This is a genomic window from Shewanella sp. MF08487, from assembly GCF_050848685.1.
In the GTDB taxonomy this organism is placed as follows: Bacteria; Pseudomonadota; Gammaproteobacteria; order Enterobacterales; family Shewanellaceae; genus Shewanella; species Shewanella glacialipiscicola.
Map to the genome: position 1 here is coordinate 1 of NZ_JBOZPB010000015.1, position 57671 is coordinate 57671.

The following is a 57671-nucleotide window of genomic DNA, read 5'->3' on the forward strand; positions in this document are numbered from 1 at the left end:
GTTGACCACACACTGAGTTTACAGCGGGTCAGGGCTGCGTATTTTACGCATTCCCGTTGGGGCGTCAAGTAGTTTTTTCAACTTTCTCAACACTCATCGTTTAGCTTGCTAACCGATGAACTAACTGGGTTATTTGCTTAACTTGCGTTACGCTCATTGCCGTGTCAGTGGATGCGCATTATAGGGAGATTGAGAAAGTCCGCAAGCGCTTTTTATGGTTCATTGAGTCGTACGTCGGTATTTTAAACGTTATGGCCATTTTTTAGCTTAAATACCCCTTTTATAATGAATAGATAAGCTTTTTTATCTAATAATTGATAATTCACGCTCAATATTTCAGCAATGCTCTAGTGTAAAAGTAAATAATTCATTACCATATGACTTGCTGTTAACAGTTATTTATCAATTTTCCATTCATCAGAGAGCATTCTTATGCAAAAGTCATTTCTTATTGTTTTGATTGTCGCCATTGTTGGCGCCTTTGTGCTATTTCAGTTCGCACCTACCCTGCCGGCTTATATTGCCTTTGTTGCAGGTGTTATTGTGACTAGCCTTATTTTCAAACTTGTTCCTGAGACTTCATCATCTCATGCTACAGAAGAACAATATGTTGGTCCTACTATGACACTTTATGTAGGTAACCTGCCTTATCGTGTTCATGAAGGTGAAGTAAAAGTATTATTTGGTGAGTTTGGCCCGGTTAACTCTGTGCGTTTAGTCAGAGATCGTAAGACTGGCCGCCGTAAAGGTTTTGGTTTTGTAGAGATGTCAGAATCTGGCGCTCAGAAAGCCATGGTTAAACTGAACGACTATAGCTTCCAAGAAAGAACCTTAAAAGTAAGAGAAGCAAAAACACAAGATTCAGAAGCTGCCGATCGTACTTCTGAAGAATAGCCTTACCGCTAACCTGTTTTATGTGACGTTATAAGTTTAGTTGGTTGTGGTGATTCGTTCGATAGTTGAAAAGCCACAATCAATTAATGTTCTTATCAAGCCTTCGTTGATTTCCGCTTTAGTATAGAACGCCTGCATTACTGACAGCCCAACTACCTCATCAGTGACTCTGTGCTCTTCCACAATTAGATTTTGTTGCGTTAAAAGCGTAACGACCCGTTTTGCAATCGCGGCGCCAGAATCCAATAGCGTTACGCTCCCCCCCAGTACTTGCTGTAATTCAGCTTTGATCATAGGGAAATGAGTACAACCTAGTACGAGAACATCCAATTGTGCGGCAACGACTGGTGCGAGTAACTGTGCCAATCTATGCATATCCAACATTCCAGTCGCCACTTTTTGTTCTGCCATCATCACTAATTCAGAAAAACCAAAGAGTTCGACATGGCAATCATCAGCAAATTGGCTGATGAGTTCATGGGTATAATGACGCTTAACTGTGCCTGGTGTAGCCAAGAGTCCAATACGTTTACTCTTAGACATCTGTGCCGCGGGTTTGATAGCGGGTACAACGCCCACAACAGGAATACTGAGGTTTGCACGTAATGCCGGTAGCACAACTGTGCTTGCGGTATTGCAGGCAACGACGACAATTGCTGCATTAGTACGGGCGACGAGTTCGCATACTAATTTTACACAACCAGAGATTAATACCTGCTCTTCTAACTCTCCATAGGGCAACCTAGCGTTGTCGAAAAGATAGCAATAATCGCTATGGGGTAAGCTCTTGCGGATTTCAGCCAGTACAGATAAACCACCAATCCCAGAATCAAACACTAATATAGGTCGCGACAAGTAAGTCTCCCGTTTCGGTTACAACAAATAGGCTATACAGATTGAACACATTACTACAAAATTGATTCGATGCTTGATGACCGGATGAATCCAACCAAATACTCATTGAGTACCCATAGAATCACACTCAAGCGCGCGGATTTTCCCACAGCTTTGCGTAAACAGCAAAAGCAAGATGCTGGACATTCGTGTCACCTAGTATAATATTTGCGCCCCAATTTACAGCAACGGTGAATCAAACAATGAACTTAGCAGCAATGGACCCTCAGACTTATGATACGCAGTTAGAACACAAGCGTATCAAGCTAGAACAAGCCTTTGCCCAATTTGAAACACCGAGTGTTGAAGTTTTTGCCTCAGAGCCTGCCAACTACCGTATGCGTGCCGAATTCCGCATGTGGCATGACGGTGACGACTTATACTATTACATGTTCGATAAAGTATTGAATGAGAAAGTACGATGCGATCAATACTTGCCAGCCAGCGTGCTCATCAATCAAATGATGTCGGCCTTAATCGCCGAGCTAAAACCGAATCCTAGTCTAAGACATAAACTGTTCCAAGTGGATTTTTTGTCGACTTTAAGCGGCGAGATCTTAGTGTCCTTGCTTTATCACAGACAGCTTGATGACCAATGGCGCGCCGATGCGGCTGCACTGAAAGCCAAGTTAAGTAGCCAGTTCAACGTCAACATCATCGGCCGTGCCCGTAAGCAAAAAATCGATTTAGATAAAGACTTTGTGGTCGAGTCATTACAAGTAAATGATAAAACCTTCTTATATAAGCAAATCGAAAACAGCTTCACTCAACCGAATGCCAAAGTTTCCGTAAAAATGTTGGAGTGGGCTATCGATGCGACTCAAAATAGTCATGGGGATCTGCTAGAACTCTACTGTGGTAATGGCAATTTCTCTATCGCACTGGCACAAAACTTTAATCGCGTATTAGCCACCGAACTCGCTAAGCCTTCAGTCGATGCGGCGCAATACAACATTGAAGTAAATGGCATTGAAAACCTGCAGATTATTCGTATGTCAGCTGAAGATTTTAGCGATGCTATGGTGAAGAAACGTAGCTTTAGACGCCTAGAAGGTATCGATCTTGACAGTTATGTTTGCAACACCATTTTTGTTGACCCACCACGCGCAGGGATCGATCCGGATACATTGGCATTAGTGCAAGGTTACGAGCGCATTTTATATATATCTTGTAACCCTGAAACCTTAAAAGACAATCTGCAACAGCTAAACCAAACTCACAAAGTGACCCGTTTTGCCTTGTTCGATCAATTCCCCTACACTGACCACATGGAAACGGGGGTCCTGCTAGAGCGTCGTTAGTCGCGTTCAATGTATTGATTAGAGATATAAAACAAAGGAGCCTAGGGCTCCTTTGTTTTATATAAATTAAGTCTGTCGTTCAAACTAGCGATGATCTACCCTATTCTGCAAGGCTTCAGCACCTTTAGCGACCATGCGCAACTGCATGACTAATTGATCGGCAAGTATTTTACGATCGACTCGCTTCATATCTAATGCGGCAGCGCCTGCGTTAAAAACCAAAATCACTAAAGCTTCGGCCTGTGCACGCGCGAGCAATGGGGTTCGCCCCGCTTTTGCCTCGGTATAATGGGCAAGTTCAGAAATAAAATGTTCAATTTCGCGGGCAACTGCTGCACGAAATGCCGCCGAAGTCCCCGAGCGTTCATGCAATAAAATACGGAATACGTTTGGATTAGAATCCAGTACTTCCATAAAGGTATCAACGGAAATACGGATCACACTGCCACCCACTTCAGCTCGCTGACGGCCTTTGCGCATCATCTGCCTTAGGGTTAACCCGCCCTCGTCCACCATAGTAAGACCGAGTTCGTTCATATCTTTAAAATGACGATAAAAAGATGTCGGCGCGATATTAGCTTCCCGAGCAACCTCTCGCAAACTTAAACTTGAGAAACTGCGCTCAGCACTTAGCTGATTAAAGGCCGCATCGACTAAAGCTCTGCGAGTTTTCTCTTTTTGCTGTGCTCGAATACCCATTCTTAAATCCGCTAACTGAATGTAATAACGCGATAATACCGCTTTTAGGCATTAAACACAGCCCCATCGTCCTTGACCAAACAATATAGCTAAGCTAAATTAGCTTACAGATGTACGCTCAAAAGCGAATTTTGGAAACCTATAATGAAAAAACCCCCTATCCTCTGGCTTAATGTCAGTCTGTTTGCCATCACTTTCCTCAGTGCGGTGATTTTAGTTCCATGGCGCGGTATTGTTCACGGCTATGGTGCCAGTGAGTGGATTGCGTTTATTGTGTTAGCCTTTGCCAGTGGTCTGTCGATCACCGCCGGTTATCACAGACTCTGGTCGCATAAGGCCTATAAAGCCCATCCAGCGGTGCGTTTTATATATGCCCTTGGTGGTGCTTTAGCATTACAAAACAGTGCGTTGCACTGGGCATCTGATCACAGAGTCCACCACAAACATGTAGATGATAACGACAAAGATCCGTACTCAGCTAAAATGGGATTTTGGTACAGCCATATAGGTTGGATGCTGCGTGAGTATCAGTCGCAACGCTATCACGATTATCAAAATGTGCGCGATCTGCAAAATGACCGTATTGTCATGTGGCAACACAAACATTACCTCGCACTCGTGTTGCTGATGAACATTGGACTGCCTGCACTGCTTGGTTGGCTCAATGGTGACGTGCTGTCTATGTTATTGATGGCGGGTTTACTGCGTTTAGTGGTGGTGCATCACTGTACATTCTTTATCAACTCGTTAGCGCACGTGTGGGGTAGCCAGCCTTATACCAATAAAAACACTGCGCGTGACAATGGTTTTATCGCCATGTTGACCTACGGTGAGGGCTACCATAATTTCCATCACATCTTTGAAAATGACTATCGCAATGGCATTAAATGGTGGCATTACGACCCCACTAAATGGCTCATTAAAGCTTTATCATGGGCGGGTTTAGCAAAAGACTTACGCACTAGCCCGCAAGAACGTATTGAAAGTGCACGGCTACAGATGCAGCTTTTACGCACTAAAAACAATGTCGTTCACTTGCCTAATGCCGATGAGATTATTGATAAAATTCAATTTGAGTATGAATTAATGAAAGAACACTTAATTGAATACTATCAGGCCCAAAAAATCTTATTGGAAGCGAAACGCAAGCAACTGGTAGATAAACAATTATTGCAACAGGTTGCTGAGTTAAAAACCCGTTTTTTAACTCAAAAAAAGAACTGGCAAAGCCTTACCGCAAGTTATAGCTAAACCACAATTTTACGCTAAAGTCGAACGGCCGCCTTGCATGGTGGCCGTATCGGATTATCATGATGCCTCAATCACTTTAATACAGGATATTGAGTTCATGTCATCTCCCACGGTTACTCTCTCCGAAACGATAAAACTCACAGAATACAGTCACGGTGCAGGCTGCGGTTGTAAGATTTCACCCAAAGTACTGAGCACTATTCTTGCCTCGCAGCTTCCTGTATTCACAGATCCAAATTTACTCGTGGGTAACCAGAGCCGCGACGATGCTGCGGTATACAAACTCAACGACGACGTGGGTATCATCAGCACTACCGATTTTTTCATGCCCATTGTCGATGACCCCTTTACCTTCGGCCGCATTGCAGCGACTAATGCTATCAGTGATATTTATGCCATGGGCGGCACGCCAATTATGGCGATTGCGATTTTAGGTTGGCCAATTAATAAACTGCCAGCCGAGATAGCTCAACAAGTGGTAGATGGTGGACGTCAAGCCTGTATGGAAGCAGGGATTATGTTAGCCGGTGGCCACAGTATCGATGCACCTGAACCGATTTTTGGTCTCGCGGTGACTGGCCAAATTGCATTAAGTGATTTAAAGCAAAATGATACCGCCAAGGCGGGCGATCGCTTATATCTCACTAAACCTATCGGTATTGGTATTCTCACTACGGCGCAAAAACAAAAAAAACTCAAAGATGAAGATTGCCTCATTGCAGTCAATGCGATGTGCCAGCTCAATACTATCGGCACAAAAATGGCCAAAATCGGCGGAGTAAATGCGCTGACTGACGTCACAGGCTTTGGATTGGCAGGGCATTTACTCGAAATGTGCCAAGGCGCCAAGCTCACGGCAAAACTTAAATTTGACACTGTTCCATTACTGCCACGCGCTTTAGATTATTTAGCCTTAGGCTGTGTTCCTGGCGGCACCCACCGCAATTACGATAGTTATGGGGAACACCTACCCAAACTGAACGAACATCAAAAAGCGATTTTGTGCGATCCGCAAACCAGCGGTGGTCTATTAGTTGCCGTCTCTAGCGATGCCGAAGCCGAACTTATCGCCCTGCTCGAGGCACACCAAATAGCGCCAATTTGCATTGGAACGCTTGAAACACCCACTACTCAAGCTAGCGTGGTGTTGTGTTGATACCTAGTCCTATTATTACCGCTGATCAATATCGAGAGATTTTTCTAAATCAACATCCAATCATGGATGCGAGGGCGCCTATCGAATTTGCGCGAGGCGCTTTTCCCAACTCGACTAATTTACCGTTGATGCTTGATGACGAAAGAGAAAGTGTCGGCACTTGTTATAAGCAATTAGGTCAGCAAGCTGCAATTGAACTAGGCCATTCGCTGGTGAATGGCTCAATCAAGCAACAAAGAGTTGAGGCTTGGATAAGCTATTTTAAAGCCAACCCTAATGCTTACCTTTATTGCTTTCGTGGTGGCCTACGCTCGCAACTGACGCAACAATGGCTCAAAGAAGCTGGCATAGAGGTACCCTATATTCAGGGCGGCTATAAAGCCATGCGCCAGTATTTAATGGGGGTGATTGAAACAACGCCAGCACAGCTGCCCTTTTTAAGTTTGAGCGGGATGACGGGCAGCGGTAAAACCGATTTTTTACTACTGCGTAAAGAAGCGGTTGATCTTGAAGGAATAGCCAACCATAGGGGCTCAAGTTTTGGTAAGAACATTGACCCACAGCCAACGCAAATTAACTTCGAAAACCAACTCGCTATTGCCTTACTGCAACATCAAAACAGTGGTGTTGACTATTTATTACTTGAGGATGAAAGCTTTCTTATTGGTCGTTCGGCATTGCCACAAACGTTTTATAACGCCATGCAAACCGCGAATGTCATCGTATTAGAAGAGACTGACGATGCTAGGCTAGACCGTTTACGTAATGAGTATGTGCATAAAATGCATAGCGGATTCTGTGAACGCTTCGGTCTTGAAGCGGGCTTTACCGCTTTTAGCGAATATTTGTTGCAAGGATTAGGCAGTATTAGTAAGCGATTAGGCGGTAAACAGCATCAAGAACTGCAAGATTTAATACAACAGGCCTTAGATCAACAAATCAGCACTAATGACACCTCCCTGCACTTCAGCTGGATAAACCTATTGCTGCAAAAATATTACGATCCTATGTATCAATACCAATTACAGAAAAAGTCTGAACGGGTGCTCTTTAAAGGTTCGCATCAAGCAGTGCACGAATGGTTAGATGGCTATCAGCCTCAATCATAATCTTCAACAGTAATAATCTTCCACAATAGCCATCTTTAGAGGCATCACCGCGAACGTAAAATTCACGGTGATGACGCTATCGATTAAGCCTACAGTTTATGGCTTACCCAGCAGGCTCGCTATTTGAATTCTTAACAAATCTTTATTTGCCACATGACCATCAATAGCGTCAGCTAGAGTAACAGATACCCTTGAGCGAAATCGTATGGGTATTGCCGTTAATGCCTGCCCATCTTTGTGACTAAAATAAGCACCCCACAATCCTTCAAGTGCCATAGAGATCACTGGTACCGGATCTCTGGTTAAGATTTTATCGATATTCGCATTAAACTCACCCAATGTGCCGTCTAACGAGAGTCGCCCCTCAGGAAAAATGCACACCAACTCGTTATTAGATAACGCCTCATGAATCGCCTCAAAGGCTTGGTTATAGGTTGCTTCACTCTGCTTAGGTGAACAGATAGGGATCACGCCTGCGTGACGAAATACAGATTTAAGTAGAGGCTGCTCGTTAGCCGACTTATCCATCACAAAGCGGATTGGCCGTATCGAGGTACCCATAATAATCAATGCATCCACTTCACTCACGTGGTTACAAACTATGATACCCGCTCCTTGCTTAGGAATGTTTTCGCGACCTCTTACTGTCACGCGATACATAACATGACTCAGCAAATAACTGATAAAGCGCAAGGTAAATTCGGGCACTTGTGAATAAACGTAAAGAATTATCCCGAAGTTCATCAAGGCAAGCAGCAGGAATAGTTGTGGGATAGTCCAACCCGCAACACCGAGCAACAACATAGATAACAGTGCAGAAGCCACCATAAATAACGCATTCATAATGTTATTTGCCGCAATAGCCTGAGCACATTCACCCTTAGCTGAGCGCGATTGTATAAAAGCATACAAAGGCACGATAAATAGGCCGCCACTGACGCCAATCATAAAGAAATCTAACATGACTCTAAAATGCTGCGCCTGGCTAATAAAAGTTTTAACGCCGTAAACAACACTGACATCAACAGGTACTGGCGGAATGGCCCACAACAAGTCAATGCCAAAAAGGGTCAACCCGAGTGCGCCAAATGGCAATAAACCTAGCTCAACATGACCGTAAGAAAATCGCTCACAAACAAATGAACCAACAGCAATCCCAATTGAAAACAGACCTAATAGTAACGACACCACTGCGGCACCAGAGTGCAAATGCAGCTTAGTAAAATTGGGAAACTGCGTCAGATAAGTGGCACCTAAAAACCAAAACCAACTAATTGCAATAATCGCCATCCAGATTGATGGTGTTTGGCGAGCTTTTTGAATACTGCGCCAGGTACCCGATAATGGTCTAAAGCGAATTTTTTCGATGATACCTTGCGGGGGTAATGCAGGAATAGCACGGCTGGCCAAATACCCCACCAATGCCAATGTAGTAACAATGATGGCCGACCAAAACGTGCCATTTTCTTCAAAGATGAGTATGCCAGCACTCAAGGTGCCAATTAAAATGGCTAAAAAGGTGCCCATCTCAACCCAAGCATTCCCCGAGACTAACTCGTCCTCTTGTAACGCTTGGGGTAATAAGGAATATTTAACCGGACCAAAATAGGCTGACTGGCTACCGGTTAAAAACAACAGTAATAACATCATCATGTAATTCTCGCTCAAGATTGCGATAGCGGCACTGAACATGATGATAACTTCGAGTAATTTTAATCGGCGGATAAGCTTGGCCTTATCCATATTATCGGCGACCACTCCCGCATGAGCCGAAAATAGAAAAAACGGTAAAATGAATAACCCAGCGGCTAAATTAACAAATAGATCGACACTAATGGGCAAATCCTGCACTTGGCTAAAGGTCACCAATAACAATAAAATATTTTTATAGAAATTATCGTTTAAGGCCCCCAGACACTGCGTGACAAAATAAGGCAAAAAACGTTTAGTTAACAACATGGTCATTCTCTTTAATCGTCGATTGCCTGTAAGTTAATGCAGTATAAGAGCTTTCATGGTGACAAGGTCGGTTGATGTATAGATGGCAACGTGCTCGCTCACACTGAGGAGCGACGATACTGCATCACAATTCTCTCCATGCCTGCACCAAAGTAATCGGCCTCAAAAGTTGAATCAATGAAACCTAAATGCTGATATAAGCCATGGGCAGGGTTACTCGGATCAACGGTTAAACACACCCGCTCAACTGACACTGGCAACTCGGCTAAACATTGTTGCATCAAACGTTTGCCTAATCCCTTTCCGCGAGCATCTTCACTTACAGCAACAGATAAAATCCACATACAAGTAGGATCGCTACTCTGGGCACTGAGCAAATAGCCTTGTAGCTGACTATCTGCATCCACAACCACTAAAAATTGCTCTGGCCAACAATCAAATCCCTGACGGAAGAAAAAATCGGGATAGCTGTGTTCGCCAAAAATGGCCTGCTCAAGCTGATAAACCGAGAATAACTCTGACTTTAATACCGGACGTATAGACTGCATTCGAAAATCATTCACCTATTAAAATCTTATCCCACTCTAAGTTGGGTGCACCCACTACGATGAAGTTAGGGTTTTCTAAGCTCTCGCGCTCATTGTAGGTTAACGGTTGCAGCTCAGTATCCATCAACTGTCCACCCGCTTCCTCGACGATAATTTGCGCGGCTCCCGTGTCCCACTCGCCCGTTGGTCCGACTCGTACATAACAATCAGCACGACCTTCCGCGACAAGACAGCTCTTCAACGCTGCGCCACCCATCACGACTAACTCGCAGTGTTTGGGATGGTTGAATAGGGTCAACACAGATTGAGGGTCCTGACGGCGACTTACGGCCAATCTTAGGGATACCTTTTCACGGTGCTCAATTTGGCGACTGCTAATACGCACTTCTTGTTTATCCGTGCGTTTGTACGCCCCTAAACCAGCAATAGCGTAATAACACACTTGCGTCATAGGCACATAAACTACGCCCATCACGGGACGATTGTGTTCCACCAGCGCGATAATGACTGAAAAATCACCACTGCCCGCGATAAACTCCCCCGTACCATCGAGCGGATCCACCAACCAATAGCGCTTCCAAGATTCACGCACACTCAACGGAATGTCGGCCGCCTCTTCAGATAACACCGGAATATCAGGCGTTAAAGCAGTTAATCGGTCACAAATGATCTTGTTCGCCGCTAAATCTGCGGAAGTGACAGGGGTATTGTCAGACTTCATTTCTCGCTCAAAATTACCTTTGAGATAAATGTCACGGATAGTTATCCCGGCATCGGTCGCAATCACAATAACTTCGTCGATCAACTCTTCTGGCTTCATAACAACTCCAATCGCCTGCTGAGCGAATGTTTTGCAAGCGTGCAAACTCTGAACGCTTAAAAGGAAAAAGATTATTTAAGTTATATACCCAAGCTACCTGAATATACGAGTTTCAGTGCGTTAAATGCCCTTTAAACCCTGCATCTTCTGGATGTTTAGGTATAAATATTTTTGCGCCAAAAACAACGCGCTCACACTACGGGATTCAGAAAAATCGACATCATCGAGCAAGGCTTCCCAATCGGCGAGCGCCCAAGGCACCACATCAATGGGCTCTGGCTCATCACCTTCAAGGCGACTCTCATACAGATCTTCTGCAAGAAAAATTTGCATCTTACTGGAGAAATACCCCGGCGCTAGGCTAAGTTCTTTCAATAGCGTGAGCTTATTCGCCCCAAAGCCAATTTCTTCCTGCAATTCACGGTTAGCTGCTTCGATTGGCGATTCACCTGGGTCGATAAGACCTTTAGGAAAACCGAGCTCGTAATTATCAGTTCCTGCAGCATATTCGCGTGCCAGTAGCATTTGCCCTTGATGAATAGGCACTATCATCACAGCGCCACGACTACCGCCTTTCATGCGCTCATATTGGCGCTCGACACCATTGGAGAACTTAAGATGCACTTGCTCAATTTGAAATAATCGACTTCTCGCGACAATTTCGGTATGCAATATTTCCGGCTTATTCTGCCGCTGCGACATAACTGCCTCTGGATAAAAAAGCGATAAATTAAATAAGGTAAGTGACAATCTTACTATCCTGTCTTTAATCTACAACCTGAATTTGTTACATGCTCCTAATGGTAAGCCACAAATCCTTTGCGATATGCATCACAAACCAAGCCCAGCCTTAAGTGAACACCTTCAAAATATTCTCAAATATGATGTTTTTATTGGATAGTTAAAAGGGGCTGATGCCCCTTTTGATATGCTAACGCTTAAAATTGATATCGTAGATTGAGCTGATAACTGAGGAAATCATTAGGCTCAATATCCACATATTGATATCCCAAACCTACAGACCATGAATCAGTAAATTGATAGCTAAAACGCAAACCTGCATACCAATCTGTACCATCAAGCTCCGTAGTTAAACGGCTATTGCCCATAGTGCTACTGATATCCGCTTGCCACTTAAACAATCCGATGGGTACTTCAAACCGCCAAGCTTCATGTTGGAGTAAAGTGAAACGTAATCCCAGCATGACACCATCGGCCAGTACTGGCGTCACGGCTTTGACCTGCTCATGATATTGCTCAGGGGTGAGACTTGCGCCCTCAATCCTCGCAGTCCCATTACCAAAGTCGGCATAGCCTAATTCGATGGCAACAAAGGGAGTCCATTGATAACCGATACTCACACCCAAAGCAGTATCTTTATCATCAACCGATGTTACCAAGCCTGTCCCCGCTTGTGGCTGTAGATCTCGCCTGCTGCTATCAACCTGAGCTTGCCCGACAAATCCCTCGACGTACCAGTTATCAGCCGCATTTGCTTGATTAACAGAGCCTGCGAGCAACACAGCGCCCAAGACTAATTGATGTAATTTCTTACGACGAATTAAACCCATTGTAAAAATCAAACCTAATGCCCATAAGGACATACTGCCTCCACCCGACTTGTTATCTATCACCACTTCTTGGTATGCCTTAACTGTGATTAACGCTTGCCCAGTTGCTTCGCCGCCCAATCCATCACTAATCTGATAACTCACAGTATCTACTCCATCAAATCCAGTTTTAGGGATATAACGTAGTTTATTAGACTCAACAGAAACCGTTCCTTGCTGCGCGGTTGCGCTGACTAAGGTTAAAACGTTGCCATCGGGATCACTGTCATTACTCAACACATCGAGTAACAAGCTCGTTCTGTCATCTATGGCAGCACTATCGTTCACTGTCGTAGGTGCTGTATTGCCATTAACAATCACAGTCAACTCACTACTCGCAGTACCACCTTTACCATCGGTAATGCTATACACCAGCACATCTGTACCGATGAAATCGGTTGCTGGCGTGTAACTTAACTGCTGATTAGCCAAGATAACTACAGTTCCGAACTCGCTGGTGACTTGTGTAACCGTCAAGGCATCACCATCGCTATCCGTATCATTGGCGAGCACATCGACATCGAGACTCTGATTCCAAGGTAAAGATGCCGTATCTGGGTTCGCCACAGGTAAATGGTTACCATTGAGTATCACTGACACGCCACTTGGGTCAACAATGGTTCGGTTAGCGACGTCATCGTCATCGTTTGGCCCACCATCTTCTATGGTTAACTGCACACACCAATGGCCTTCAGTTAATCCAGAAGTCCAACGATTATCTCCAGGAGGAGGGCAGAAACCACGCTCGCCTTCACTACTGGCGACACTATTACGCGCATCAATCACAAAATCCTTCCAACCATTTTGGGCTTGATACTTACGATATACTGCATTGGCAGGAACTGGCGAACGTTGTGGTATCACCAGACTGTAACTCTGCCCTTGTTGCGGTAGTCCTGTAGCAATAAAGTCAAAAATTCCTCCCACATTGGCCGCGATACTGTCTTCAGGAACCAGATTAGGTAATAGTTGAATACCACTTTGCTCTTGCATCAGTGCAATATTACCTAAGCGTAAGCACACGCCCGCTTGCCCCTCTGCCAGGAAGTACACAGGCTGCAACTCACCTTCAGGCATCACGTTACAATCATTGATTGCATCCAAGTAATCTGGAATGCCATCGCGGTCTGTATCGGTAAATCCCTCTTGGTTATCAGGGATCAAATCACCGTCGGTATCAGTCCCAGTCAGAGGTGGCAAAGATGGGCGCACAACAATATAAACTTTCTCGGTGGTAGACAGCACGGGTAAGCCGCTATCCGTCACAGTCAGGCTCACAGGATAAATGCCCGGCAAGACCTCTGTCGGCAAGAAGAACATCCCCGCATCATCGGACTGCAAGTTCAGCGCGCCACTCGACCATACAGATGTCAAAGTATCGTTCATGTTGGCATCGCTAATCTGCGCATGAATATGAACCTCGCCACCATTTTGTGCCACGATCAACTGACGTTCACCCGCTTGAGTCACCTCAAGAGTCACGCTCGGGGCAATGTTAGCCTCAGTGATCGACACTTGTGTTTGCTTCTTACTGCCTAAATTCAAACTTGGATCTAGGCTGATCAGCACCTCTTCTTCAGCCTCAACTTCCCCATCCTCTATGGTTCTAAAGTGAATATGGGCCAATGTACCTGAAGTAATCTCCACTACCGCATCGACTAAGTCATGATCATTGCTGTCCGCGGAACCTGAAACAGTATAAGGAACTGATATTGGATACTCAGGCGCTACACCGTTTAAGTGAATACTAACAACAACCTCATTACCCTCACCCACGACTTGATCTTTACTCAAGGAAATTAATGGATGCACTTTTACTTTCTGAGCCTTAGTCGCTTTATTGCCATCACGATCTACGGCTTGCCAGTAAGCAAGGTAACTACCAGGGGCAAAGAATAAACGCTTATCGACCAAAGAAACGGGCAGTGGATGACCATTACGATCGACGGCCTTCGCAAACCCTAGATCCACCCGAGTGAACAAGCCTGTTGCATTAACCTCAACATCACTAGGTACAGTAATAACAGGTAAATTGTCAGCCTCCCCACCTTCTACCAGTAAGTTTACTTTTGCACTTGCGCGCCCTTTCTGACCATCACTAATGGTATAACGAAGTGCAACCGGACCAACATAAGCTGCAGGGGCAGTAAATATGAGTCCATCAGCAGTAATCTGCACATTACCTATGTCTGCTGCCGCGCCATCGATAGTCAAAGCATCACCGTCCACATCAACATCATTATCTAGCGCAGGTAGTGTGTATTTATCATCCGCGGTGCTGGCTAGAGTGTAATTATCATCTACAGCTTGTGGGTCATCATTCACTGGCGTGACATTCATGGTGATAGTTGCAGGCTCAGAACTCAGTTCAGCATCCTTAGCAATAAAGCTTATCTGATCTGCACCGTTGAAATCTTTCTCCGGTGTGTATAACCACACAGTTCCATGCTGCTCCAAAGTGCCCGATTCAGGTTGGCTCACCACTTCATAGGTAAGAGGATCACTATCTGCATCCTCCGCGGTAAGCGTGATCATCACAGAGCTATCTTCCTCTAAGGTCACACTTGCACTCGTCGCAACAGGCGCATCGTTAACGTTAGTCACTGTAATGCTAAAGGACTGCTCAGCCGTTAAGCCATCTATGTCCGTCACACGCAGTAACACAGCATGACTGCCCACATCCGCATTGCCTGGCGTGCCACTGAGTAACCCTGTCGCCGTGTTGAAACTCAACCAGCTTGGTATCGTCACCGCACTAAATGTCAGTACGTCGTCCATATCGACATCTGTAGCGGCAAAGGTATAGCTGTAAACAGCGTCTTGCACTGCGGCCGTAGTTGCTGTTGAAGTGATGGTAGGTGCGTCGTTGCTATTAGTGACTGTAATATTAAACGATTGATCTGCTGTTAATCCGTCAGCGTCCGTCACTCGCAGTAACACAGCATGACTGCCCACATCCGCATTGCTCGGCATACCACTGAGTAAACCTGTCACCGAGTTGAAACTCAACCAGCTCGGTTTGGTCACTACACTGAGGGTTAACACAGCACCCACATCTAAGTCTGTAGCTATCACTGTGTAACTGTAAGCTATATCTTGAGTTGCTGTAGTGATGGCTGGAGAGCTAATCACAGGTGCATCGTTGACGTTGGTCACAATAACTATGAAGGATTGGTCAGCCGTTAAGCCATCTGTGTCTGTCACCCTTAGCGTCACTGGGTGAGAACCCACATCAGCATTAGTAGGCGTGCCGCTTAATACACCAGTCGCGGCGTTGAAGCTTAGCCAGCTAGGCTTAGTTATCGCGCTTAACGTAAGTACATCGCCCACATCAGCATCCGCAGCCGCAAAGATGTAGTTATACGCTGCATCTTGGGTCGCTGCAGTCATAGCCATAGAACTAATCGTCGGTGCATCGTTCACGTTCGTCACTGTTAAATTAAACGCTGGTAGACTCGCGGATAAAGCGCCATCAGAAACGCTGATAACAATTCCGTTAGTCACACCAACATCTTGATTTAATGGAATACCAGACAACATGCCTGTCGCGGTGTTAAACGTTGCCCACGTAGGTTTATTACTAATACTAAAGCTAAGTGTATCTCCCACAGAGTCAGACGCTGTTGGCGTAAACTGGTACGAAGCATCCTGATTCACTATTAATATCGGCGAACCACTAATAGTCGGTGCACCATTTGGCGTCACAGAGTTACTCGCACTTGAAGCATTACCACTTCCCACAGTATTCGCCGCAGTAACACTAAATGTATAGGCCGTACCATTTGAAAGCCCTGGAACTGTAATTGGAGATCCTGCTCCCGAACCCGTAAAACCACCGGGGCTAGAAGTCACCGTATAACCCGTAATCGCTGCACCGCCGATAAATATAGGTGCAAAGAATGACACTGCAGCCTGGGCATCGCCCGCAGTGGCAGTGGCAGCAGTTGGTGCACCGGGCACTACCGCATTCACCGCAAAACTACGACTTATCTGGGTAGCCGCTAAGTAGCTGCTATTACCGGCTTGATCCGCATTAATCGTACAGGTGCCTGTGGTGACAAAGGTCAAGGCACCCACACTGGTGATGGTACAAACACCGGTGGTCGATGAGGTAAATACCGGTGTTAAACTCGAATCTGCGGTTGCAGTCAGGGTTGGTGCGGTGCCGAAGTCTTGTGCCCCCGGGTTATTAAAGGTAATCGTCTGATTCGCCGCCGGTGTAACTGAGTTGGATGCCGTCGATGCCGAACCGGTACCCGCCGAGTTGGTGGCGGTTACGGTAAAGGTGTAAGCCACACCGTTGGTCAAGCCTGTTACTGTGATGGGCGAACCAGCACCAACCTCAGTAATACCACCAGGACTAGAGTTCACTGTGTAACCGGTAATGGCAGTGCCACCGGTGCTGGCAGGCGCAATAAACGCAACGCTGGCCTGGGTATCGCCTGCGGTTGCGCTGCCGATAGTCGGTGCATCAGGAACTATGGCATTAACGGTAAAGGAACGGCTTACCGTAGTGGCCGCATTGGTCGCTGCATTGCCGGTCTGGTCGGCATCAATCGTACAGGTGCCTGCTGCCACAAAGGTCAAGGCGACTCCACTTACTGTACATACACCGGTCGTAGACGACGTAAAGGTGATGGTGAGCCCGGTATCTGAGGTTGCAGACAAGTTGGGTGTGGTACCAAAGTTCTGTGCACCGGGGTTGGCAAACGTAATTATCTGGTCGGCTTTGGGGGTTGCCGAGTTGGATGCACCGGAAACCACACTGGTACCCGCCGCGTTGGTTGCCGTGACGGTGAAGGTATAGGCAGTACCGTTAGTTAAGCCGGTCACCGTAGCGGTACAGGCCGCCGGGCCAGCACACTGTCCGGTCGCGCCGCCAGGGCTGGCGATCGCGGTGTAGGTAGTGATAGCCGAGCCACCATTATCGCCAGGGGCGGTAAAGGTTACCTCTACCTGCCCATCGCCTGCGGTGGCTGTGCCAATGGTGGGCGCATCGGGGGCGGTTGGAATAGCCACAGTATGAGTCGACCCGGCAGTAAATGCCGCCACGCCGTTACCGGCATCGTCCACAATATTGGTTGAACCATTCAGATTGACCTTGATGGTGCCATTACCGGTAATACCGCTAACGGTCACATCCACACTGGAACCCGAAGAAGCTGAAACGCCGGAAATTGTGCCGTTGGCGCTGCCCGTAAGTCCAAGTGCAAAATCATCCGTCGATAGATTGCTCACTGACTCATTAAAGGTCACGGTGAAATCCACACTGACATCCGTTGATACCGCACCGCCATCAGGAGCCGTGCTGGAGACGGTCGGCGCAATATTATCGACCGTCGCGTTAGTCGCATCGGCAGTCGTTGTGGCATTGCCCGCGTTATCGATTGAGCTGAAAGAAATATTTCGACTAGTGGTGTCAATGGCACCAGCAACAACAGTGTAGGTTGCTGTCCAGGTACCACTGCTGTTCGTTGCGGCAACGGCAGCACCACCGCCAAATTGGGAGAAGTTGACGGTGGCCGCGCTGATGATATCGGTATTGTTATCACCGCCTGCGGTGTTGTTCCAGGTTGCAGTGACGGTATCGCCAATTTTATAGGCGCCGCCGGTTCCGCTTGCGCCGGAAATACTGATATTGGCATTGCTGACTGTCGGAGCGATGCTATCGACGGTGGCATTGGTGGTGTCGGCAGCAGTGTCGCTCCCGCCTGAACTAGTCGCTGTCACACTAACGTTACGACTAGTGGTGTCCACTGCACCTGAAACAATGGTGTAAGTAGCAGTCCAGGTATTACTGCTATTTGTTGCGACTACAGCACCACCACCGCCAAATTGTGAGAAGTCAACAGTTACGCCGGTAATACCAGAATTGTTATCGCCACCGGCGGTGTTATTCCAGGTAGCGGTAACTGTGTCGCCAATTTTATAAGCACCACCAGTACCACTTGCGCCGGAAATGCTGATGTTACCGTTAGAGACCGTTGGAACCGGGCTATAACTGGTATCGGTAGTACCACCGCCTGTTGTGCGAATCTGCGAAGTGGCAGTACCAGCTGCTCCATTTGAACTTCCACCGTTGTTGGTAATGCCTATACCTCCAGCAGCCGCTGCGTTTCCTGTGGCTAGTGACGTGTTGGTACTGGTATCGATTTGTACAGTCCCCCCAACATTCCAGATGGCACCAATAGCAGAGCCCGCATCACCGCCATTTCCACTGATTCCAGTAGCTCCACCGCCACCGCCTCCACCGCCTGCCGCAACGTTATTGGTGATACTGCTACCAGTGATTGTCAGCAAACCGGTATTGTAAATACCGCCTGCAGCATTACCGCCACGTCCCCCTCCAAACGAGTATCCGCCACCGCCACCTCCACCGCCAATACTGATCGGACCATTTGTAGCGCTGCCGCCGTTACCGCCGTTGGTGTAGCTGTTTCCGTAGCTGGCGCCCGCGCCGCCAGTGCTCGAACCACCACCACCAACCAGATTACCGAATCCAGCGCCATCGCCCCCAGTGCCTGCTGAGGCTGAGCCTGCCGTATGCGTCGGATTAGTACCGCCCGCACCGCCAAACGTCGCTCCAAAACCACCACCACCACCACCTGCGCCACCGCCACCACCTGCGCCACCACCACCACCACCACCGCCTGCCGCCTTACCACCGGTAATTGTGCTGTTTGTAATGGTCAGCGTACCCGTGTTGCGGATATTGGCGCCTAATGCGTCCCCACCAGCAATCCCCACGGCATTACCCGGGGTATTGCCACCAGCACCGGTGAGAAAGCCATTGCTGATAGTGAGGTTGCTAATAGCAACTGATGAGCCAGCACCGGACGTAGACACATCCAGCACACGGGTTTGGTTATTTCCACTCAGGGTAAAACCACCACCAACAATACTCATGGTTTGGCCATCAGTCACATTGATTGCGATGGCGTCAGCTGCCGAGGCAAAGGTGATATTTCCCGTCAGAGTGATAGTGTCAGCTACACCATCGGTGTTTCCCGTGGCGATTGCTGCCTTGAGCTGAGCGACCGAATTAACACTTGCTGTATGCAAAGTGCTTTCGTAATCGTTCATAGCGGCCAAGTTCATCACCGGTGTGCTTTTAATTGCACCGGTCGCAATTTCCAACTCCCAATCACCACCGTTTTTTACATTCCCCGTTTTATTTACTGACGCCGCTACATCTGCTCCTGTTGCCAATGCCAATTGATTAACAAAAGTTTGCCCCTCTGCACCCGCACCAACATCACAACCGAACAGCAAAATATCTCCACCAGCGCGCAGTGAATGTTTGATTGTTTGTAATTCATTGGCATAAGTATTGAGATTCTTGCTGGAGACAAATCCATTCCCCAATTGCAGTTGACCTGCATCACCATGAGAAATAATTTGAATGGATTGAATATCACGCTGTTGCACGAGTGCACGTGCAATTTGTTGCAGTCCATCTTCTTCTGGGTTGAGATAGATGACTTCAGTACCTTTGGCGATATTCATTAACAGCTGATCTGCATCAGGTACTCGGCTATCTACAAATACTAAAATCAAGTTTGATTTAGCTGCAATACTAGCAACGCTAGTTGATGCGTGGGTAGCAGGTATAAACTGCAGCATTGGAGCAGCGTAGGCACACTGGATCGCTGTCGCCAAGGCGCACCATAAGTTTCGTGCATTAGGCGCATGGGAGACACGATTAAAGGCTTGAACTGGGTTAGCCTTGGGGACATTGATCCATGACATAATGTTTCCTCGATAATCGCTCTAAACGATTAAATAATGTTTTACTAACTTAATATTGCTGTTTGGCTTTTATGTTACTGGTAGCGATTTTTTTATCCTGATCACATTAGCTTCACTGAAAGGTTCGTCATTCCAAAAACTCAAACTGGTGTACTGATTAAATAAATCGGGCGGTAAAATAGTGTTGCGATGTTGAGCCGCCACTTTCGAACGAACACGGTGCAATCCGTCTAGCCCCAGTGCCTGGTCAAACTCCGGCGCATCGTATTGAACATTATTAAAATCATGTTCGTACCACGGCTCGCCGATAAATTCGTATACCAGCCGCATTACCTTTTCTGGTGTTTCAGCGAGCAGATCGTATTCAATTAACAACAATGATTTCGCATGCTGGCCATAATAAGCATCCTTCAACGCAGCCCAGGCAAAACCCACTAAACGATTACGCTGTGCAAGTGTCTCGACCCGGCTATAAACCGTATTGCGCTCTATATCATCGTTATACAGCTTGGTATTTTCAAAAGGATTGGCGCGATAAATTTTTTCGATGCTATCCATAACCCAAGCCACATTGCGCACGCAAGCAATCACTTTGGCTTGGGGATACAAGTCCATTAGCGCGGGCAATTTGGCTGGCCAGATACGATTGGTATCAAAAATAATATCTTTGTCTTTTTCGTCTGCGTAATAACTTTCAAAAAGTCCTTTCAGCAGTCGTCGTCGCTGGGTTTGAGTAATTACAGAACCGTATTCACTACCCGCGCTGAATTGGTTGAGTAAACCATTGAACAACCCCCCTACAGGGCTGCTCATTCCCGCATAAAAACGCGGATTTTGACGCAGTAGCGCCGCCAATAATGTGGAACCTGAGCGCGGCAGGCCGGAGATAAAATGAAACGGTTGGTTATTATCCAAAATGCATTCTCACAAAGGTAACGGCCATCAAATTACCCGATTTCAACCATCAGGTAGGCGTCCATTGCGTAACTTAATTAATAAGTTACAACAACAGCTAATTACGAGAAGGGTATATTCCCTCAAGAGCAATGATGAAGTTCATACCAAGGTAAGGATTGCGAAGAGCGACTGGTTGACTGCCACCAGAATTTTGTACCGTAACACTAACTGTTGATTGGTTACCCATATTAACGGGCCCACTCAATTGATCTGACCAGATAGCTGCAGCAGCAGGCGAGCCGCCAATAGATCCACCAAGAATATTGTTGGTAGCGGTCGGCGCCAACGCAGGATTCGATGGCGTACCACCAACAGAAATGCTTGCAGTACCTGTTGCCGCATGATTGTGAGCGGGCATATTAAGGGTAGTCAACGTCGTGCTTTCAACACCACCAACCTGGCCCAATTGAACATTAGTTAAACCACCACCTGTACCCGTACCTACAGGGCTGCGGCTTTGCAGGTTAGGCAATGCAAAAGTCGTTACACCATCACCACCATAGTTAGTGCCCAACAGCGAGAACAACGCAGAATTGCTGGATATTGCCAGCAACTGGCCATTACAGAGTGCCCAGCCACGCGGGGCGTATGTACCAGCAAACATGCGAATTTCGCCCATAAATGGATCTGACATTGTTTTTCTCCTTAAAATAACGATTTTGTCTATTTAACGTTTTTCAACGAAATGATTACTCACGACATTTAATCGACAGCGAGTTCCTTTAGCTGATTACAACATCATCCACATCAAGCGATGAGAGGACTATCTAGATAACCTAAATCAAAAACAAAACAAATTGATTACAATTAAACATAGGTTAAAAATCAATAAACACAATTGTACAAAAATAAATCAGTGTAAATTATCATTCTCCACTTAACGCCATAGCATAGTTTCATAGAAGCCAGAGCAACTTTCGAGCTTAAACCCATGCTGTAGATAAAGCTTTTTAGCTTGAGTATTTTCACTATCCACAGATAAACCGATAGGTAAATGGCGTTTCATCGCCTCTTGCTTAATGGCCGCTAAAATTGCCGAACCAAAACCGCGTCCCCGCATACTTGGCGCGATAATAAAATCAACAAGATGAATCCTATACTCACTGATATCGAGTATCACTTTTCCTACGGCTTGCTGGTGATAAAACAAGATATAAGTGTTGGCATTTGGATATTGTTCCCGATAAGAGGCTTGCTGCAGTCGGTATTGTTGCTCCAGCATGATTTCAACGACTTCACTGGGTAAACCAAGTTCATAAAAAAGCGTTTTTGTGGAATAAAAAAGCTGTGCCATAAATGGGTCGTCATTTGTATTAGCAGCTTTAACACTCAAGCCTATTGGTAGATTTAACTCACCTCGCATCATGCCTTTTTATCCCAATATAAACGCTGCAAAAGTTGGTTATAGGTGATTAATAATTGCTGCCACGATGGGCTTTGACATTCACGGATTGGGACGGACTCATTTGGCACAACAGGTGTAAATAGTTGCCCTTGCTGCTTCGCATCAAAACGCCAATGGTATTGCCAGCGCTCAATCTCAGCTTCAGATAGTGGCCATCCTAAGATGGTAGAGAATGTAGTGGGTTTAAAATCTTTTAATTGATGATAATCCAGTAGAATAGCTCGAGAAGATTGATGTAAAGTGACAGATAATTGCGCTAAATTCTGTAAAACGGTGGTACGAAATTCATCTAAGCTAGGCTCAGTATCCGTATTTTCCATCTGTTGAGTATACAGTTCAGTTAGAAGTAAACTTTGCCCTCCAGCCATATGTCTCCCAGCAACTCGTTGATGAGACGCAATAATATCCTTAGGATTGCGTATCAAGCATAACACTCGGCTCTTAGGGTAAAGTTCGAGCAACATCGGCCAGCAAGCCAGATCCCATGCATTCCACTTGATCACTAACTCACGCTCGCCCAGCCTCAATCGCCCCTGCAGTCTTAAGCATAAATCGACGAGCTGAGGTTTTAGTGCCAAAGGCCAATGGTCATCATGCATAACATCGCTGCAGAGCATTGATTCAGAAAGCACTCGGCAAGTTTCGAGCAGGGCAAAGCTGCTCGAAACTAGCGTCGAACCACAACGGGACCAGTGAAAAATCATCAAACTTGGATTTACGATAGGCAAACTTTCCCGTTGGGATAATAGGGGTTCGAGCAAAGTTTTAGGTTGGATAAAACTGGCGAGCAAACAACGACGAGCATCACTGATATCGTCCTCTAAGAAGGGTTTAGATAACCTATGAAATGCCGGAACCCAACTCACCGTTTTATGTTGTGAGTGATAACGACAAGGGAACCAGGCTTGACTGAAGCGATCTAAATCTGGAATAAAGCTATCTTGCTGCAAAGCAATAAATGCGAGCATGTGTTCCAAACTAAGCTCAGGCCAAGCAAGAAAATCAGCCATCAGCACGATAAAATGCTCCACATCATTCGCTTGATGCAGTAAAAACAATGACTCTGGTTGATGTAACAATTGCCAATAGCGTTGCTTCTGTTCTTTAAAATCAACCATTAGCAAGCCATAGGATAAAAGTTAATGTATTGCACCATTCGCGGTAGTTTAGCCCGATTCGGGCTTGCGCCATGGGGCAAGGCATGGTGCCAAATGATTAAATCACCTGCATTTGCGGCTATGGGTCTAATAGGCCACTTGCTCCAATCCTGTTGCTGCAGCTCGATATCAGGCTTGTTCTGTTCGAGAAGCCACTCCTCTATCTTGAGATGAAATCCGGGGACACAACAGAATGCGCCTTGTTCCTCGCCAGTGTCGGTTAAATAAATTAACCCTTGAGTCGCAAACTCAACGGGTAGCTGTAGCAGCATATCCCAGTGCATATCCAGACCGGGGAAATGCCAAGTTGGCGTTTCAGGTGGATTAAAGCTGACTCTATCGGTTGTCATAACTAAATCTGTTCGCTGCCACAATTGTTCAAACACATGACGAATTTTGGGGACTTGTCGATTCGCGTCCAGTTGCGGATGGCGAAACAGTTGCAGCATGATTTTCTGCATAAACTCATGAGGTTGATACCAAGTGGTGGGATCTTGTTCATTGGCTCCTAACTGCTGCCAAATAAAATCTCGAGTTGCGGCGCATTGCTCTGCCGTGAGTACTTGCGGGATCACTAAGTAGCCTTCACTTTGCCAAAAATTGAGTTGTGACTCGCTAAGTACTGCCGCTGGATTTGAGTCTTCGACTTCTGATACTGTGACCGATGGCGTTAATCCATGGAAAATAGCGACTAATTGCTGATTAATCCCAGCAATATCCGCGACTGTTAGCTTGGCTATTTGCTGAATGTAAGCGACAAAAGCTGACTGATGATCGTTTTGATATAAAGCTCTTAGACCCGGCTCTAGCCCTATTCCACAAAGATCCAGCAAGGTTTTATCTAAGTGCCATTCATTAGCCAGTTCAGTGAATGGCACTCCCCGTTTGCGTAGCTGTATCTTTTGCCAAAGCCGCTGCAAATGATAAATGCCTAAGCAGCTCAGATCGTCACTCGACACCAGCACTGGTTTTTGCTCTATAACATCAAATACAAAATCGGGATGAGTACCCTGCTCATATCGAAAAGCAAGGCATGAGAGTGGCTTAAGCCAATGCTCGCGTCGATATCGAGGTAACGTGAGTTGAGATTGGTTTTCGCTCAGCGTGGAATTACCATAGACTTGAATGGAAGTCGTGAACTTAAGCGTTACCGCACTCGGGCTGAAATCGGGGAGCTGTAAAGTACCAGCCAAGAAGCTACGGTCTCCACTGGCAAGTAAGCGCGCAGTTTGCAGGTTGAGTGCAAACAAAGGTCCTAAATAATGCGTCTCCACAAAATCCTGCACAGTACGACACTCAAGCCAAGCGTCTAACTCAATATTTTGCGGGATGAGCACACCATCATCTGCAAGATACGCCTGTAAATGGGTAAAAATTTGCACTTGCGGCTCCTGTTGCAACAAGTGCTTCATGGTTTCGGAAAGAATCACATCAAACTTTACGACTGTATTTGGCTGCCAAAGCGTGGCGTCCGCACAGGCACTCTCCACCACACGATCAGCCAAATCAAAGCGTTCAATAAGCTTAGTGACTTTATCTAACGAGGCTTGATGAATGTCGAGCAAGGTCACTTGAATTTGACTCGCAGAAAATAACGGCAGCAGAGGTAATAATAACCAAGCAAAAGGCCCAGTCCCCGCATATAAGATGTTCACAGTCTGCCCGGGATGAGCCTTTAGACGATCTTGTATTGCTTGATAAATCCCTTGTATAAAGACTCGGCCCCGCTCGGGATCTTCGGCACACTGCGCCGCGGTAGTGAGTGAAACAGCCTTACCAAAAGGCGTATGGCTCGCCTCAGTATCCAAAAAAGACTCGGGATGTAACTCCACTGCTGCTATTTGGCACAACTGCTTCAGCATGGGATCGATGAGCCGTTTAGACTCCCCTGCTGAGGTTGACAGCAGTAGCGCATTAGCAAACTGAGTTAATACAGCTACATCCAAACTATGCCCTAATTCAAGCTCTGATCTTTGCAGCATCGATTAACTCCCTTAACCAAGTGTTGACCTCGCAATCAATCACTAAATTGATCCGCGCATCCTGCCCTTTATTTTCAACCCAATGGACTTGGTCGGCATTGATATACCAAAGCTCTCCGGCCTGCATGGGTACACGTTTATCGTCCACGTAAAAGTTGAGTTGCTCATTCGTTTGCAGTGGCAAATGTAATCTTGCCTCGCCTTGTTCTAGGCAGAGTCCTTGATCTGTATGGGGTTTGATTTCTGCCCCCGCATGTAAGCGCATCAAACGCACGGATTTCACTGGGCAGGCTAAGGATTGCAGAAAATGGCATAACGCAGGGCTCGATTCGAGTTGAGGCAAATCTTGCCAGTGCTGACCAGTAGAAATTGAGAAGGCTTGCAAGATAGGATGCGCGGCTTGATACTCAGCGGCGCAGCGCAAAGGCAACACATCCCAACCGCCCAGATCCCCTTGACGATAATCACGCTGATTTACATGGGGTAACCAGTCTTGTTGCAGCAAAGCATTCAATTCTTGCTGTAAACTAAGGGAGTTTGAAACTTGAGCTAATAGGGCAAAAGAACAGATATCCATATCCAACCGCTTAATTTTCAGACTAAAAATAATTAATAATCCAAGACTAGCACAAAGATTTAAGCATACAAGTGACTCGAATCATCGTCATCACTGAGTATTACGCAGTGCAACAATCAATGCTAAGCGTGATTCAGTTTTGCAAAAATAGGAAATACCCATGTTTAACTGGAAGACTATCGATACGGTTCTGCTCGATATGGATGGCACCCTATTGGATTTGCACTTCGACAATCATTTTTGGCTGAATTTAGTACCGCAGGAATTGAGTCGACAGCAAGGTGTGAGCCACAACGAAGCGCAGCAATTAGTTGTGAACGCCTATGAGAAAGTCGTAGGCACGCTCGATTGGTACTGTCTCGATTATTGGCAGGAGCAACTGCAGCTCGACATTATGGGCTTGCACCGCACTTTAGTGGATCGCATTCAACTGCGCCAAGACAGTATGCCATTTTTAGCGGCCTTGGCCTCTGCAGGTAAACGGCGCATCTTAGTGACCAATGCCCACCCTAAGAGTCTTGCCTTAAAGCTTGAACATACCGAGCTGGCAGCAGGGCTCGATGCCATGATTTCTAGCCACGAGACAGGTTACCCTAAGGAACACCCACAATTTTGGCTGACCTTGTTTAAGCAATTCAACCTTGAACCAAGCCGCTGTCTCTTTATCGACGATAGCGAACCCATACTCAAAGCCGCTAAACTTGCTGGCGTGGGCCATCAGTTGGGGATTGCTAACCCAGACAGTAAAAAACCAATCAAAGTCTTTCACGATTTCCCCGCGATTACCGATTATCACTCACTACTGACTGATCTAACACGATAAAAAAGCCGTAAAAAAGGCACCTAAGGTGCCTTCGTTTCTATTGATCGCATTGTTTTATGATCGAACATTTAGTCACAACCCTCGCATTACGGCCTTCACATCTGAGCACTCACATTAAGTTTAAATGCCCATCTAAAACAGCGCTATAACCCAGGGATCCGCCCCTGATATACCACAGGGAAATAGCCATCCGCACCACGCTTACCTAAAATATTCAGCGACTCACGCATATCTTCCGGTTGCTCTGCCGTTTCTTTAATCTTAGCCTCAACCTTCACCATATTGCCTTCATCTAACTGTAAGGTACCAACAATACCAAGCAGGTTCTTGGTTTCATCTGTGGCCAATTGCGCTTTGCCTTCGACACAACTCAGTCCGAGTTCAATATTACCTAGAGGATAGTTACCAAACTGATTCTTAACATTAGTTTGATTCAAAAACAGCTTACCAGACAACTGTTCACACCAAGGCTTACCTTGCTCTAACGTCTCGACCAACAAACTGACTTCACCGGTGATTTCGGTTTTAAAGGGCAGTTTTGCATTGCCGAGTAAAAAGCTATCCGGCGCTTCGAAACGTAAACCCTGCGTACTTAAGCCTCCCATAGACCAAGAAATTAATCCCTTAGCACTGACAGGTGTTGCGCGGCTGCCCACTTGAAAATCAACTTTCACTTTACCTAAAAATAGCGCCCAAGGACTCAGATCCCAACGCACTTGCTCTACCTGGCGCTGCGGCATACTTAAGGTTTCTATGCTGCCAGACCAAATACTGCCACTCACACCCGAAACACTGATATTCGCGGGCAATGGGGCTAACGCTATCGCAATCTTAGCGGGGAATAGAACGACTAAAAATATTAAATAAATCAGTACGCCTATGATGACTTTTTTTATCAAACTCACAGCTACACCTTAATTTATTGCGCTAATTGGATACGTCTCACTTTGACATAGCCAGGTACATCGGCCTCAGCCAAATCAACACTTTCGAGTGAAAGTCCTTTCTTCTGCACTAATTCACTCAAATAACCTAACAAGGCATCAAAAGGAACATCGTCCATCCACACTTGGATTTTATCGCCTTGAGGCTGCATGCGAGTAATCACTAACCCATAATTGCCCGCAGTTTGGTTAACCACTGAGCTTAAACTGCCCGACGTCGTTGGCTTAGCACCGTTCTGCTTAAGACTCGCAATTTTATTCGCCGTTTGTTTTACATAGTTCAACGTCTGTTGCTGTGCATTGAGGTTACGTAATGCATCGGCTTCAGCATTGGCAATCGGCGTCCAAACACCCCAATAAAAAATACCAATGACTAAAAATACCGAGCAAAAGCCTACTAACTGCTGCTCGCGCGATGCGAGCCCTTGCCACCAAGTCCGCAAATTATTCATCTTATTTGCTCCTCAAGGTTAAGGTACTGGTGACTTGATCTTCACCGCTATTCATAGTGCCGCCATCGAGTTGAAAACGACGACCGACAATCTCTTTAAACTTCTCGATTTGCGCGTAGTTTTTCGCACTCACTTGCATACGGATCTCGTTACGCGCGCTTTCGAATCTTAAGCTATTAGGTTTAAGTTCAGGTACTTGCTTAAAGGCATCCTGCAAACCATCGAGCATAGTAAAAAACTCAGCGCCGCTACCTTGGCCTTGCAATGCACGTAACTGACTGTCCATTTGTGAGCGAAGGTTAACAATCCGCGAATTTCCCGGCACCACCTGTTGATAAATAGATTCACTCTGCGCTTTAAGATCGGCAACCTGTGCATTTATTTGGTGAATATTTAAGCCTTTGTTCACTAACGCTAGCACACAGGCGATGATGATAACGATGGCGGCACTTTTCCACATCATCAACTGCTTACTGTATTCACGCTTAGGTGTGTAAATGCCATTCAATAAGTTAACCGGCGCATGCAGAATACCGCGAGCGAGCACCAACATAGGTAGCTCAAGTGACTGCGGCTTAAGCTCGACACCCTCGAGTTGCATCTCGGTATAACTGGCGACAGATACTTCGCCCTGTGCAGGCTTAAGTTGTTCTAATGCAATTGGCAACCAAGGCAGAGGTAAGCTCTGGCCCGAAGCTAATCCGGTACGCAGCAATAGTTCATTACCAAAATTCATTGCCGCCCATTGGCACTCTTGCAATGGCAAGGCTAAACAATCAGGCACAATGCGCTTCACTTTTAAACCCGCCTCGGTCAAACAACTCAGCCAAGTCTGCATTTGCTCATGGGCCACGGCGACCACGCTTAAGGCATCGCCATCACGCGGGCCGACGGTAAAATGCATGGCATCGACGTCCTCGGCTAAAGCTTCTTCGAGCATAAAGGGCAAGGCTTTCAAGGCTTGGCGTTGACCTTTTTCGGGCAAATGCACACTCGTGAGTGTCATTGCCGCGGCGGGCACTAACACATCGACGGGACGATTACCCGCACGCTCAGTTAAGGTCGACAAACCTTGGGCATTGGCGAGCTCGCCAGAGGCGATAATTTCCTGTTCTTGCTCAGACCAAACGAGCCAAGAGCACGCTTGCTCTGCTGTTCTGCCTAAGCGAATAAATAGCCGTTCACTCACAGTTTTTCTCCACCAGTCCCAGTCAAGAAAGCGTGACTGAGCTCGTTGCTATTATTTTTGGCCACCTACATCAAACCCTGCCGGGTGAGCACTTCCATTATTTTTGTCCACCAAACTGACGGGTGAGCACTTCCATTTTGTTGCCGCCACTTTTTTTGAGCACGCTTTCCATTCTAAATACGGCGTTATCGACTTTCGCCCCCGAGGCCAACAGAAAATATTGGCTATCGATGACAAAGCTCGACTTCATGGCGCCTTCCCACTTGATCGATCCCATAGACGAGGTTTCATAAAAATCCTCTATCTTGGCAAAGCCATCACCGGGGCGTTGGTTGATGATACTTTCTGCTTCGCCGACCGAAATCTGATTATCAAGCATGCCAGCTAACAGCGCCGCTTGTTCAACTTCCAAGGTGTTGACGTTAAGTAATTGCCTGTCATTGCCAGGGATCACACAAACATAGGGCGATAATTTCAAATAAACACTTTGGGTGTACCCCATTACGGCTCGCAATTCACTACGATGGTTCATCAGTGTATTAGCGGCTCTATAAGGTACATTACGCGCTTCGTATTCTGCGTCTTCAGCGCCGTAAGGGCTGGCCGTAGTATCGTCGTCGATATAATCTTTCAAGGTTTGAGTCAGGCGATCTGCGCTAAAGTCATCTATCCCTAAACTCACTAACAAGGCTTTATATTGCTTCGCCGCCAACGGCAGCTTAGGTTGACTGTTTTCGACCTCCTTGGTGGTAGCGGATAGGGCGTTCAAGTTAAAACAAGAGCGCATATCGGTGATCTTGCCAGCAATTTCACCGTATTCCGCCGGAAACACTACATCGGCCATGGCCCAATATTGTTGCCTGTGGACCCGACCTTCCGAGTCGTCTAAATCTTGTTTTAAAATCTTCTTCGCCAGTTCTTCGGCAGAAATCGCGTACCAATAGGCTTGATCGTACTGGGCCAAGTTCAACGTTCGACGCATGGATAACTGATTACGGCCTGTGATATTTGTCGCGATGATCACCACCATGGCAACTATCAAGAGCACAACGATCAGTGCGACGCCGCGTTGCTTAGACCGAGATTGGGTTCTCATTCGCGGCCCTCATCTTCAGGGTCACCATCACCTGGATCGTTCCCCGAGCCATCATCGACTCCATCACCATCTTTGTCTTTATCTTTGTTCGTATCGTCAGGATTTTCGTCTTTATTATCGTCATCCTTAGACTTTTCAGGTGCAACAGCACCTAACGGTAATAAAAACTTACGTTGGATTTTACCCAAGCCTTCAATCTCAATCTCCATGGCGATCGCCTTAGGCAACTTAGTCGCCTCGACTTTGCGCTCCCACTTGTCATCCATAAAGAAGGAATATTCCACCGACAACACTTTATCTATCACCACCGTCTTAATCGGTTCGGCGCCAAATTCAGGCTCAGGATAAGGAAAATACCAGCGCTCTAGCCGCCCTTCACGCACCACATACGCTACCGACTGTAAGCTACCTCGCGGTAATAATCCGTCGGGATTTAACCAGCCTAAACGATAAAACACTAAGGCTTCTGATTCTGACTCTAAGATATCATTGCCCGTTTGGAAGACGGTCGAACCTCGGCCACCTTCGAGTAATCTTGGCGTGCGCGCCACCATTTGCGCGAGATCACGCTCAATCGCACCAAAACCTTGCTGCAGTGCTTTAAGCCGAGTCGAGAAAGTGCGCGTCACTTCGTCATTAGTCAGCACTGTGCTGAGCACGGCATTAGAAGCCAAACCTATCATGGCGAAAATCGCGATGGCGATCAGCATTTCTAACAGGGTAAATCCCCGCGGTGCACTAGTCAGTTTTAAGGACATAACTGCTCACTTGTGCTGCAATACGCTGATATCGCTCGTCTTCACTTACGCTAATACGGATCATACGAAAATTATCGTCTGTGGTTTTAACCACTTCTTTACGCCAGTACCAATCTTTTCCTGCCAGCTCAACTTGGCCTTCTTTTTTACCGACTTCAGGAAACTGCGGCTCGAGTCTGGCATCAACCATCTGATTATCGGCTACCCATTGGGCCAAAGTACGTGATTCCAGAATGGGCATATTCGCCATCTGCTCACCTAAACTTTTAGTGATCGACACTGCCGCAATCGAAAATACGGCAAGGGCCACAATCACTTCCAGCAGAGTCATGCCCTTAACGAATTTCATCGGCGCGCCCTACGATTAACCTGCCCAATGCATCGCCAGTCACTAGCGTTTCGGCCTGTTGGCCTTTGTTAGTTTTAGCGATAAATGTCAGTTCAAAAGCGCTCATTTCACCACTTGGGAATAACATGATCTGTGGTTCTGGGTGTTTTTTCTTATCGTCAGAAGAAGGTTCTATCAGGGGTTCTTCGAACCAAGAATCGTCTTCTTCATCCTCTTGTACTAAAGGCAAGCCATCGAGCACTAAATTCATCACAACGCCCGGCTCCATTTGCTTTTCAGACAAGAGCCTGTCTTCATCCAAAGGCTGCCACTTACCGTCTTTATAAAAAACAAACTGATAACTGGTTTTGTCGATCACAATGCCCATAAATTGGCCACTTAACACGGTTTCATCGAGCACCATTTCAGTGGCGGCGATAAACTGCTGCGCTGTTCTATCTAGAGCCTGTTGCGGCCCCGAATTACCGATAGACATAGTCACAGCCGCAGCCGTGAGCCCCATCAGTAACATCACTAGCATCACCTCCATTAAGGTGAAGCCAGCATGGCGCAGCTTTAACATCTTATTGGAAATTCTGTAAATTCCAGTTACCGATGTCATCTTCGGTACCTGGTTGACCATCAGGGCCAGCACTAAATATATCTAACTTGCTGTTTTCGCCAGGACTTAACAGCAGGTAATTATTGCGCCATGGATCTTCTGGCAAGCGTTTAACATAACCATCTTCACGGTAGTTACGTGGCTCAGGTGAAATAGTCGGCTTTTGTACTAAGGCCTCTAAGCCTTGTTCGGTCGATGGATAAATGCCGTTATCTAACTTATACATATCTAAAGCATTTTCGAGCGCGACTATGTCAGACACCGCTTTTTGTTGGTCAGCTTTATCTTTGTTACCCATTAAATTAGGCACCACCATAGAGGCTAAAATCCCTAAAATCACGATAACGACCATGACTTCGAGTAAGGTAAAACCTTGATGTTTTTTGTTCATTTGCATTGACTACTTCTCCTAAAAAACCCTATGCCAATCGATTTGGTCATAATCCGTAAATTCAAAAATTAACCGCTAATCAAGTTATTCAAAGCTAAGATGGGCTGTAAAATCGCCATCACGATAAATAGCACCACACACGCCATGCTGACCACCAGCATAGGCTCAAATACACCGAGTGCTATATTGACATTACCTTCAAATTCGCGGTCTTGGTTATCGGCGGCACGCTCTAACATTTGCTCAAGCTGGCCGCTCTTTTCGCCCGAGGCAATCATGTATAACATCATAGCTGGAAACAACTTAGTATTAGTCAACGCTGCACCTAAGCTAGTTCCTTCCCGCACGCGTGCGGTCGCATCATCAACTGCGGCCCGCACTCGCATATTCTGCAACACTTCACTCGCGATACGCATACCATCGAGCAAAGGCACTGAACTGGCAGATAAGATACTTAACGTCCGCGCAAAACGCGCCGTATTTAAGCCTTTGCTCACACGGCCAACCACAGGCATGTTCAATAAAAAATTATCGTACTTCATCCGAAACGCAGGCGACTTTAGCATGCGCCGAAAGAGTGCGAACAGCAGCACTAAGGCGATGACCACAAACACACCATAGTTTTGAACAAAGTCAGAGGCCGAAATCAAAAATCGGGTCGAGGCGGGAAGTTCAGCGCCCATATGCTCAAACTGTCCGACCACTTTAGGCACAACCGCTGCTAGCAGGATTGAAATCACCCCTATCGCCACTGTGGTCAAAACCGCGGGATAAATCATGGCTTGGGTCAGCTTAGATTTAAGCTGTTGGCGTCGCTCTGTGTAATCTGCTAACCGATTAAGCACTACTTCTAAGTGACCGGATTTTTCACCTGAGGCCACCATAGCGCGGTATAAATCATCGAAAATATGCGGAAATTCAGCCAAGGAATCGGCCAGACTATAACCTTCCACCACCCGCGAACGCACCGCCATTATCATGCTTGCGAGACGGTCTTTTTCGCACTGCTGACCAACGGCTTTAAGGGATTCTTCAATCGGCAAACCCGCAGCCACTAAGGTGGCAATTTGACGGGTGATCAAGGCCAATTCGGCTACCGAGATACCGCGTTTGAAAAACGCAAAGCTACTGCTTTTGGCTTTGGCTTCTTTTTCAGAAACAGGCAGAATTTCCAAGGGCATCATACGCTGGTCGCGCAGCTGGCTACGGGCATGTCTGGCGGTATCCGCCTCAATTACGCCCTTAAGCTGCTTTCCCTTGGCATCGAGCGCCTTATATTCAAATGCTGGCATAAATTACTCCTCGCGAGTCACACGTAGCACTTCTTCGAGAGTGGTGATGCCCGCGAGCACTTTGCTCATGCCATCGTGACGAATGCTCGGCACAAACTGACGGATATACTTTTCGATGGCTAACTCACCGCGGCCGCCATGGATCAATTCGCGTACATTATCGTCAACCAGCAATAACTCATGAATACCCGTTCGACCACGGTAGCCATTTTGACCACAGGATTTACAGCCATTGGCACGGAAAATACGTCTATCGTCATCGGCGGCTATGCCCAGTAACTCACGCTCACGTGCATCGGGCACGTGTTCGATTTTGCATTTTGGACAAAGAGTACGGATCAAGCGTTGGGCTAATACACCGAGCAAACTCGAGGATACCAAAAACGGCTCAACGCCCATGTCTTGCAAACGGGTAATGGCACCTGACGCTGTATTGGTATGCAGGGTTGAAATTACCATATGACCAGTGAGTGACGCTTGCACCGCAATTTGCGCGGTTTCGAGGTCACGGATTTCACCTATCATCACCACATCGGGATCTTGACGCAAAATAGCGCGCAGACCACGGGCGAAGGTCATATCCGCCTTAATATTAACTTGGGTTTGACCGATACCATCTAACTCGTACTCGATGGGATCTTCTACTGTCAGTATGTTGGTATCTTTTGAGTTAATCTCGGTCAGGCCAGCATACAAGGTGGTACTTTTACCCGAACCCGTCGGGCCAGTCACCAGAATAATACCGTGGGGGCGACGAATAAGATCTTCAAATTTAACCCGAATACCGTCGGTCATCCCCAATTGTTCTAAATCGAGGTTACCGGTATTTTTATCCAACAGACGCAGCACGACGCGCTCGCCGTGGCTCGATGGCATGGTCGATACCCGCACATCCACGGCACGACCTGCAATACGCAGCGAAATACGGCCATCCTGTGGCACACGTTTTTCAGCGATATCGAGGCGCGCCATCACCTTAATCCGCGACACTAACAGCGACGACAACTTACGGTTTGGCTTGAGGACTTCCTTGAGCACACCATCGATACGGAAACGCACCACAAGCTGTTTCTCGTAGGTTTCGATATGAATATCTGAGGCTTCTTCTTTAATCGCTTCAGATAACAAGGCATTGATGAGCTTAATAATCGGCGCATCATCATCACCTTCGAGCAAGTCTTCGGTTTGTGGTAACTCTTCGGCCAGAGTGAATAAATCCATCTCGTTGCCTATGTCTTCCATCAACTGCTGCGCTTCTGATGAATTAGCCTGATAGGCTTGTGTCAGTTTGGCCTCAAACTTCGCCACTTCGAGCTTAACCAAAGGCAAATCGACACCCGAATAACGCCGCGCTTCGAGCATAGCCGTTAACGGTGTTTTACTCGTATAGAACAAGCTTAACTCGCCCGTTTCACCCAGCGCGAGCACCACATCGTGGCGGTGTGCGAAGGCAAAAGGTAAACGCTCTTTACTGCTCGAACGAAATACCTCATCACCTTCGGTTTCAAGACCTAGCTCATTGGAAATTTGGCTAAGATCATCGACTGGGGATAATAGTATTTCACTCATTAGGCTTATCTTTGTTGTCGTCTAGCGTTTTAAGAGTCGAGTCAGTTTGGCGCATTTGGGTATCTAAGCCCTTGCCTTCTTTATAACGCTCTAAAATATTGTTAACTTCTGGCGGTAAATACTCAGATTGGTTCCATTCTTCTAACACTGGCACCTGAGTATTAGGCATTAAGTTCACGCCGCGCTGCTGCTGCTCTAACTGTAATGCTCTGAAATAGTTATATTTACGGCCAGCAATCCCTTCCATTGTGATGCCATCACGTATAATGGTGGGTTTGATAAAGATCATCAGGTTTTTCTTCGTCTTTTTGCTCGAGGAAGATTTAAACAAATGACCAATCACAGGGATATCACCCAAGAAAGGCACTTTCTGTACGCTTTCCTGCACTTCTTCATTAATCAAACCACCAAGCACAATGATTTGACCTGAGTCGGCCATCACAGTAGTCGTTAACCGGCGAGTGGCAAAAGAAATATCCACACCTGTATTACCGTTAACGCCTGACACTTCTTGCTCAATCGTTAGCTTAACTGAGTGGCCTTCGTTGATCTGCGGCACGACTTTGAGCTTAACCCCAACCTCTTTACGTTCAACGGTTTGGAAAGGATTACTGTTATTAGAGCTGGCAGTAGACCCCGTCAGAATAGGGACTTCGTCACCCACAATAAACGAGGCTTCTTGGTTATCTAAGGTGGTAATTGACGGTGTTGCCAACACGTTAGAATTGGTGTCACTCGATACGGCTTGAATGAGTGCACCAAAGTCACCCATGGCCACACCCCAAGCCATACCATTTACTTTACCTAGCGCTTGAGCCAGTAACGTTACGTCACCTTTAGTATCTGGGTTTTTACCAATCACTTCACCGGTACTCGGGTTGGTGATGTAAGTGCCTTCTTGATCTTGCGCCTGCCATACACCGGCACCAATCTCGCCGATAGTTGGGCCCAAGTTATTAAACTGAGTACCACCACCCACTTTAGCCGCCCATTGCACCCCGAAGCCGACACTGTCGCCCTCGGCAACTTCGACGATAATCGCTTCAACTAACACTTGAGCACGACGGATATCGAGTTGATTAATCACGCTTTCGATAGTACGCATCTGATCGGGTTCAGCACTGATCACTAAGGCGTTGGTTTCAGTATGCGCCATGATATTAATTTCATTACGGCGTTTACCCCCACCCGCAGCCTGAGCGCTCGGATCTTTCTCGCCTTCCAACTTTTGGGCAAAACCGGTCAATACCTCAACGAGATCTTCAGCCTTAGCGTAACGTAGGTAACGTACCTTAGTGTTACCTGTGCTGGCTTGTTCAGCATCGAGTCGACGGATTAACTCAATCACACGTTGACGGCTTTTCTCATCACCGCTAACAACCACGGCATTAATACGCTCATCAGCAACCACTTTAGGCGCTTGGCCTGGCAATTGTGATTGGTTAGCGGTAGCACGATAAAGCGTATCGATAATTCGCACCATTTCACCAGCAGACGCAAACTCTAACGGCACGACTTGTACAGAGGTATCGCCTTGCTTGTCTACACGGCGAACGATTTCAACTAGCTTATTCACCACCGCCGCGCGGCCCGACAACATCAATACGTTAGAAGGGTCGTAGTTCACTACGTTACCGCCACCTGCGTTATCATTAAGTTGGCGTAACAATGGTGCTAATTGCTTGGCCTCTGTGTTATACAAAGCCACAATACGCGTGACCATTTCATCGCCCATACCGGGGTCGGTATCGTTAGCGACTCGAATAGCAGCGGTTTTAGCATCTTTGTCTTTGATAACTTTAATGACGTTATTTTCCATCTCCACGATGGCATAACCATAGACTTGTAAGACGTTCAGGAAAAACTGGTAATACTGTTCATCATTCAGCAAATCGTAACTGCGCACGTTGATTTTGCCGCGAATCGTTGGGTCAACTATGATGGTCTTATTCAGGTTTTTACCAACAATATTGATAAACTCTTGAATATCCGTGCCTTTAAAGTTAGCCGCATACTGTTCAGACCATGCAAATTGCGATGAGAACATGGCTGCACCCGCAACAACACCGGCAATCAGCTTGCGTCGAATCCTTTTGTTTTTCATTCTTTTTCTTTCCTCTAACGCGTGTTATTGCGGCAAACTAAACATGATTTCAACCAATTGTCCTTCCCGCTCAACCATAATTGATACTTCGGTTAACTCGGAGAGTTGGCTCATCATTTCTAACGCCTGACTCATAACGGTCAAGTCGTATCCATTAATCGATTTAGCTAAATCATTGGCTTTAAAACCCGCCTGTTTAAACAAATTGGCGTCTTTACCCGGATTCAAACGATAGCCCGCCACAGCATCACCCTGTCTCACAGGTGAAATGGCAATATAATCGGTGATTTTACTGGGGTCGGCTAACAATTCAGTGCGAGATTCGGCGAGCTCTTGGGAAACATCGGCATTCTTCCGTTGGTCGATACGGCTAACCGTTGTATTACTCTTGGCCTGTTGTAGCTGCTGATTCGCTGGGCTTTGGCTAGTGTAAACAAGGCCATCGAGCATTAATGTCTCGTAACGACCCGCATTAGTGATGATAATACGGTCAGCGTAGACTTCTTTAAGTGATGCCGACGTACCTTTAATTTTGTCGCCTAAGCTGTAGGTTTCTTGGCTGCCATTTGACTCAATAACAGCTAAGCCCTTCTGATCTGTTGTCGATGCGACTACGCCAGTCAGCTGAATGGAAAGTGAGGTTTTAGGTGCATCGGTGATGGTTTCAACCGCTGCGACTTTAGGTCTATCAGATTGAGTATCTGCCTTGCCAAAGAGTCCAAGCTGCTGCAAACCGGCAAGATCAACCTGTCCCACATCTTTAACATTAACGGGAGTGGGTGACCAAGCAGTGACAGATGAGTCTGTAGGCACTAATTTCCAAGTAATTTGTGCTGCCAATAGCATGATGATGATAAACCCTAACCAGAAAACAATCCGACTGAGGGGTTTATGGGGCATACCAATGGCTTTTGCGATAATTTTATCTAATAAATCCATATTTTATGTGGACCCTCGATACAGGTCTCTGTTCTGATTATAATAATTAGTCAATAAGCGCCTAATGCTAACCTAGGCGGCATGTGGCAACAAGCCCATAACAGTATTCACGTTGGCGAAAATAGGCCAATTATGCTAACTTTGCCCACCTAAGAAGGCTGTGAAGCACTCCACCCTTTAACATAATAGAAATGCGCATCTGACACTTTATTGCTCGGCATGTGAACTAATCGATCTTTTAGCTGGAGACACTATGACGCAAGGTCAAAGCGAAAAAACAGACATTCGACTCGATAAGTGGCTGTGGGCCGCACGTTTCTATAAAACTCGCGCCATCGCCAAAGACATGATTAACGGTGGCAAAGTACATTACAACGGTCAGCGTGCCAAATCCAGTAGGAATGCTGAGATAGGTGCCGTCCTTAAGATACGCCAAGGATATGACGATAAAGAGATCGTGATAAAAAAATTATCACAAATACGTCAATCAGGTGCAATTGCACAAGAATTGTACGAAGAAACCGAGGCAAGTCTGGTTAAACGGACCGTTAATGCTGAGCAACGACGCCTCAACATGCTTAACAACCCTATACCCGATCAGAAACCAGACAAAAAGCAACGACGCCAGCTCATGCGCTTTAAAGACCTTTAATAGTGAGATACACGATGACTCAAGATATTTTACACCGCTACTTGTTTGACAATGCCGATGTCCGTGGCGAAATGGTGCAGTTACAAGACAGCTACCAACAAGTGATCAGCGCCCAACCGTACCCTCCCGTTTTGCAAGTTTTGTTGGGTGAGCTGATGGCAGCCACGTCACTGTTAACCGCAACGTTAAAATTTAGCGGCGATATCAGTGTGCAGTTACAGGGTAATGGCCCGGTTTCTTTAGCGGTAATCAACGGTAACAATCGACAAGAATTACGCGGTGTAGCACGTTGGAATGACGCACTGGCTGACGATGCTAGCTTGGCGGATTTATTCGGCCAAGGCTATATGGTCATCACCTTAACACCCGAAGAAGGTGAGCGTTACCAAGGTGTGGTGGCACTAGACAAGCCAACGCTTGCGGCCTGTGTTGAAGAATACTTCAATCAATCTGAGCAGTTACCTACTGGCATTTGGTTATTTGCCGACGGCAAACAAGCTGCAGGCATGTTTTTACAAATACTGCCAAGCCAAAAAGAGGACAACCTCGAGTTTGAACACTTAAGCCAGTTAACCTCTACGGTTAAGACAGAAGAGCTATTCACTCTGGATGCGGAAAGCGTATTACATCGTCTTTATCATCAAGAAGAAGTGCGTCTGTTCGAGCCTATCAATGTCAGCTTTAAATGCACTTGCTCTTTTGAGCGCAGTGCTAGCGCGATCAAGACGTTAGCTCAAGCAGAGATTGAAGCCATACTGGCCGAAGACGGCAAGATAGAGATGGGCTGTGAATATTGCCACGCAAATTACACCTTTGATGCCATAGATATCGCCACCTTATTTGCAAACGGTCAAACATCAACCACGCAGCAGTAACCTGACTGCTGTTGAGATAATGGGCGTCTATTCGACGCCCATTTTTTATCCTGCCTATAATCCCCTCACACATTGCACTCGGCTTAAGCTACAATCGGTTCACTTTATCCTCTGATACGACTCAGTTGATAAATATAATAAATCGGCAGACGATCGATAATAAAAATAACCTTACAAACCAATGGAGACCTCATTATGGCGGATGGATTAAACCGCGTTTACTTTAACCCTTCAACAGCACAACTTGTCGAACTTGCCCTGCTACGCGGCGAAGGTGAATTGACAGATAATGGCGCATTAGTTGCTAAAACAGGCGCTCGCAGTGGTCGCTCGCCCGGCGATCGTTTTATTGTTAGAGAACCCAGCTCAGAAGCTGATATCGAATGGGGCCCAGTCAACCAAGCTTTTGAAGCGGGTGCTTTTGAAAGTTTATGGGCACGGGTTGAAGCTTACCTCGCAGATAAAGAATTGTTTGTCTCTGATCTTGAAGTCGGTGCCGATACCGAACATTACCAGCCAGTACGAGTGACCACTCAATACGCTTGGCATCAACTGTTTGCCCGCAATCTATTTATCATTCCTGAAGAATTTAATCGCAAAGACAAACCCGTGTGGCAAATTATTAACGCCCCTGACTTTGTCTGCGATCCCGCGCGCGATGGCACTAACTCTGATGCTGCGGTCATTTTAAACTTCGCTGAACGTAAAGTGCTGCTCGTTGGCCTTAAATATGCGGGCGAAATGAAAAAGTCGATGTTCTCAGTGCAGAATTTCTTACTGCCAGCCAAAGGCGTGCTACCTATGCACTGCTCGGCTAACGTCGGTAAAGATGGCGACACTACGCTATTTTTCGGTTTATCTGGTACAGGTAAAACGACGCTATCGGCCGATCCAAAACGCTTCCTCATTGGTGACGATGAACACGGCTGGGCACCGGGCGGCGTATTTAACATTGAAGGCGGTTGCTACGCTAAATGTATCGATTTAAGCCAAAAGAATGAACCTGTTATTTGGGATGCGATCCGTTTTGGTACTGTGCTCGAAAACGTGGTGATGGACGAGCGCCGTGTGCCCGATTACACAGACAGTAGCCTGACCGAAAACACCCGTGCGGCTTATCCGCTAGAACATATTGCCCAGCGCAAAGAAGACAACTGCGGCGCCGAGCCACGTGCGGTAGTATTCTTAACCTGCGACGTGTCGGGCGTATTGCCACCGGTTTCTATTTTGACTAAAGAGCAAGCCGCGTATCACTTCCTATCAGGTTATACGGCTAAAGTCGGTTCAACTGAAATTGGTTCAACTGCAGCGATTCAATCCACTTTCTCAACTTGCTTCGGCGCACCTTTCTTCCCTCGCCCTGCGGGCGTGTACGCTGAACTATTAATGAAGCGCATTGAGTCATTCGGTAGCCAGGTTTACTTAGTTAATACAGGTTGGACCGGCGGCCCGCATGGTGTAGGTAAGCGTTTCGACATCCCCACCACCCGCGCGATCGTCGATGCGATTGTCAGTGGTGAATTGAAAGATGTTGAAACCGTCCACTTAGAAACACTGAACCTCGCAGTTCCAGTAGCGGTAACTGGCGTAGACAGCAATTTACTCAACCCAATCAACACTTGGGGCGATAAAGCGCTATATGCCGAATATGCCCAGAAACTGGCCGAAGCCTTTACTAAAAACTTCGCTAAATACCAAGTGTCAGACGCAATACGCAATGCAGGTCCAAAGGCATAAGCGCTTAATTTTATTTATTAAGCCCGAATCTTGTCTGTAAAAAAAGTGCCGATTCAATAATGAATCGGCACTTTTTTGTGGCTAACTTTTTATGCTTAACTTTCAAACTTAACGCTTAGCATTATCGAGAATGAGATAGTGGCGAGAGTGGCTCAATGCAGAAAACGACAAACATAACTACTCAACCACACTATTTATTCCCAGAGTCGCCGATTTAACTGCCATCGCATTGTGACTTACCCGCTTGATAACAACTCGGTTGGCGCGGGCATACGGCGCCACGGGAGCAAATTAAGCGGGCATCATTTTTGATGCCACGTTCTACCCAATTAATATTGAGGATTTTAGCAACGCTCACCAGATCGCTTTTAATGTGTTTAGGAATAGCGACTGAACCGCCGCTGGCGACACAGGCATTCTTCAAATCGTGGGCGATAGATAAGGCATCTTTACCTTGGGCTTCAATCGCCGGATTTAAATCTATGCCGGCGCAGAGCACATGCGGGTTGCCAGCCGAATCTTCGACTTTAATCGATTCACAGCAGTAAATTCGGGGTTCGTTACCGACATTTAAAATCGAAATCTGTGCCGATGTGCCAACCGTTGGCTCGCTGATCATCCTAAACACAGCCCAGTGCTGACAAGGGTCTTCCACTAACCGCATATTGCCCCAAGGCAGCGGAATACCATTACCACGGTACACCGCTTTAAGCTTACCTGGTGCATAAGCATCAAAATAATGCCAATGGGGATACGGCGATACCACAGTCATACGCCGCATAGCTACCGACGCCGACACTTGCAGTTGTTTATGCACTGCAATCTCGTAGCCGTGACGATCGAGTAATTGCCGATACGGTACTTTAGGGCATAACAAGGCGCCGGCAAAAAAGCTCGACTCAAAGTCACGCCATGCGTGCAAAATATCCTGTGCGTTTAATGTGTTGGACTGCAGTGTCACTTCTTCGTCCATTTCCAACTTTCGGCCTGAAATCATTACACTCTTCAAACCGTCTTTGTTGTGGAGTACACAATGACCTATGTGTGCGGCTAAATCGTACTTCAATCTACTCGGACGATTTTTAAGCATTTTATTCATATAAATAGTATTGGGCGGCTCAAAAAAAGACGTCACAAGTTGACGAGAGCTACCGCCCATTTCGTCGATAACTTCCTGTGGTGTGTTATCTACCCATTTGATGATAAGCCCTATTCCCTTGGCAATATCCAGCATATCCTCAAGGGATAATGGCATACGTTTAAGGCCAACCTCTTCGGCAGCACGCTCAAGATCAGGAAAGTGGTTTTGGTGATGCTCTTGATGGGCGCGGATCAGTAAATGGGCAAACTGTCGGCCAGAAATTCCGGTCTGCGATAACATTTCAGGTATCGCAATTTGCAAAATATCATTGGAAAACAAAAAGCTAGGCTCTAGCGCCATACCGCTAATCCCCCCTCGGCGGCCCTTGTCCGGCGTAATAGCACTTTCTTCGGGCACATCGTCAAGGAACCAATCGACATCTTTTTGAAAAACTGTCGCGATCACCGCCAGCATAGCGGCACTCGGCACGCGCTTTCCACGTTCAATCATCGACAAATATGACACAGAGGGCGCGCTTCCAGAGTCGACTCTAATACAACGTGCCGATAAGTCTTCCATAGTTAAGTTATTACGTTTCCGTAGGTTACGTATTTTTGTGCCTAGGAAGTGTGATTTTCTCATCAAGCTCTGGTCATTACGCATTTTGTAAAATTCACAGTGTAAAATTTCTATTGTGAAATTGTAAACAAAAAAAGACTAGACTACAAATTAAGCAATAGAAAAACGATTCAAGTAAACAACTTGAGTCAGCCAAATTCTAGAAATGCTTAACCACTAGTACTTACAGCAAGCACTTAAAGCGGACAAACCAAGTTGAAGACAAACTTTGAAAAATCAAAAGTTAAACCGAAACCCTGAACCGTATTTGTTAAATTGAAAGAGTAGAGGAACGAGCGATGACTATGTCAATTATCAGCAACAACCAGATCCAAACAAATTTAAACAGCCTCATCGCAGAAGAAGTCCTAGCCGTGGCCCACGTGGAGATTGCCGAGCACGAGAAAATCGCCAAGGCGAAACTATTCATCGACCAACTCTTTCCACTTAACTCAGGTTCGCATCAAGATGTGAGCAGCTATGTGGTTTACTACCAACATCTGTTAGCCTTTTTTGCTGACGGCAGCCACAGTGGTTTACGCCAACCAAAGCAGTTTGTGGCCTTTAATGGCACTAAAGATGCGCCCAGCGCTATCGTACTGCAAGACCAAGATTGTCACGTTGAGCTGAGTTTTGACCGCTGCGGCATGATAGGTGCCAGAGATGTTGCCAATTTGGAAGACATTCAAATAGAAGCGCCGTTAAGCATGGTAATGGAAACCACCGAGGTACGCTCTGCGGCATCACGCCATTGGCTTAGCTTGCTACATGTCGGTATGCCTAGCGCTAACGATACTCAAGATAAGTTATTTACAGCAAAAGATGGCAGCGATTACGACTTGAAAAATATCGTAAATTTATAAATTCCTCTCAGGAGATTAACTGCGCCACAGTTGATCTCCGCTGCTTTACCTTTGCGCAAATGTACCCCACCAAAGCAATAAATAAAATTGATGATAAAGATAAGTTTAATTGATTTTATTGAAGCTAATACTCACAGCTATAATGCCCCTAGCATCGTTTTCCAATATCAGTTTTTATTGATGACCATTTTGCATTAGCCGTTTAGTGTGAATATATGAGGTTGGAACGATAACATTTAATCGCTAGTGCATAGGTAGCTATGAAATTTTCATCAAAATTACAAGACGTTAATAAACGTCAGCGCATTATTTTTATCTGTGCGGGCTTATTATGCCTCACACCTTTTATCTCATCCCCTATGGCGTTAGTGCTAGGATTTACTTTAGCAAGCTTAGGTTGGGTGCCGGTACAATGGAATATCGCAGCACTGACTAAAAAGCTCCTGTCTTATTCAATCATTGGCTTAGGGTTTGGCATTAATGTCACCACCGCCATAGAAGCCAGTACCCACAACTTTGGTTTGATTGTAGGTTCGATTTTTTTCACTCTCGGCCTTGGTTTTATACTCACTCGCGCCCTCAAATTTGATCACGTGACAGGCCACTTAATTGCATCTGGCACCGCTATCTGTGGCGGTAGTGCGATTGCTGCTGTCGCCCCTGCTATTAATGCCAAAAATGACCAAACTGCCACGGCATTAGCCTGTGTGTTTGTGCTCAATTCAGTTGCACTATTTTTATTCCCCGCCATTGGCCATTTACTCAACATGAGCCAATACGATTTTGGCGTGTGGAGTGCCATTGCCATCCACGACACCTCATCGGTTGTCGGTGCTGCGTCAGCCTATGGTGACGAAGCCTTAAAAATCGCCACAACCATAAAACTCTCTCGCGCACTGTGGATTATCCCTATCGCCCTTGTCAGCGCTATGATATTTGGTGGCAATAAACGCAAAATAAATCTGCCATATTTTATTGGTTTTTATTGCTTAGCGATTGCTGTAGCGCATTGGTTACCACAATTTAATGCAGTTTATGACACCCTATTTATGCTCTCAAAACGCGCACTCGTAGTGTGTTTATTTTTGATTGGTGCAGGAATTACTGTGCAGAAAATGCGCGCGAGTGGCCCAAAGCCTTTACTACTTGGGGTAATGTTGTGGGCAGCAATTGGTGTAACATCTTTAGTGTATATTCTTTATTTTCAGTAATTAATATTAATGATGGCAGAGATTTACTCTGCCATCGTCTGCACTCGCCAAGCAAAAAAAAGAACACCGACAAAAGCGCATAATTCAATCAGCGAACGTACCAATCCGAAGGTTTGCGTTGACGCAATTAAGGCAAGCAGGCAAAACACGATAATCAACCAGTTCTTCAATTGCATCTTCCTGCAAACTTAGGGGATGCTCATTATTGTTTAGAACTTAAAGGCTAACAAATATCATTTATTAATAACAAATAGCTATAACAGCTAAGTCAGTTCTGTACTTATTTACGCTGCCTTATGGCTTGATGCCGCTTCGTTCGCGGCAATATCTTGATTATGCTCTTGGATAAAATCCTCCATAAACCAAGCACAGAAAGTATGGCGTCCATCGACTGCTGCTTTACCATAAATGGTTGATGCCTGCTGTCTGACGGTTTTTTCTTTGGTCTGACGCACTTCGGCAATTTCTTTAAAACTTAAGCCTTTAAGTAATAAAAATGCCACTTGCTGCTCACTCTTAGTAAAGCCCCAAGTCTCTAATTGCTGCGACACAGCTTGGCTGTATTCTTGTCTGGCAGAGCGCATTTGTGTCGACATATTGTCGATTTTTTTATCCGCATGCTCCAACCGTTTAGCCAACGCTTTCACTTCGCGGGAGCGACGAATAAGATCATAACTTAAGTACATGGCACCAATCACAGTGAGCACTAACAACATGGCTTCCTGGGCAATATGCCATTGGGGAATGCCCAATTGAATGTCGGAAGTGATGTCAAAAAGCTTAAAGCATATGATCAAGGCCAACAGACCAATAATGACAAGATCCTTCATCGAAAAACTCCTAAATAAAAGCAAAATCAACCCATTAATTTATGGGACATATGTACCATAAACGGTTTTATGATACATGTCCCCCACGACTTTCGCCCACCAATCCCTACACTGACAGCACACTTTATTACCATAGAATCGTCCTATGTCTGTCAGTACGTCTTGTATCAAGTTATGTCTGTTGACGACCTTAGTCAGCAGCAGTTTCCTGTGCCACGCCGCGCATTCCGAGCTATCTCAAGCACTCACCACCAGCCAAGCAAGATTACATTCTCTATCTCAATCGAGTGGTCAGTTACCGCAATCACAAATAAGCTTAAGCAGTTCATCTTGGCTCAATGGCCTGCCGAGCATTAGCTTGAGTCACTTAGGTAGCCTAGATAATGGTAACAGCTACGAGCAGGAACTCTCACTCAATTTGCCAATAAAATCCCCTGCTTTGCACAGCAGCGATAAGCAAATTAAACAACTCATCCAAGGCATTCAGGTGCAACAAGCCACGCTTCAAGGCCTGTATTTATCGGGATTATTGCGACAAAGCCTGTGGGAACATCGTCTTGCCGCAGTAAAACTGGCCCAATTAGATCGCAAGAGCCAATTACTCGACAAACTCCATAACCAGCAAAAGCAACTCACAGATGCGGGCGAACTGCCGATTGCCCACATACTCTTGTTAGAACGCGAACTGGTGGATATTGCACTGGAGCGGGTCGATCTTAATCAGCAACAGGCTGAAGCGCTTGCCCTCTATCAACAACTCACCGGACAAGAGCAAATACCGCAGGACATAGCCGAAACTGCGCGGCCACTTTCTGCCAACAACCAACCCAATGACATTCTCGCGCAGCATCCATTATGGCAATTATTGAGCCTACAGAAACAGCAACAGCTGTTGATCATCCAGAGTCAGCAAGCGGGGAATAACGATCCTTGGGCTGTCTCACTCACGGCCAAAAATACCGCCGATAATCAAGTCGATGATCAACAGCTTGGCATCGCCGTTTCTGTACCACTGACCTTAGGTTCTGCCCTATCACAAACCGAATTATCCCAATGGCAACAAGCCAATACCGAGCACACGCTCAACCTCGACCGTACCTATATCGAACTAAAAACTCAACTTAAAAAGCTAGAGCAACAGCAACAAAACTTACTCGACCAACAAACATTGCTAACCCAAGCCTTACACCTTAGCCGCACCATCACTGAAGAGCTGGCTAAGGTCAAAGACCAAAACCAAGTTAGCTACGAAGTCTGGCTGCGCCGCTATATGGATGCCCTCGATACCGAATCCCGCTTGGCACTGAACCAAGTCGCGCAGCAACAACTGCACTCCCAACAACTGCAAGCCTTAGGAATTTCATTATGATGGCCAAGTACGGCGCATGCCTTTTCTGTTTATCCGCCAGTGTTGTCACCTTAGTGCAGGCTGAATCCTTAACGATAAGCTCCCTCGGTAATTTAGACCTGAGCTATGTGCAACCACAGAAAGTCGCCAGTTATGAGGGCAGCCCGTTGCCCGCGCAGGTTGAAATCCTCCCCGGTAACGATTATTGGATCAGCACGCCGGAGAATATCCAGCAGATCAGCTTTCTCGTCGGCCAAGGCCAGCTCGTCACTAAAGGCCAAGCGATTGTCAAACTGACTGGGCCAGAAGTATTCCACTACCTCGCCCAAGTCGAAGCCGCTAGCAGCTTATATCAACTGGCCAAAAGCCGTTATGAGCGCAATAAACCCTTATTAAACAATGGCAGTATCAGCGCCGAAAAATGGCGCGAGATCAGCCAAGACTACTTCAGCACTCACCTCGAATACGAGCACATGCAGCATTTTATGGAGATAGTCAAAAGCACAGATGCCGCCACAGACTCCCTAGTGGTAGGCACGCCAGTGGCGGGGATCGTTAAACTCAACCAAGTGAATGGACCTTATATGGCGGGTTCGCAGCTATTCTCACTGGTGCCCAGCAACAGCATTCGCGTCAAGGTCAGTGTGCCAATGAGTCAGTCGCACTCGCTCTCGGCGGTGAATATCAATCAGTGCCATATCGCCATTGAGTCCGTGTCGGCCATCGCCGAAGGTGCGTTTGTGACCGCTTGGTCATCACCCGTACCGCAGGAGTGTAACTTACTGTTAGGACAACATATCACTGTGATACCCGAGTATCAAAAGGCGGTGTATTTATTGCCTAAAAATAGCGTATTCAGTTGGGAGCAAGACAGCCAAGTCTTCACTAAAACCGCCGACACGCTCATCTCAGTGACTATCGATATTCTGGGTTCAACCCCAGAGCAATATATTGTTGAAAGCGATCAGGATCTGAGCCAAATCCAAGTGTTATCCCAGTCGGTTGCCGCAGTCAAAGGCATAATGCTTGGCCTAGGAGGCGAATAAGATGTTGACCTCAGTCATCCGCTTTTCGCTTACGCAGCGCTTATTTGTGCTGATTGTGGCGCTGATCATCATGTTAGCGGGAGCGCGAGCCTGGTTTTCCATTCCCTTGGATGCCTTTCCCGATATTTCGCCCACCCAAGTGAAAATCATCCTCAAGGCGCCCGGCATGACGCCGGAGGAAATCGAAGCGCAAATTACCGTGCCGATTGAAACCGAACTGTTAGGTATTCCCCATCAATCGATTCTGCGCTCGACCACTAAATACGCCATCAGCGATATCACCCTCGATTTTGACGAAGGCACAGATATCTATTGGGCGCGCCAGCAGGTGAGCGAGCGCATCGCCGCCGTGTGGGATAGTTTTCCTGAAGGTGTGACGGGCGGCGTGGCGCCAATGAGTACGCCGCTCAGCGAAATCTTTATGTTTTCACTCGAAAATCCCAATCTTTCGCTGATGGAAAGACGGCAATTACTCGAATGGGAAATCCGTCCGCTACTACGAACCGTTGCAGGTGTCGCCGATGTGAATATCCTCGGTGGCTATGCCAAAAGCTTTAGTGTGACCCCCAAACCTGCGGCTATGGCGGCCGCGGGCGTAAGTTTTGCGGCGCTGCAACAAGCGATAGTGGAGAATAATCACAACGAAGGTGCGGGCAAGCTCACCATTGGTACAGATGCCATCATAGTGCGCGCCGAAGGTCGCATCGATGATATCGACGAGCTCAAACAATTAGTGATCAAGGCCGATGATGCCAGAGTGTATCGACTGCAGGATTTGGCCGATATTCAAATTGGCCACTTAGCCCGCTATGGCGCAGTCACTAAGGACGGTAACGAAACCGCTGAAGCCTTAATCATCGCCCTAAAAGACGCCAATACCGCACAAGTAGTCAAAAACATTAAAGAAAAACTCGATCAAATCAGCCTAACCTTACCAGAAGGGAGCCAGATCAACACCTTTTACGACCGCGCGAATCTGATCAATACCGCGATTGATACCATCTCCAATGCCTTATTCGAAGCCGTAGTGCTGGTAATCATCTTGCTGGCGTTGTTTTTAGGTAACGTGCGCGCCGCATTGGTCGTGTCACTCTCGCTGCCTCTTGCCGCGCTGATGACGTTTTTGATGATGGATTACTTCAATCTTTCTGCGAACTTAATGAGTCTAGGCGGGCTCGTTATCGCCATCGGCATGTTAGTGGATTCATCTGTGGTCGTAGTCGAAAACATGGTGAATCTCATCGCCACAAAGCAGAGATTACCGCGGCTGCATTTGATTTTTCGCGCGACCAAGGACGTTGCCATCCCCGTGGTGTCGGGCACAGTGATCGTCATGATAGTATTCTCGCCCTTGCTGACCTTGAGCGGGCTCGAAGGTAAACTCTTTACCCCAGTTGCGGTCACTATCGTGTTTGCCATGCTGTCGGCGCTGGTGTTGTCGTTAACTGTTATTCCGGTTATTGCTTCTTATCTCGTCAACGAAAAAGCCGCCAAGGAACCTAAGGCGATTGAAAAGCTTAAACAGCTTTATCTGGGCAGTCTCAAGGGCACGTTTAGCCATCAAAAACGCTTTATGGTAATCGCCTTTAGCTTGCTTATTGTCAGTCTAGGGCTGTTCGGGTTAGTGGGAAAAACCTTTATGCCGACCTTAGATGAAGGCGACATTATCCTGCAGCTGGAGAAGTCTCCGTCAATTTCACTCGAGGCTTCGATTGCCATCGACAAGCAAATTCAGCAAACTTTGCTAGCCAAAGTACCTGAAATCAAACAGATGGTGGCGCGTACTGGCGCGGATGAAATCGGCTTAGATCCCATGGGACTCAATGAAACCGATGTATTCTTAGAACTTTTGCCCCGCAGCGAATGGCGCTTTGCCAATAAAGAAGCACTTATCGATGCGATCCGCACTGTGTTATTGGACTATCCCGGCGTTAATTTTAACTTTACTCAACCGATACAAATGCGCGTATCCGAAATGCTCACTGGCAGCATTGGCGACGTGGCGATCAAGGTCTTTGGTAACGATATCGACACCTTAGGTCAGCTCACGAGCCAAATCCAACAGCTGGTTAATACCACTAGCGGCAGCGTCGATGTGAAAATGGCGATGATCGAAGGTAGTCCTTTTATCAACCTCACCTTAGATAACGAGCTCGCCCGTGGCTTTGGCATGAGCACCATGGAGTTTGCTCGCTACCTGAAAAGCCAGCTCGAAGGCGTTATCGTGACCGAAGTGCTGCAAGGTAAAAAGCGCACACCCGTGCTGATGGCTAACAATCAGAGCCACTTAAGCAGCATTAATGAGCTTAAAAATCAGTTACTGGTGATGCCAGATCACTCCTTAAAACGCCTGATTGATGTCGCTACCTTAAGCTATAAGCAAGGCCCCATCCTTATCGAGCGTGAGCAAGGGAATCGCTTTTCAGTGATCACCACTAACGTGCAAGGTCGCGATATCGTGAGTTTTGTAGAAGAGCTCAACGCTAAAATTGCGCAGGAAATCAAACTTCCGAGCGGTTATAGCGTGAGTTTTGGTGGCGAGTTTGAAAACCAACAGCGGGCAACCAGCAATTTACTACTAGTGATCCCCATTGCTATCGCACTGATCACCCTGATTTTATTTACGACATTTGGCTCGCTTGCCAAAGCGGGCTTAATCCTCGCCAACGTTCCCTTCGCTATGATGGGCGGCATAGTTAGCCTGTATTTGTCGGGAGAATATTTATCAGTGCCCGCCTCGGTTGGCTTTATCGCCCTGCTCGGCGTCGCTGTACTCAATGGCGTGGTGATGGTCAGCTATTACGAACAAACCAAGCACATGTTCAGCAACCTGCGCGAACGGGTGGAACAAGGTGCGGCGCGGCGTTTACGTCCCATTTTGATGACGGCGACAACGGCCATGTTTGGTCTTATGCCGCTGGTATTTGCCTCGGGCCCTGGGGCTGAAATTCAAAAACCTTTAGCGATTGTGGTGATTGGCGGTCTGCTCACTTCAACCATTACCACACTGTATTTACTGCCAATTCTGTATTTTTGGCTGGAGAAACGTAAATGAGCACAGAACAACTGTTAGTACTGATCGCCCAAAATGATATTAAGGACGACATAGTCGATACCTTGATAGAGTTAGAGTTTCTGTCGGGTTTTAGCCTAGGGAATATTTGTGGTTTTAGCCGTGAACACAGCCATTTTAATATCAAGGAACAAGTGGAAGGTTATCGGGAGTTTTGCAAATTCGAAATCATGCACCCCGCTGCGCAACAAGCGGCGCTGCTCGATGCACTGGCTTTGGTCTGCAAACATAATCCCTGCCGCTATTGGATTATGCCCATTTATCAAAATGGCACTTTGTCCTAACTCACTGCGCGGTTAAATCTAGGCATCCGACCTTATCGCTAAGGTCGGCATGCCTTATAAACTCGCTACAAAATTGGCGTTGGACGCCGCACTAAAAAACCACTCAAAATCGATAAAATGCAGTACGCGGTAAAGAAGTAAAATCCATTTTCAAATTGCGCTTGGGTTTTTAGCATTTCCCCCATACCACCTGAGGCGTTCCCCGCCATAAAGGTGATGATCAGCGCCACCACAAACACATCGGCCATCGACCACTTAGCGAGTGCATTGACGACGGCATTAATCCTCAGTTTCAGACCAATCGAACTCACACATTGCTGTACCAGCATTAAACTCAACTTCAAGGCCGGCACCACCACGCTGAATAACATGACTAATCCCGCGACGAGCCCGTTCCCAGAGTGATAAAGTTCGGTTACCGTTCCCCAAATACTGCGGGTTTTCTGCAACACTTCGACTTCGCCCTTAAGGCTATTGAGCCCCAGCAAACCACTGACCATACTCAACATACCACGAGCGCTGTCGCGCCCCGAGTCCTCATCAAAGCTTTCGGCAACTTGCTCTATGCCTTGTTCCGCCAGCTTTGCCTTATCGATACTGCCGCTAATACTCAAAATAGGTTGAGTCACCCCAGGGATTAACAAAGCCAAGGATAGGAGAATGATAAAAATAGGAGATAGTGATTTCATCGCACTGTTCATCGCATTGCCGACCGGAAAAGATATTCAGTTTACGGTTTTTAACCTAGGCTCTGCAATCGTTCACGCCTGCCATCAGCGAAGATGGCGGCATTATGAATAAGAATATGAGGATTAATAGAAAGGCGTTGGATCAATATCCAATGAACTCGGTGATACACCACGCTCAATATAAAGTTCGGACGTTAATAGGTCTACCATAGCGACATCTGTATAACGCTTGAATTTTAGAGAATAAAAACACTTCACCACAGGATGTAGTGCATCTCTGTCCTTCGAAGCCCAGACAATACCAACTCGGCCATCCGATAATTCAACTAAGGAGCCCACAGGATAAATACCGATACAACGAATAAACTCGTAGACCAATTGTTGATCTAAGTGAAATGGCGTTAAACTGAGCAAAATTTTAAAGGCTGCTGCTGGGCTCATGGCTTCTTTATAACAGCGCGTGGCTGTTAAGGCATCAAAGATATCGACGATGCAACTCATGCGACCATGAAGAGGGATTTGATCATCTTTTAAGCCCCTTGGGTAACCGCGCCCATCGAGTTTTTCGTGATGCATTAAACAGATATCTTTACTTGTTTGCGATAATCCTTTGGCTTCGTTCATAATTGCTAGCGCATACACTTGATGCAACTTCATATGTTCGAATTCTTCCGGCGTCAGTTTACCCGGCTTATGCAGCACTTTATTGTCGACTTTAATTTTACCGATATCATGTAAAATCCCGCCGACGGCCATTTCTCGTAATTTATCACGATCAAATTGTAAGTACTTGCCAAAGGTTACTAATAAAAAAGCGACATTCACTGAATGTTCAAGTAGATAAGCATCTTTTGAGCGCAGCGCTGACATACATTTAAGCGCGTCAGCATCCAACATAACAGACTCTATCATGTTGTCTGCTAAAGCCTCGAACGGTCCAACCTCAATAGCTTTGCCTTCAAAGGTTTCGGATAATACTTTACGAATAAGATCTTTAGCCTCACTCAGCATCACCTTTGCTTGAGCTTGTTGCTTTTCACGACTTATGGGTATTTCTTGACTTTCTGGCTCACTAATAATTGGAGGAGCTGGATGGACTGGAGAATGAGGGGGGTTAGTCGTTTTCTTACTTAAACCACAATACTCAGCAGAGCGCTGCGCATCAACCCAAACAAATTTGATACCGCTTTTCGTTAGCTTAGAAATCGCATCCTTATGTTTTATTTGCCCTGCATTAGTAATCGCAAGTTGGCCTTTATCCTGTTTGTCTATGGCACAGACAAACATGCCTAATGTCAGTTGCGACACAGGTAATTTTATCAGGTCAACTAATTCTGCCGACTCATTCATATCTACAACCCCAAGGATGATTGCCTGAATAATATATCAATTTAAACATACGATACTAAAGCGACTTACGCGCACATCTTCTGTTGTTATTTATTTATAATTATAGAGCAAACGTGAGGGCATTCTAAACTGAGTATTAGATAATCACTATAGACTTTGTTGCTAAAAGACATGCGCCAAACTTAAGTAGATGAAATAAGGCCTGCAATATTGCTTTTTAACATTAAATCAATGAACGCCTGATAGATAAGCATTCAAAACCGGCGACTATCCAGCGCCGATATTGGCAGTTGTAGCAGGAGCGGGGCTCGTCGTCGATCTGCTCATCCTCATCATCTGGGATAAAACGAGTACACTGATTGGCCACTTGCCTCGCCTGTGAATATTTAGCCAGTCCCGCCTTAAAAATCCAGCGGTCATCCTTTAATTCAAATGCGTGTTCGACCAAGTTGAGATCCATTTAGCACCCTCTTTTTAACGTCTCACAATTAAAAGTCTCTCTATTTACGCTAATAGGTCTGCAGAGCTTGCTTTCCAGCATTGCGCCATTGTTCTGCCTCTTGGTGAACGAGCAATACAAACTGGTGTTCAAGGTATACCGCTTTGACTTTCCCCTTCAGCTGTACTCGCTCATCCTGCGCAAGTCGATGCTTGTCCATGCTCATCACAGCATCAAGTCCGGTCTGCTCGAGGATATCAGCAACGCTGAGTTCGAGTATAACATCCTCAAATTGGCCAAGTTTAATCTGGCCTTTTACTCTGCCGTCGCTGCCCATCAAACGTAGCCCTAATCCCGCTAACGCACCAATAACACCTTGGCCTGTGCCGCCATGTTCGGTCAGCTGAATGTTAAGTTGTTCAGCCAAATCATAGGCCGCCGCTTTAGTGATCACTTCAATCTTAGCTCTGCGGCCAAAATCCATTAAAGCCGCGGCGTCATATTGAGAGTCGACACCGAGTATGGCGATGCCAGGATCGGCAGCTGGAGCTGATTCCGCGACCAAGTGCGCAACGGCATGTTGATGGATCTCAGCCTGCGTCAATGGCGAGCGCAGCGCAAAACACATGGCACTGTTGTGCGAGGTGTAAGGTATATCGGGGTGCACAAACAATTGATGCCGCGTTACAAAGGAGGCATGGCCGCCCGACATATTCGCGAGCAGATGGGCGATTTCCTCGGCAATTTCGCCCGTGCCCTTAGTGCCTATATCATCGGTATCGTCGATACAAATCAGCCAATTTTTCATCTGCATTTCCTAAAGCTTTAAAAAGGTTTTTAAAATTTGTCACGGTGTAACAGGTCATGGGCTTTTAATCGCATCAGCACAGGCGGTACAAGCAAGGCGCCCAATGTGGCGAAAAAGCCGCCTTTTAATACACTTAAGCTCCATTGAATCAACACAACATCCAGCGCCATGCCCGCGAGCACATTGGTGAGTGCCACTTTGCCCGCCCAAGCGATACAGCCTGCAATGCCTAAGATCACGCAGCGCCAGTGCAAGTTCAGACTGAGCGGCAAGAGTAAGGCGACGAGATCCATTGCAATGGCTGGCAAGGCAAACTTCAGTAAAATCATAGGCCCGCCTTTACCTACGCCTAAAGCCATGGCCACTATGCCCGCGATAACACCGCATGCCGTCATGCTGCCGAAACGACCTAACACGCCATAACAGATCAGATAAAAGAAGCTCATCAGGAACATGCTGTGACCAGACAAGCCCAACTTCAGCCTTAACATGCCCGTTAATGCCACCAGCAAGGTGGCGCAAAAGCCAACAAATAGGGAGTCTTGTAAACTCAGCGGGATTTTTTTAATCATTATTGTCTCTCGGTGAATGCCAATGTGTTGGCCGTTGCGCTAAACCAAAGTGACGGCTCTGCGCTGCAACGGCCATCTGGCGAGATAATTTAAGTAATTGGATTAAGACGGGAAATAACACGCAATACACCAACTCGGACCAATTTTTAGGGTTACGCAGCGCCTTAGGTGTAATGCGTGCCCCGCGCAAACACTGGATCTGATATATCTCGCGGATTTCATCTGCCATATAGGGCAATAAACTTAAGGATGCCGCGACCACAAAGGCCCACTTGGTCGGTAAAAACGCACTTAACACTTCACCAATCCGCTCCGGAGCTGCCGTAATACACAGCCACCAACCGGGAGTGGTCGCCAAAATAATACGCGCAACCACCACAGCGCCTTGGGCTAAATGCTCAACACCATAAAGAATTAAGTACAAACTCAGAGTGATGCTAAGTTGCACTAAACCTAGCTTGAGCACGCCCAAAATACTGCCGCGCCGCAGCAAACCGTGGATAACAAGCAGTCCATTAAGCCCTGCTAATGGCAAGAGTAAAGCAGCGGGCAATACAAAAGCACAGGCTGAGAGCACGCACACCAATAGCAGCGACAACGCACAGAGTGCCGTTTCCCTCCGCTCATGACACCAATACCGCAGTGCGCGCAGGCGCCGACAACTAGCCCACATAACGCCCTCCTGTTTCAATCAATTCCTCCACTAATAGGCCATTACGCAAACTCAATTGCCGTGACACAGCGGTGTGTTCAATGCTTCTGTGGCTGCTGAGCAAAACAGCACAACCTTGGGAGCTTAACCGCTTCAGTAAGTACCACACTTTGCCGTAGTAATGCTTATCCATCCCCGCCAATGGATCGTCCAAAAGCAATACTTTAGGGCTTAGGCAAGCGAGTGACGCTAAGGCAATCAAGTGCTGTTGGCCATAGGATAATTTGTGGGGTGACAACTGAGCTAAGCCAAATAAATCTAATTCATCCAGCATCTGCGCCGCGCGCTCTTTGGGGAGCTCAAAACGCCTAAGGCTAAACTGCATTTCGGCTAGCACGCTGGTCTCAAACAATTGTCGACTCGGTCTTTGCATCAACAGTCCTAGGTCAGCACCGTAAACGCCAAGCTTAGGTCTTCGCCCTAGCACCTTAATTGGCAGTCGCTGCTTCAAGTTAAGCACACCCGCCAAGCTTTTTAATAAGCTGGTTTTACCTGAGCCGTTATCTCCCACTAAGGTCACTATCTCACCCGCCTGCAGTTGGAATCCGTGCGGACACGCAAATAACGTGGGACAAGCATCGAACCCAAACTCAAAGGCTTCGGCGCTAACCAAGACTTTACCCAAATGCTCAAACTTAGGTTGATTTCGCCACGCAGGTGCCTCAACTTGCGGCGCATCGGTCACGGTATAGATGCCTTCGGATAGCTTGCCCGCCTCTAACTGCCAGTAATGCTGAATAATCTCAGCGAAAGCCGAGGCGTTATGTTCAACCAACACTAGCGCCATGCCATCTTGGATAAGATTGCGAAGCACGACCAGCAGCTCACTCACACCGTGATCATCGAGTTGCGCCCAAGGCTCATCGAGCAGCAGTAAATGCGGCTCGCACACCAGTTGAGCGGCAATC

The 57671-nt window shown here is 46.7% G+C and carries 50 protein-coding genes (1 of these 50 running past the window's edge); 15 read left to right on the top strand and 35 right to left on the bottom strand.

The genetic code is table 11. The features are described 5' to 3' along the window. Positions 1–432 precede the first annotated feature (432 nt). Entirely contained in the window at positions 433–894 is a 462-nt protein-coding gene (locus ACRN9H_RS11510) for an RNA-binding protein (protein ID WP_432313792.1), read from the top strand. A 36-nt stretch (positions 895–930) separates the two neighbouring features. On the opposite strand, the gene murI is transcribed toward ACRN9H_RS11510, so the two are convergent. Beyond that, positions 931–1749, bottom strand: coding sequence for a glutamate racemase (gene murI / locus ACRN9H_RS11515; RefSeq protein ID WP_432313794.1), 819 nt, complete (start codon positions 1747–1749; stop codon positions 931–933). Positions 1750–1991: 242 nt separating this feature from the next. On the opposite strand from murI, the gene trmA reads away from it, so the two are divergent. Continuing rightward, complete coding sequence (gene trmA, locus ACRN9H_RS11520) at positions 1992–3089, top strand: tRNA (uridine(54)-C5)-methyltransferase TrmA (protein WP_432313795.1); 1098 nt, start codon at positions 1992–1994, stop codon at positions 3087–3089. Positions 3090–3173: 84 nt separating this feature from the next. On the opposite strand, the gene fabR is transcribed toward trmA, so the two are convergent. Continuing rightward, positions 3174–3788 carry an HTH-type transcriptional repressor FabR gene (gene fabR / locus ACRN9H_RS11525; RefSeq protein ID WP_432313797.1) on the bottom strand — a complete coding sequence of 205 codons (615 nt, stop codon included), beginning with the start codon at positions 3786–3788 and terminating at the stop codon, positions 3174–3176. A 144-nt stretch (positions 3789–3932) separates the two neighbouring features. Here fabR and ACRN9H_RS11530 point away from each other — a divergent pair, with 144 nt between their 5' ends. From ACRN9H_RS11530 to mnmH, 3 genes are all read left to right on the top strand, one after another. Beyond that, on the top strand, positions 3933–5039 hold the full coding sequence (locus ACRN9H_RS11530; RefSeq protein ID WP_432313799.1) for an acyl-CoA desaturase: 1107 nt from the start codon (positions 3933–3935) through the stop codon (positions 5037–5039). A gap of 97 nt (positions 5040–5136) precedes the next feature. Further along, positions 5137–6195: a selenide, water dikinase SelD gene (selD, locus tag ACRN9H_RS11535; RefSeq protein ID WP_432313801.1), complete on the top strand. Its 1059-nt coding sequence runs from the start codon at positions 5137–5139 to the stop codon at positions 6193–6195. Beyond that, on the top strand, positions 6195–7304 hold the full coding sequence (mnmH, locus tag ACRN9H_RS11540; protein ID WP_432313930.1) for a tRNA 2-selenouridine(34) synthase MnmH: 1110 nt from the start codon (positions 6195–6197) through the stop codon (positions 7302–7304). Before selD ends, mnmH begins: the two co-directional genes overlap by 1 nt. 96 nt (positions 7305–7400) lie before the next feature. Here the strand turns inward: mnmH and ACRN9H_RS11545 are convergent, their stop codons facing one another. From ACRN9H_RS11545 to ACRN9H_RS11595, 11 genes are all read right to left on the bottom strand, one after another. Continuing rightward, positions 7401–9263: an MFS transporter gene (locus ACRN9H_RS11545; protein WP_432313802.1), complete on the bottom strand. Its 1863-nt coding sequence runs from the start codon at positions 9261–9263 to the stop codon at positions 7401–7403. A gap of 98 nt (positions 9264–9361) precedes the next feature. Further along, positions 9362–9811: a GNAT family N-acetyltransferase gene (locus tag ACRN9H_RS11550; RefSeq protein WP_432313804.1), complete on the bottom strand. Its 450-nt coding sequence runs from the start codon at positions 9809–9811 to the stop codon at positions 9362–9364. A 7-nt stretch (positions 9812–9818) separates the two neighbouring features. After that, a complete protein-coding gene (gene cysQ / locus ACRN9H_RS11555) occupies positions 9819–10631 on the bottom strand; it encodes a 3'(2'),5'-bisphosphate nucleotidase CysQ (protein ID WP_432313806.1) in 813 nt (270 codons plus the stop codon). Between the two features lie 120 nt (positions 10632–10751). Then, positions 10752–11333: an ADP compounds hydrolase NudE gene (nudE, locus tag ACRN9H_RS11560; protein ID WP_432313808.1), complete on the bottom strand. Its 582-nt coding sequence runs from the start codon at positions 11331–11333 to the stop codon at positions 10752–10754. Positions 11334–11569: 236 nt separating this feature from the next. Continuing rightward, positions 11570–19990: an Ig-like domain-containing protein gene (locus tag ACRN9H_RS11565; protein WP_432313809.1), complete on the bottom strand. Its 8421-nt coding sequence runs from the start codon at positions 19988–19990 to the stop codon at positions 11570–11572. A 69-nt stretch (positions 19991–20059) separates the two neighbouring features. Next, positions 20060–20905, bottom strand: coding sequence for a sulfotransferase family protein (locus ACRN9H_RS11570; protein ID WP_432313811.1), 846 nt, complete (start codon positions 20903–20905; stop codon positions 20060–20062). A gap of 97 nt (positions 20906–21002) precedes the next feature. Then, on the bottom strand, positions 21003–21551 hold the full coding sequence (locus tag ACRN9H_RS11575; RefSeq protein ID WP_432313813.1) for a phage tail protein: 549 nt from the start codon (positions 21549–21551) through the stop codon (positions 21003–21005). Between the two features lie 273 nt (positions 21552–21824). Beyond that, positions 21825–22313, bottom strand: a complete 489-nt coding sequence (locus tag ACRN9H_RS11580) for a GNAT family N-acetyltransferase (RefSeq protein WP_432313815.1) — start codon at positions 22311–22313, stop codon at positions 21825–21827. Further along, entirely contained in the window at positions 22310–23470 is a 1161-nt protein-coding gene (locus tag ACRN9H_RS11585; protein ID WP_432313816.1) for a hypothetical protein, read from the bottom strand. Before ACRN9H_RS11585 ends, ACRN9H_RS11580 begins: the two co-directional genes overlap by 4 nt. After that, positions 23470–25491 carry a phytanoyl-CoA dioxygenase family protein gene (locus tag ACRN9H_RS11590; protein WP_432313818.1) on the bottom strand — a complete coding sequence of 674 codons (2022 nt, stop codon included), beginning with the start codon at positions 25489–25491 and terminating at the stop codon, positions 23470–23472. Before ACRN9H_RS11590 ends, ACRN9H_RS11585 begins: the two co-directional genes overlap by 1 nt. After that, positions 25469–26068, bottom strand: coding sequence for an aspartyl/asparaginyl beta-hydroxylase domain-containing protein (locus ACRN9H_RS11595; RefSeq protein ID WP_432313819.1), 600 nt, complete (start codon positions 26066–26068; stop codon positions 25469–25471). The genes ACRN9H_RS11590 and ACRN9H_RS11595 overlap by 23 nt, the downstream gene beginning before the upstream one ends. Positions 26069–26228: 160 nt before the next feature. Between ACRN9H_RS11595 and yrfG the strand changes: the two genes are divergently transcribed. Beyond that, the gene (gene yrfG / locus ACRN9H_RS11600; protein ID WP_263211859.1) at positions 26229–26891 is read left to right on the top strand and encodes a GMP/IMP nucleotidase; all 663 of its coding nucleotides are present in this window, start codon (positions 26229–26231) and stop codon (positions 26889–26891) included. Positions 26892–27034: 143 nt separating this feature from the next. On the opposite strand, the gene ACRN9H_RS11605 is transcribed toward yrfG, so the two are convergent. The 12 genes from ACRN9H_RS11605 to gspC all read right to left on the bottom strand — a co-directional run bounded on the left by ACRN9H_RS11605 (position 27035) and on the right by gspC (position 38575). Further along, a complete protein-coding gene (locus ACRN9H_RS11605; protein WP_432313821.1) occupies positions 27035–27796 on the bottom strand; it encodes a type II secretion system protein N in 762 nt (253 codons plus the stop codon). 14 nt (positions 27797–27810) lie between these two features. After that, on the bottom strand, positions 27811–28287 hold the full coding sequence (locus tag ACRN9H_RS11610) for a type II secretion system protein M (RefSeq protein ID WP_432313823.1): 477 nt from the start codon (positions 28285–28287) through the stop codon (positions 27811–27813). Between the two features lies 1 nt (position 28288). Then, entirely contained in the window at positions 28289–29476 is a 1188-nt protein-coding gene (gspL, locus tag ACRN9H_RS11615; RefSeq protein WP_432313825.1) for a type II secretion system protein GspL, read from the bottom strand. 97 nt (positions 29477–29573) lie between these two features. Next, complete coding sequence (gspK, locus tag ACRN9H_RS11620) at positions 29574–30572, bottom strand: type II secretion system minor pseudopilin GspK (protein ID WP_432313827.1); 999 nt, start codon at positions 30570–30572, stop codon at positions 29574–29576. Next, positions 30569–31330, bottom strand: coding sequence for a type II secretion system minor pseudopilin GspJ (gspJ, locus tag ACRN9H_RS11625; RefSeq protein WP_432313828.1), 762 nt, complete (start codon positions 31328–31330; stop codon positions 30569–30571). Before gspJ ends, gspK begins: the two co-directional genes overlap by 4 nt. After that, complete coding sequence (gspI, locus tag ACRN9H_RS11630) at positions 31311–31679, bottom strand: type II secretion system minor pseudopilin GspI (RefSeq protein ID WP_432313830.1); 369 nt, start codon at positions 31677–31679, stop codon at positions 31311–31313. The genes gspJ and gspI overlap by 20 nt, the downstream gene beginning before the upstream one ends. Beyond that, positions 31666–32241 (bottom strand): type II secretion system minor pseudopilin GspH, encoded by a 576-nt coding sequence (gspH, locus tag ACRN9H_RS11635; RefSeq protein ID WP_432313932.1) that lies wholly within the window; start codon positions 32239–32241, stop codon positions 31666–31668. The genes gspI and gspH overlap by 14 nt, the downstream gene beginning before the upstream one ends. 1 nt (position 32242) lies before the next feature. Next, complete coding sequence (gspG, locus tag ACRN9H_RS11640) at positions 32243–32677, bottom strand: type II secretion system major pseudopilin GspG (RefSeq protein ID WP_281421749.1); 435 nt, start codon at positions 32675–32677, stop codon at positions 32243–32245. A 62-nt stretch (positions 32678–32739) separates the two neighbouring features. Then, positions 32740–33963, bottom strand: a complete 1224-nt coding sequence (gene gspF / locus ACRN9H_RS11645) for a type II secretion system inner membrane protein GspF (protein ID WP_432313832.1) — start codon at positions 33961–33963, stop codon at positions 32740–32742. A 3-nt stretch (positions 33964–33966) separates the two neighbouring features. Continuing rightward, entirely contained in the window at positions 33967–35532 is a 1566-nt protein-coding gene (gspE, locus tag ACRN9H_RS11650) for a type II secretion system ATPase GspE (RefSeq protein WP_432313834.1), read from the bottom strand. After that, entirely contained in the window at positions 35525–37636 is a 2112-nt protein-coding gene (gene gspD / locus ACRN9H_RS11655) for a type II secretion system secretin GspD (RefSeq protein WP_432313836.1), read from the bottom strand. The genes gspE and gspD overlap by 8 nt, the downstream gene beginning before the upstream one ends. Before the next feature lie 24 nt (positions 37637–37660). Then, positions 37661–38575, bottom strand: coding sequence for a type II secretion system protein GspC (gspC, locus tag ACRN9H_RS11660; RefSeq protein WP_432313838.1), 915 nt, complete (start codon positions 38573–38575; stop codon positions 37661–37663). A 253-nt stretch (positions 38576–38828) separates the two neighbouring features. Here gspC and hslR point away from each other — a divergent pair, with 253 nt between their 5' ends. The 3 genes from hslR to ACRN9H_RS11675 all read left to right on the top strand — a co-directional run bounded on the left by hslR (position 38829) and on the right by ACRN9H_RS11675 (position 41839). Continuing rightward, entirely contained in the window at positions 38829–39227 is a 399-nt protein-coding gene (hslR, locus tag ACRN9H_RS11665) for a ribosome-associated heat shock protein Hsp15 (protein WP_432313840.1), read from the top strand. 14 nt (positions 39228–39241) lie between these two features. Next, positions 39242–40102, top strand: coding sequence for an Hsp33 family molecular chaperone HslO (gene hslO, locus ACRN9H_RS11670; protein WP_432313842.1), 861 nt, complete (start codon positions 39242–39244; stop codon positions 40100–40102). 195 nt (positions 40103–40297) lie between these two features. Continuing rightward, positions 40298–41839 carry a phosphoenolpyruvate carboxykinase gene (locus tag ACRN9H_RS11675; protein WP_432313844.1) on the top strand — a complete coding sequence of 514 codons (1542 nt, stop codon included), beginning with the start codon at positions 40298–40300 and terminating at the stop codon, positions 41837–41839. 214 nt (positions 41840–42053) lie between these two features. On the opposite strand, the gene ACRN9H_RS11680 is transcribed toward ACRN9H_RS11675, so the two are convergent. Further along, positions 42054–43583 (bottom strand): DUF3612 domain-containing protein, encoded by a 1530-nt coding sequence (locus ACRN9H_RS11680; RefSeq protein WP_432313846.1) that lies wholly within the window; start codon positions 43581–43583, stop codon positions 42054–42056. 254 nt (positions 43584–43837) lie between these two features. Between ACRN9H_RS11680 and ACRN9H_RS11685 the strand changes: the two genes are divergently transcribed. Continuing rightward, on the top strand, positions 43838–44401 hold the full coding sequence (locus ACRN9H_RS11685; protein ID WP_432313848.1) for a malate synthase: 564 nt from the start codon (positions 43838–43840) through the stop codon (positions 44399–44401). A 260-nt stretch (positions 44402–44661) separates the two neighbouring features. Next, positions 44662–45612: a YeiH family protein gene (locus tag ACRN9H_RS11690; protein ID WP_432313850.1), complete on the top strand. Its 951-nt coding sequence runs from the start codon at positions 44662–44664 to the stop codon at positions 45610–45612. Positions 45613–45635: 23 nt separating this feature from the next. Here the strand turns inward: ACRN9H_RS11690 and ACRN9H_RS11695 are convergent, their stop codons facing one another. Together ACRN9H_RS11695 and ACRN9H_RS11700 are read right to left on the bottom strand one after the other, a co-directional pair. After that, positions 45636–45782, bottom strand: a complete 147-nt coding sequence (locus tag ACRN9H_RS11695) for a hypothetical protein (protein WP_432313934.1) — start codon at positions 45780–45782, stop codon at positions 45636–45638. Between the two features lie 114 nt (positions 45783–45896). Next, complete coding sequence (locus tag ACRN9H_RS11700) at positions 45897–46442, bottom strand: helix-turn-helix transcriptional regulator (RefSeq protein ID WP_432313852.1); 546 nt, start codon at positions 46440–46442, stop codon at positions 45897–45899. Between the two features lie 145 nt (positions 46443–46587). On the opposite strand from ACRN9H_RS11700, the gene ACRN9H_RS11705 reads away from it, so the two are divergent. From ACRN9H_RS11705 to ACRN9H_RS11720, 4 genes are read left to right on the top strand one after another with little or no spacing between them, the layout of a single operon-like run. Continuing rightward, complete coding sequence (locus ACRN9H_RS11705; RefSeq protein WP_432313854.1) at positions 46588–47811, top strand: metal transporter; 1224 nt, start codon at positions 46588–46590, stop codon at positions 47809–47811. Continuing rightward, a complete protein-coding gene (locus ACRN9H_RS11710) occupies positions 47808–48836 on the top strand; it encodes a membrane fusion-like protein (RefSeq protein WP_432313856.1) in 1029 nt (342 codons plus the stop codon). The genes ACRN9H_RS11705 and ACRN9H_RS11710 overlap by 4 nt, the downstream gene beginning before the upstream one ends. A 1-nt stretch (position 48837) precedes the next feature. After that, positions 48838–51891 carry an efflux RND transporter permease subunit gene (locus tag ACRN9H_RS11715; RefSeq protein ID WP_432313858.1) on the top strand — a complete coding sequence of 1018 codons (3054 nt, stop codon included), beginning with the start codon at positions 48838–48840 and terminating at the stop codon, positions 51889–51891. Beyond that, positions 51888–52193 carry a DUF3240 family protein gene (locus ACRN9H_RS11720; RefSeq protein WP_248992622.1) on the top strand — a complete coding sequence of 102 codons (306 nt, stop codon included), beginning with the start codon at positions 51888–51890 and terminating at the stop codon, positions 52191–52193. The genes ACRN9H_RS11715 and ACRN9H_RS11720 overlap by 4 nt, the downstream gene beginning before the upstream one ends. Before the next feature lie 65 nt (positions 52194–52258). On the opposite strand, the gene ACRN9H_RS11725 is transcribed toward ACRN9H_RS11720, so the two are convergent. From ACRN9H_RS11725 to ACRN9H_RS11755, 7 genes are all read right to left on the bottom strand, one after another. Continuing rightward, positions 52259–52894, bottom strand: a complete 636-nt coding sequence (locus ACRN9H_RS11725; protein ID WP_432313860.1) for a paraquat-inducible protein A — start codon at positions 52892–52894, stop codon at positions 52259–52261. Positions 52895–53005: 111 nt separating this feature from the next. Next, entirely contained in the window at positions 53006–54232 is a 1227-nt protein-coding gene (locus ACRN9H_RS11730) for an HD-GYP domain-containing protein (RefSeq protein ID WP_432313862.1), read from the bottom strand. Positions 54233–54455: 223 nt separating this feature from the next. Next, the gene (locus ACRN9H_RS11735) at positions 54456–54692 is read right to left on the bottom strand and encodes a hypothetical protein (protein ID WP_432313864.1); all 237 of its coding nucleotides are present in this window, start codon (positions 54690–54692) and stop codon (positions 54456–54458) included. 49 nt (positions 54693–54741) lie between these two features. After that, positions 54742–55479: a DNA-binding protein gene (locus tag ACRN9H_RS11740; RefSeq protein WP_432313866.1), complete on the bottom strand. Its 738-nt coding sequence runs from the start codon at positions 55477–55479 to the stop codon at positions 54742–54744. A 29-nt stretch (positions 55480–55508) separates the two neighbouring features. After that, entirely contained in the window at positions 55509–56051 is a 543-nt protein-coding gene (locus tag ACRN9H_RS11745) for a core component of ECF transporter (RefSeq protein WP_432313867.1), read from the bottom strand. Further along, positions 56044–56724, bottom strand: a complete 681-nt coding sequence (locus ACRN9H_RS11750; protein WP_432313869.1) for a CbiQ family ECF transporter T component — start codon at positions 56722–56724, stop codon at positions 56044–56046. Before ACRN9H_RS11750 ends, ACRN9H_RS11745 begins: the two co-directional genes overlap by 8 nt. Continuing rightward, positions 56714–57671 carry the 3' portion of an ATP-binding cassette domain-containing protein gene (locus ACRN9H_RS11755; protein ID WP_432313871.1) on the bottom strand. 413 nt of this gene lie beyond the right edge of the window, so 958 of the gene's 1371 nt are visible here — the last part of the coding sequence; its start codon lies off the right edge, out of view; it ends in the stop codon at positions 56714–56716. The genes ACRN9H_RS11750 and ACRN9H_RS11755 overlap by 11 nt, the downstream gene beginning before the upstream one ends.

Bases quoted from the DNA above. Each gene is read 5' to 3' on its own strand.
- ACRN9H_RS11545 (WP_432313802.1), bottom strand. From the start codon at position 9,263: ATGTTGTTAACTAAACGTTTTTTGCCTTATTTTGTCACGCAGTGTCTG.
- ACRN9H_RS11585 (WP_432313816.1), bottom strand. From the start codon at position 23,470: ATGGTTGATTTTAAAGAACAGAAGCAACGCTATTGGCAATTGTTACAT.
- ACRN9H_RS11715 (WP_432313858.1), top strand. From the start codon at position 48,838: ATGTTGACCTCAGTCATCCGCTTTTCGCTTACGCAGCGCTTATTTGTG.
- ACRN9H_RS11720 (WP_248992622.1), top strand. From the start codon at position 51,888: ATGAGCACAGAACAACTGTTAGTACTGATCGCCCAAAATGATATTAAG.
- fabR (WP_432313797.1), bottom strand. From the start codon at position 3,788: ATGGGTATTCGAGCACAGCAAAAAGAGAAAACTCGCAGAGCTTTAGTC.
- ACRN9H_RS11565 (WP_432313809.1), bottom strand. From the start codon at position 19,990: ATGTCATGGATCAATGTCCCCAAGGCTAACCCAGTTCAAGCCTTTAAT.
- ACRN9H_RS11675 (WP_432313844.1), top strand. From the start codon at position 40,298: ATGGCGGATGGATTAAACCGCGTTTACTTTAACCCTTCAACAGCACAA.
- gspE (WP_432313834.1), bottom strand. From the start codon at position 35,532: ATGAGTGAAATACTATTATCCCCAGTCGATGATCTTAGCCAAATTTCC.
- gspK (WP_432313827.1), bottom strand. From the start codon at position 30,572: ATGAGAACCCAATCTCGGTCTAAGCAACGCGGCGTCGCACTGATCGTT.
- ACRN9H_RS11510 (WP_432313792.1), top strand. From the start codon at position 433: ATGCAAAAGTCATTTCTTATTGTTTTGATTGTCGCCATTGTTGGCGCC.
- hslO (WP_432313842.1), top strand. From the start codon at position 39,242: ATGACTCAAGATATTTTACACCGCTACTTGTTTGACAATGCCGATGTC.
- yrfG (WP_263211859.1), top strand. From the start codon at position 26,229: ATGTTTAACTGGAAGACTATCGATACGGTTCTGCTCGATATGGATGGC.
- nudE (WP_432313808.1), bottom strand. From the start codon at position 11,333: ATGTCGCAGCGGCAGAATAAGCCGGAAATATTGCATACCGAAATTGTC.
- ACRN9H_RS11745 (WP_432313867.1), bottom strand. From the start codon at position 56,051: ATGATTAAAAAAATCCCGCTGAGTTTACAAGACTCCCTATTTGTTGGC.
- ACRN9H_RS11730 (WP_432313862.1), bottom strand. From the start codon at position 54,232: ATGAATGAGTCGGCAGAATTAGTTGACCTGATAAAATTACCTGTGTCG.
- ACRN9H_RS11705 (WP_432313854.1), top strand. From the start codon at position 46,588: ATGTCTGTCAGTACGTCTTGTATCAAGTTATGTCTGTTGACGACCTTA.
- ACRN9H_RS11700 (WP_432313852.1), bottom strand. From the start codon at position 46,442: ATGAAGGATCTTGTCATTATTGGTCTGTTGGCCTTGATCATATGCTTT.
- ACRN9H_RS11690 (WP_432313850.1), top strand. From the start codon at position 44,662: ATGAAATTTTCATCAAAATTACAAGACGTTAATAAACGTCAGCGCATT.
- gspJ (WP_432313828.1), bottom strand. From the start codon at position 31,330: ATGTCCTTAAAACTGACTAGTGCACCGCGGGGATTTACCCTGTTAGAA.
- ACRN9H_RS11530 (WP_432313799.1), top strand. From the start codon at position 3,933: ATGAAAAAACCCCCTATCCTCTGGCTTAATGTCAGTCTGTTTGCCATC.
- hslR (WP_432313840.1), top strand. From the start codon at position 38,829: ATGACGCAAGGTCAAAGCGAAAAAACAGACATTCGACTCGATAAGTGG.
- cysQ (WP_432313806.1), bottom strand. From the start codon at position 10,631: ATGAAGCCAGAAGAGTTGATCGACGAAGTTATTGTGATTGCGACCGAT.
- gspF (WP_432313832.1), bottom strand. From the start codon at position 33,963: ATGCCAGCATTTGAATATAAGGCGCTCGATGCCAAGGGAAAGCAGCTT.
- ACRN9H_RS11685 (WP_432313848.1), top strand. From the start codon at position 43,838: ATGACTATGTCAATTATCAGCAACAACCAGATCCAAACAAATTTAAAC.
- ACRN9H_RS11595 (WP_432313819.1), bottom strand. From the start codon at position 26,068: ATGGATATCTGTTCTTTTGCCCTATTAGCTCAAGTTTCAAACTCCCTT.
- ACRN9H_RS11750 (WP_432313869.1), bottom strand. From the start codon at position 56,724: ATGTGGGCTAGTTGTCGGCGCCTGCGCGCACTGCGGTATTGGTGTCAT.
- ACRN9H_RS11725 (WP_432313860.1), bottom strand. From the start codon at position 52,894: ATGAACAGTGCGATGAAATCACTATCTCCTATTTTTATCATTCTCCTA.
- selD (WP_432313801.1), top strand. From the start codon at position 5,137: ATGTCATCTCCCACGGTTACTCTCTCCGAAACGATAAAACTCACAGAA.
- gspG (WP_281421749.1), bottom strand. From the start codon at position 32,677: ATGCAAATGAACAAAAAACATCAAGGTTTTACCTTACTCGAAGTCATG.
- gspH (WP_432313932.1), bottom strand. From the start codon at position 32,241: ATGTTAAAGCTGCGCCATGCTGGCTTCACCTTAATGGAGGTGATGCTA.
- ACRN9H_RS11580 (WP_432313815.1), bottom strand. From the start codon at position 22,313: ATGATGCGAGGTGAGTTAAATCTACCAATAGGCTTGAGTGTTAAAGCT.
- ACRN9H_RS11575 (WP_432313813.1), bottom strand. From the start codon at position 21,551: ATGTTTGCTGGTACATACGCCCCGCGTGGCTGGGCACTCTGTAATGGC.
- trmA (WP_432313795.1), top strand. From the start codon at position 1,992: ATGAACTTAGCAGCAATGGACCCTCAGACTTATGATACGCAGTTAGAA.
- ACRN9H_RS11735 (WP_432313864.1), bottom strand. From the start codon at position 54,692: ATGGATCTCAACTTGGTCGAACACGCATTTGAATTAAAGGATGACCGC.
- gspI (WP_432313830.1), bottom strand. From the start codon at position 31,679: ATGAAATTCGTTAAGGGCATGACTCTGCTGGAAGTGATTGTGGCCCTT.
- ACRN9H_RS11710 (WP_432313856.1), top strand. From the start codon at position 47,808: ATGATGGCCAAGTACGGCGCATGCCTTTTCTGTTTATCCGCCAGTGTT.
- gspC (WP_432313838.1), bottom strand. From the start codon at position 38,575: ATGGATTTATTAGATAAAATTATCGCAAAAGCCATTGGTATGCCCCAT.
- ACRN9H_RS11740 (WP_432313866.1), bottom strand. From the start codon at position 55,479: ATGAAAAATTGGCTGATTTGTATCGACGATACCGATGATATAGGCACT.
- ACRN9H_RS11680 (WP_432313846.1), bottom strand. From the start codon at position 43,583: ATGCGTAATGACCAGAGCTTGATGAGAAAATCACACTTCCTAGGCACA.
- ACRN9H_RS11590 (WP_432313818.1), bottom strand. From the start codon at position 25,491: ATGCTGCAAAGATCAGAGCTTGAATTAGGGCATAGTTTGGATGTAGCT.
- ACRN9H_RS11550 (WP_432313804.1), bottom strand. From the start codon at position 9,811: ATGCAGTCTATACGTCCGGTATTAAAGTCAGAGTTATTCTCGGTTTAT.
- gspD (WP_432313836.1), bottom strand. From the start codon at position 37,636: ATGAAAAACAAAAGGATTCGACGCAAGCTGATTGCCGGTGTTGTTGCG.
- ACRN9H_RS11610 (WP_432313823.1), bottom strand. From the start codon at position 28,287: ATGAATAATTTGCGGACTTGGTGGCAAGGGCTCGCATCGCGCGAGCAG.